Annotated in this window: 55 protein-coding genes (2 of these 55 cut by a window edge); 36 read left to right on the top strand and 19 right to left on the bottom strand. The window is 72.2% G+C overall.

Annotation, left to right across the window (positions count from 1 at the left end; genetic code table 11):
- From IFT51_RS03210 to IFT51_RS03200, 3 genes are all read right to left on the bottom strand, one after another.
- Positions 1-124, bottom strand: partial view of a hypothetical protein gene (locus IFT51_RS03210; RefSeq protein ID WP_192059008.1) — the 5' portion only. Its footprint begins 722 nt before the window's first position; 124 of the gene's 846 nt are visible here — the first part of the coding sequence; it begins with the start codon at positions 122-124; the stop codon falls past the left edge of the window.
- Between the two features lie 2 nt (positions 125-126).
- A complete protein-coding gene (locus IFT51_RS03205) occupies positions 127-684 on the bottom strand; it encodes an RNA polymerase sigma factor (RefSeq protein WP_192059006.1) in 558 nt (185 codons plus the stop codon).
- A 125-nt stretch (positions 685-809) separates the two neighbouring features.
- The gene (locus tag IFT51_RS03200; RefSeq protein WP_192059004.1) at positions 810-1,409 is read right to left on the bottom strand and encodes a TetR/AcrR family transcriptional regulator; all 600 of its coding nucleotides are present in this window, start codon (positions 1,407-1,409) and stop codon (positions 810-812) included.
- A gap of 84 nt (positions 1,410-1,493) precedes the next feature.
- Between IFT51_RS03200 and IFT51_RS03195 the strand changes: the two genes are divergently transcribed.
- Positions 1,494-2,159 carry an SDR family oxidoreductase gene (locus tag IFT51_RS03195; protein ID WP_192059002.1) on the top strand — a complete coding sequence of 222 codons (666 nt, stop codon included), beginning with the start codon at positions 1,494-1,496 and terminating at the stop codon, positions 2,157-2,159.
- Positions 2,160-2,221: 62 nt separating this feature from the next.
- Here IFT51_RS03195 and IFT51_RS03190 read toward each other — a convergent pair whose 3' ends face one another.
- A complete protein-coding gene (locus tag IFT51_RS03190) occupies positions 2,222-2,650 on the bottom strand; it encodes a hypothetical protein (RefSeq protein ID WP_192059000.1) in 429 nt (142 codons plus the stop codon).
- A gap of 250 nt (positions 2,651-2,900) precedes the next feature.
- Here IFT51_RS03190 and IFT51_RS03185 point away from each other — a divergent pair, with 250 nt between their 5' ends.
- The 3 genes from IFT51_RS03185 to IFT51_RS03175 all read left to right on the top strand — a co-directional run bounded on the left by IFT51_RS03185 (position 2,901) and on the right by IFT51_RS03175 (position 6,732).
- The gene (locus IFT51_RS03185; RefSeq protein WP_192058998.1) at positions 2,901-4,157 is read left to right on the top strand and encodes an FAD-binding protein; all 1,257 of its coding nucleotides are present in this window, start codon (positions 2,901-2,903) and stop codon (positions 4,155-4,157) included.
- Positions 4,150-5,121, top strand: coding sequence for an aldose 1-epimerase family protein (locus tag IFT51_RS03180; protein ID WP_244636784.1), 972 nt, complete (start codon positions 4,150-4,152; stop codon positions 5,119-5,121). The genes IFT51_RS03185 and IFT51_RS03180 overlap by 8 nt, the downstream gene beginning before the upstream one ends.
- A 63-nt stretch (positions 5,122-5,184) precedes the next feature.
- Positions 5,185-6,732, top strand: coding sequence for an LCP family protein (locus IFT51_RS03175; RefSeq protein WP_371740663.1), 1,548 nt, complete (start codon positions 5,185-5,187; stop codon positions 6,730-6,732).
- 18 nt (positions 6,733-6,750) lie between these two features.
- Here IFT51_RS03175 and IFT51_RS03170 read toward each other — a convergent pair whose 3' ends face one another.
- Positions 6,751-7,062: a hypothetical protein gene (locus tag IFT51_RS03170; protein WP_192058996.1), complete on the bottom strand. Its 312-nt coding sequence runs from the start codon at positions 7,060-7,062 to the stop codon at positions 6,751-6,753.
- Between the two features lie 483 nt (positions 7,063-7,545).
- On the opposite strand from IFT51_RS03170, the gene chvE reads away from it, so the two are divergent.
- The 8 genes from chvE (at position 7,546) to IFT51_RS03130 (ending at position 19,077) form a co-directional block, all read left to right on the top strand.
- A complete protein-coding gene (gene chvE, locus IFT51_RS03165; protein WP_192058994.1) occupies positions 7,546-8,673 on the top strand; it encodes a multiple monosaccharide ABC transporter substrate-binding protein in 1,128 nt (375 codons plus the stop codon).
- A gap of 115 nt (positions 8,674-8,788) precedes the next feature.
- The gene (gene mmsA, locus IFT51_RS03160; protein ID WP_197981772.1) at positions 8,789-10,318 is read left to right on the top strand and encodes a multiple monosaccharide ABC transporter ATP-binding protein; all 1,530 of its coding nucleotides are present in this window, start codon (positions 8,789-8,791) and stop codon (positions 10,316-10,318) included.
- Positions 10,305-11,573: a multiple monosaccharide ABC transporter permease gene (gene mmsB / locus IFT51_RS03155; protein ID WP_192058989.1), complete on the top strand. Its 1,269-nt coding sequence runs from the start codon at positions 10,305-10,307 to the stop codon at positions 11,571-11,573. The genes mmsA and mmsB overlap by 14 nt, the downstream gene beginning before the upstream one ends.
- Positions 11,574-11,678: 105 nt before the next feature.
- Positions 11,679-12,716 carry a LacI family DNA-binding transcriptional regulator gene (locus IFT51_RS03150; protein ID WP_192058987.1) on the top strand — a complete coding sequence of 346 codons (1,038 nt, stop codon included), beginning with the start codon at positions 11,679-11,681 and terminating at the stop codon, positions 12,714-12,716.
- The gene (locus tag IFT51_RS03145) at positions 12,713-13,723 is read left to right on the top strand and encodes an LLM class flavin-dependent oxidoreductase (protein ID WP_192058985.1); all 1,011 of its coding nucleotides are present in this window, start codon (positions 12,713-12,715) and stop codon (positions 13,721-13,723) included. The genes IFT51_RS03150 and IFT51_RS03145 overlap by 4 nt, the downstream gene beginning before the upstream one ends.
- A 78-nt stretch (positions 13,724-13,801) precedes the next feature.
- On the top strand, positions 13,802-14,881 hold the full coding sequence (locus IFT51_RS03140) for a helix-turn-helix transcriptional regulator (protein WP_192058983.1): 1,080 nt from the start codon (positions 13,802-13,804) through the stop codon (positions 14,879-14,881).
- Positions 14,882-15,057: 176 nt separating this feature from the next.
- On the top strand, positions 15,058-18,216 hold the full coding sequence (locus IFT51_RS03135) for a S8 family serine peptidase (RefSeq protein WP_192058981.1): 3,159 nt from the start codon (positions 15,058-15,060) through the stop codon (positions 18,214-18,216).
- 159 nt (positions 18,217-18,375) lie between these two features.
- Positions 18,376-19,077, top strand: coding sequence for an endonuclease/exonuclease/phosphatase family protein (locus IFT51_RS03130; protein WP_308196247.1), 702 nt, complete (start codon positions 18,376-18,378; stop codon positions 19,075-19,077).
- Between the two features lie 161 nt (positions 19,078-19,238).
- On the opposite strand, the gene IFT51_RS03125 is transcribed toward IFT51_RS03130, so the two are convergent.
- Entirely contained in the window at positions 19,239-19,520 is a 282-nt protein-coding gene (locus IFT51_RS03125; protein ID WP_192058979.1) for a hypothetical protein, read from the bottom strand.
- A 315-nt stretch (positions 19,521-19,835) separates the two neighbouring features.
- Here IFT51_RS03125 and IFT51_RS03120 point away from each other — a divergent pair, with 315 nt between their 5' ends.
- Together IFT51_RS03120 and IFT51_RS03115 are read left to right on the top strand one after the other, a co-directional pair.
- Entirely contained in the window at positions 19,836-20,672 is an 837-nt protein-coding gene (locus IFT51_RS03120) for an aldo/keto reductase (protein WP_192058977.1), read from the top strand.
- A gap of 118 nt (positions 20,673-20,790) precedes the next feature.
- Positions 20,791-21,630, top strand: coding sequence for a Pr6Pr family membrane protein (locus IFT51_RS03115; protein WP_192058975.1), 840 nt, complete (start codon positions 20,791-20,793; stop codon positions 21,628-21,630).
- On the opposite strand, the gene IFT51_RS15415 is transcribed toward IFT51_RS03115, so the two are convergent.
- A complete protein-coding gene (locus tag IFT51_RS15415; protein WP_192058972.1) occupies positions 21,519-23,144 on the bottom strand; it encodes a flavin monoamine oxidase family protein in 1,626 nt (541 codons plus the stop codon). The genes IFT51_RS03115 and IFT51_RS15415 overlap by 112 nt on opposite strands.
- On the opposite strand from IFT51_RS15415, the gene IFT51_RS03105 reads away from it, so the two are divergent.
- Entirely contained in the window at positions 23,143-23,307 is a 165-nt protein-coding gene (locus IFT51_RS03105) for a hypothetical protein (RefSeq protein ID WP_192058971.1), read from the top strand. The genes IFT51_RS15415 and IFT51_RS03105 overlap by 2 nt on opposite strands.
- Here the strand turns inward: IFT51_RS03105 and IFT51_RS03100 are convergent.
- Positions 23,283-24,080, bottom strand: coding sequence for an alpha/beta fold hydrolase (locus IFT51_RS03100; protein WP_192058969.1), 798 nt, complete (start codon positions 24,078-24,080; stop codon positions 23,283-23,285). The genes IFT51_RS03105 and IFT51_RS03100 overlap by 25 nt on opposite strands.
- 86 nt (positions 24,081-24,166) lie before the next feature.
- On the opposite strand from IFT51_RS03100, the gene IFT51_RS03095 reads away from it, so the two are divergent.
- Both IFT51_RS03095 and IFT51_RS03090 read left to right on the top strand, forming a co-directional pair.
- On the top strand, positions 24,167-24,910 hold the full coding sequence (locus IFT51_RS03095) for an NAD(P)H-hydrate epimerase (protein WP_192058967.1): 744 nt from the start codon (positions 24,167-24,169) through the stop codon (positions 24,908-24,910).
- Positions 24,911-25,785: 875 nt separating this feature from the next.
- A complete protein-coding gene (locus tag IFT51_RS03090) occupies positions 25,786-26,328 on the top strand; it encodes a hypothetical protein (RefSeq protein WP_192058965.1) in 543 nt (180 codons plus the stop codon).
- A 262-nt stretch (positions 26,329-26,590) separates the two neighbouring features.
- Here IFT51_RS03090 and IFT51_RS03085 read toward each other — a convergent pair whose 3' ends face one another.
- From IFT51_RS03085 to IFT51_RS03075, 3 genes are all read right to left on the bottom strand, one after another.
- Positions 26,591-28,054: a DHA2 family efflux MFS transporter permease subunit gene (locus IFT51_RS03085; protein ID WP_192058963.1), complete on the bottom strand. Its 1,464-nt coding sequence runs from the start codon at positions 28,052-28,054 to the stop codon at positions 26,591-26,593.
- A gap of 132 nt (positions 28,055-28,186) precedes the next feature.
- Entirely contained in the window at positions 28,187-29,062 is an 876-nt protein-coding gene (locus IFT51_RS03080; protein ID WP_192058961.1) for an ABC transporter permease subunit, read from the bottom strand.
- Positions 29,059-30,009 carry an ABC transporter ATP-binding protein gene (locus IFT51_RS03075; RefSeq protein ID WP_192058959.1) on the bottom strand — a complete coding sequence of 317 codons (951 nt, stop codon included), beginning with the start codon at positions 30,007-30,009 and terminating at the stop codon, positions 29,059-29,061. Before IFT51_RS03075 ends, IFT51_RS03080 begins: the two co-directional genes overlap by 4 nt.
- 182 nt (positions 30,010-30,191) lie before the next feature.
- Between IFT51_RS03075 and IFT51_RS03070 the strand changes: the two genes are divergently transcribed.
- Both IFT51_RS03070 and IFT51_RS03065 read left to right on the top strand, forming a co-directional pair.
- The gene (locus IFT51_RS03070) at positions 30,192-30,896 is read left to right on the top strand and encodes a VTT domain-containing protein (protein ID WP_320477776.1); all 705 of its coding nucleotides are present in this window, start codon (positions 30,192-30,194) and stop codon (positions 30,894-30,896) included.
- 33 nt (positions 30,897-30,929) lie between these two features.
- Entirely contained in the window at positions 30,930-31,583 is a 654-nt protein-coding gene (locus IFT51_RS03065) for a histidine phosphatase family protein (protein WP_192058957.1), read from the top strand.
- Here the strand turns inward: IFT51_RS03065 and IFT51_RS03060 are convergent.
- Positions 31,580-32,824 (bottom strand): FAD-binding protein, encoded by a 1,245-nt coding sequence (locus IFT51_RS03060; protein WP_192058955.1) that lies wholly within the window; start codon positions 32,822-32,824, stop codon positions 31,580-31,582. The two genes, IFT51_RS03065 and IFT51_RS03060, sit on opposite strands and share 4 nt — an antisense overlap.
- A 55-nt stretch (positions 32,825-32,879) precedes the next feature.
- Here IFT51_RS03060 and IFT51_RS03055 point away from each other — a divergent pair, with 55 nt between their 5' ends.
- The 4 genes from IFT51_RS03055 to IFT51_RS03040 all read left to right on the top strand — a co-directional run bounded on the left by IFT51_RS03055 (position 32,880) and on the right by IFT51_RS03040 (position 36,037).
- The gene (locus tag IFT51_RS03055; protein ID WP_192058953.1) at positions 32,880-33,338 is read left to right on the top strand and encodes a MarR family winged helix-turn-helix transcriptional regulator; all 459 of its coding nucleotides are present in this window, start codon (positions 32,880-32,882) and stop codon (positions 33,336-33,338) included.
- Positions 33,339-33,596: 258 nt separating this feature from the next.
- Entirely contained in the window at positions 33,597-35,006 is a 1,410-nt protein-coding gene (locus IFT51_RS15495) for a M23 family metallopeptidase (RefSeq protein ID WP_192058951.1), read from the top strand.
- Between the two features lie 95 nt (positions 35,007-35,101).
- Complete coding sequence (locus IFT51_RS03045; RefSeq protein ID WP_371740661.1) at positions 35,102-35,620, top strand: GNAT family N-acetyltransferase; 519 nt, start codon at positions 35,102-35,104, stop codon at positions 35,618-35,620.
- Positions 35,621-35,677: 57 nt separating this feature from the next.
- Complete coding sequence (locus tag IFT51_RS03040) at positions 35,678-36,037, top strand: hypothetical protein (RefSeq protein WP_192058949.1); 360 nt, start codon at positions 35,678-35,680, stop codon at positions 36,035-36,037.
- Positions 36,038-36,094: 57 nt separating this feature from the next.
- Here the strand turns inward: IFT51_RS03040 and IFT51_RS03035 are convergent, their stop codons facing one another.
- The 3 genes from IFT51_RS03035 to IFT51_RS03025 form a co-directional block, all read right to left on the bottom strand.
- Positions 36,095-36,931, bottom strand: coding sequence for a hypothetical protein (locus tag IFT51_RS03035; protein WP_192058947.1), 837 nt, complete (start codon positions 36,929-36,931; stop codon positions 36,095-36,097).
- Between the two features lie 105 nt (positions 36,932-37,036).
- A complete protein-coding gene (locus tag IFT51_RS03030; RefSeq protein ID WP_192058944.1) occupies positions 37,037-37,729 on the bottom strand; it encodes a PadR family transcriptional regulator in 693 nt (230 codons plus the stop codon).
- Between the two features lie 151 nt (positions 37,730-37,880).
- Positions 37,881-38,747, bottom strand: coding sequence for a CoA ester lyase (locus IFT51_RS03025; protein ID WP_371740671.1), 867 nt, complete (start codon positions 38,745-38,747; stop codon positions 37,881-37,883).
- Between the two features lie 206 nt (positions 38,748-38,953).
- Here IFT51_RS03025 and IFT51_RS03020 point away from each other — a divergent pair, with 206 nt between their 5' ends.
- The 3 genes from IFT51_RS03020 (at position 38,954) to IFT51_RS03010 (ending at position 42,480) form a co-directional block, all read left to right on the top strand.
- The gene (locus tag IFT51_RS03020) at positions 38,954-40,357 is read left to right on the top strand and encodes a YrzE family protein (protein WP_192058940.1); all 1,404 of its coding nucleotides are present in this window, start codon (positions 38,954-38,956) and stop codon (positions 40,355-40,357) included.
- A 32-nt stretch (positions 40,358-40,389) separates the two neighbouring features.
- A complete protein-coding gene (locus IFT51_RS03015) occupies positions 40,390-41,097 on the top strand; it encodes a hypothetical protein (protein ID WP_192058938.1) in 708 nt (235 codons plus the stop codon).
- Between the two features lie 105 nt (positions 41,098-41,202).
- Positions 41,203-42,480 (top strand): Nramp family divalent metal transporter, encoded by a 1,278-nt coding sequence (locus IFT51_RS03010; RefSeq protein WP_192058936.1) that lies wholly within the window; start codon positions 41,203-41,205, stop codon positions 42,478-42,480.
- A 126-nt stretch (positions 42,481-42,606) separates the two neighbouring features.
- Here IFT51_RS03010 and IFT51_RS03005 read toward each other — a convergent pair whose 3' ends face one another.
- Positions 42,607-43,698, bottom strand: coding sequence for an alpha/beta fold hydrolase (locus IFT51_RS03005; protein WP_192058934.1), 1,092 nt, complete (start codon positions 43,696-43,698; stop codon positions 42,607-42,609).
- Between the two features lie 28 nt (positions 43,699-43,726).
- Entirely contained in the window at positions 43,727-44,260 is a 534-nt protein-coding gene (locus IFT51_RS03000; RefSeq protein WP_192058931.1) for a DUF1990 family protein, read from the bottom strand.
- 48 nt (positions 44,261-44,308) lie between these two features.
- Here IFT51_RS03000 and IFT51_RS02995 point away from each other — a divergent pair, with 48 nt between their 5' ends.
- Positions 44,309-44,893 carry an alpha/beta hydrolase gene (locus tag IFT51_RS02995; RefSeq protein ID WP_192058929.1) on the top strand — a complete coding sequence of 195 codons (585 nt, stop codon included), beginning with the start codon at positions 44,309-44,311 and terminating at the stop codon, positions 44,891-44,893.
- A 42-nt stretch (positions 44,894-44,935) separates the two neighbouring features.
- On the opposite strand, the gene IFT51_RS02990 is transcribed toward IFT51_RS02995, so the two are convergent.
- Complete coding sequence (locus IFT51_RS02990) at positions 44,936-46,234, bottom strand: M18 family aminopeptidase (RefSeq protein ID WP_192058927.1); 1,299 nt, start codon at positions 46,232-46,234, stop codon at positions 44,936-44,938.
- A 106-nt stretch (positions 46,235-46,340) separates the two neighbouring features.
- A complete protein-coding gene (locus IFT51_RS02985) occupies positions 46,341-46,745 on the bottom strand; it encodes a hypothetical protein (protein WP_192058925.1) in 405 nt (134 codons plus the stop codon).
- 161 nt (positions 46,746-46,906) lie between these two features.
- Here IFT51_RS02985 and IFT51_RS02980 point away from each other — a divergent pair, with 161 nt between their 5' ends.
- The 9 genes from IFT51_RS02980 to IFT51_RS02940 all read left to right on the top strand — a co-directional run.
- Positions 46,907-47,893, top strand: coding sequence for an ABC transporter substrate-binding protein (locus IFT51_RS02980; protein WP_371740659.1), 987 nt, complete (start codon positions 46,907-46,909; stop codon positions 47,891-47,893).
- A 95-nt stretch (positions 47,894-47,988) separates the two neighbouring features.
- Complete coding sequence (locus IFT51_RS02975; protein WP_192058923.1) at positions 47,989-48,981, top strand: iron chelate uptake ABC transporter family permease subunit; 993 nt, start codon at positions 47,989-47,991, stop codon at positions 48,979-48,981.
- Between the two features lie 116 nt (positions 48,982-49,097).
- Positions 49,098-50,066: a FecCD family ABC transporter permease gene (locus IFT51_RS02970; RefSeq protein WP_371740658.1), complete on the top strand. Its 969-nt coding sequence runs from the start codon at positions 49,098-49,100 to the stop codon at positions 50,064-50,066.
- A 136-nt stretch (positions 50,067-50,202) separates the two neighbouring features.
- Positions 50,203-51,168 (top strand): tripartite tricarboxylate transporter substrate binding protein, encoded by a 966-nt coding sequence (locus IFT51_RS02965; RefSeq protein WP_192058919.1) that lies wholly within the window; start codon positions 50,203-50,205, stop codon positions 51,166-51,168.
- Positions 51,165-51,779 carry a tripartite tricarboxylate transporter TctB family protein gene (locus IFT51_RS02960; protein WP_192058917.1) on the top strand — a complete coding sequence of 205 codons (615 nt, stop codon included), beginning with the start codon at positions 51,165-51,167 and terminating at the stop codon, positions 51,777-51,779. The genes IFT51_RS02965 and IFT51_RS02960 overlap by 4 nt, the downstream gene beginning before the upstream one ends.
- A gap of 9 nt (positions 51,780-51,788) precedes the next feature.
- Positions 51,789-53,330 carry a tripartite tricarboxylate transporter permease gene (locus IFT51_RS02955; RefSeq protein WP_192058914.1) on the top strand — a complete coding sequence of 514 codons (1,542 nt, stop codon included), beginning with the start codon at positions 51,789-51,791 and terminating at the stop codon, positions 53,328-53,330.
- Entirely contained in the window at positions 53,327-54,331 is a 1,005-nt protein-coding gene (locus IFT51_RS02950) for a sugar phosphate isomerase/epimerase (RefSeq protein ID WP_192058912.1), read from the top strand. The genes IFT51_RS02955 and IFT51_RS02950 overlap by 4 nt, the downstream gene beginning before the upstream one ends.
- Positions 54,328-56,109, top strand: a complete 1,782-nt coding sequence (locus IFT51_RS02945) for a dihydroxyacetone kinase family protein (RefSeq protein WP_192058911.1) — start codon at positions 54,328-54,330, stop codon at positions 56,107-56,109. Before IFT51_RS02950 ends, IFT51_RS02945 begins: the two co-directional genes overlap by 4 nt.
- Positions 56,110-56,112: 3 nt before the next feature.
- Positions 56,113-56,468, top strand: the 5' portion of a protein-coding gene (locus tag IFT51_RS02940) for a ribose-5-phosphate isomerase (protein ID WP_192058908.1). The gene runs 124 nt beyond the window's last position; 356 of the gene's 480 nt are visible here — the first part of the coding sequence; its start codon is at positions 56,113-56,115; the stop codon falls past the right edge of the window.

Genomic DNA, 56,468 nt, shown 5'->3' with positions numbered 1-56,468 from the left:
AGGGGTTCGCGGCGAGGATCTGCTCGAGCCGTGCCTCGGCCCGCCGGCGGGATGCCTCGTCGGGGGTCCGCCGCGGCGCGGCGTCCAGGGTTCGCAGGGTGCGGAAGAGGGTGTCGTCGTGCATGGTCAGGACTCCGTCGCAGTCGTGGTTCGGAAGATCGCCGAGGAGGCGGGGGTGTCGATCAGACGTCGGAGGGCGCCGCGGGCACGGTGCAGTCTGATCCGGTAGGCGGCCGCCGAGATGCCCAGCACCCGGCCGGCCTCCGCCGAGGAAAGGTCGTCCCAGATCGCGAGGGACAGCGCCTCCTGCTGGTCGGGGAGGAGTCGCGGCCATGCCGCCTGCAGATCGAGTCGGAGCGAGACTTCACGGTCGACTGCTTCGGTGTCGGTGTCGTCACGCTCGGCCGCCAGGCGGATCGGCAGCGCGTCGCGCCGGGCGGCCCAGCGTCGATCGCTCAGGAGGCAGTTGCGTGCGGTGGTGAACAGCCACGCACGAGCGGCTCCGTGCTCGACGGGGATGTCGTCGAGTCGACGCCACGCCACCAGGAAGGCCTCGTGGGCGACGTCGTCGGCGACTTCCGGTCCGGCCCGTCGGTGGACGAAACGCACGACGTCAGCGTGGGTCGTCTCGTAGAGGTCGCGGAACCGACTCGCACGGAGCGTGTCGTCTGAAGGGGGTCTCATACCTATGACATGTCTGACAGGAGGCGGGTGTTACCGGCAGCTTGGCAGGAACGAGTGTCAGAGGGAGGCCTTCGTCGATGTGCGCTTCGAAGGCTCGATGAGGCGCCGGGCCTTGCTGACTCGAGCTAGTCGGTCCAGGCCGCAGCAAGACCACGATCGACGACACGCCTCCAACCGTCGGGCGCTGCAGGATCGCGGCTCGCCGTCCCGGCCATCCAGAGCACGGCCATGAGGTCGTCGGGGGTGAAGTCTTCCGACAGCGCGCCCGCGGTGTGGGCGTTCTCGACCAGTTCCTTCCCGAGTGCCGTCGATCGCTCGCAGGCGGTGATGAGTGCGGTGGCGTCCGGGTATCGCCGGAGCATGGCGTCGTTCATGACGGGGTCGCTGAGCTGCAGGTCGATCATCTCCGAGATGAACGTCTCCAGCTGTCCGCGCGGGGACTGCTGGCTCAGAGTCCTCTCGGTCAGGACCATCAGCTTCTCGCCCGCGACGGCAGGCACGACTGCATCGATCAGTGCCTCCCTCGAGCCCACCCGGTTGTAGAGCGTCCCGATGCTCACACCGGCCTCACGGGCGATGTCCTCCAGCGGCGCGGACAGCCCGCGGCTCGAGAACACCGCGAGGGCAGCCGTGTGCAGCTTCTCGAGGTTCGCCTGCGCGTCACGGCGAAGGCCCGGGGTCTTTTTCACGGCAACTCCACTGGATATTGAGGGTGGTCTCAACATAAGCTGGCGCTTGATTGAGGACGACCTCAACTTATCTCACCAGCACGACGCCCCGACGACCGACGGGCCACGGAAGGAAGCACCATGCCTCTCATCACCATCATCGGAGCGGGCCCCGGCCTGGGCCTCGAGATCGCTCGCGCCTTCGGGCGGAAGGGCTTCGACGTCGCCCTCGTCGCCCGCGACCAGGCCAAGCTCGACACCCTCGCGAAGACCCTCGAGAGTGAAGGCGTCCGTGCCCAGGGGTTCACCGCCGACGTCAGCCGCCCCGAGACGATCACGAGCGCCCTCACCGAGATCAAGGGCACCCTCGGCCCGATCGACGTCCTCGAGTTCTCACCCGCCGACCCGAGCCTGGCGCCCGTCGACGTCCTCGACGTCACGATGGAGAACCTGCAGCCGCAGATCGACTTCTACCTCGGCGGAGCCCTCGCCTCCGTCGGATGGGTGCTGCCCGACATGATCGAGGCCGGGAACGGAACGGTCCTGGTCACCACCGGGGGCGGGTCGATCAGTCCGATGCCCTTCCTCGGCAACGTCAACATCGCCGCCGCGGGTCTTCGGAACTGGACTCTGAACCTCCACGACTCACTCGCCGAGAAGGGCGTCTACGTCGCCCACGTCGGGATCACCGCCCTCATCGGAGCCGGCCACCCCGACGCCGAGCCCGACATGATCGCCCAGGCCTACGTGAAGCTGTACGACGAGCGTCAGGCTGCCGAGCTGCACCACGTCGCGTACGACGGTTGACGCGTCCGACAGCCCCGGGTGCTGCGCGCGTGCCGAATCCGACCGCCTGCGGCGGTGCGCGATCAGCCGGCGAGGCCCCGGTACCGGGCGGGGATCGGCGGGACGCGCAACCAGGAGGCGCGGCGCACGCCGTCGGGCGACGTCCAGTCGACGAAGACCGTACCGAGCGAGACCAGGGCGGCGAGCGACTCGGGCGACGCGATGCCCACCGACGATCCCCGGCGCAGGCGCGCGGTGCCCACGGTCGAGTCGTCGGGCAGGCGGACCTCCACGAGCCGGGGGTCGTCTCCGCCGATCGACCGCAGCACGAGGCAGCTGCCGGCGGCCACCGAGCGGTCGTCCGAGGCCTGCGGCGCGTCGAGGTAGGTGAGGTAGAAGCGGGGGGACCTCCGGAGGCGCGGGGCGCGTTCCGAACGGATCCTCCCGAGGGTCCGCGGGGCCCGGTGGACGACGTCGGACGGCTGATCCGTGCCGGATGCGGCGGTGTCCATCGTGATCGTCCCCTGGTCGTCTCGGTCGCCGGCGATCCCTCGCGTGGCGTCCCGTTCCAGACAACCCGCTCACGGCCGATCGGACCATGCCCGCCCTCTCCCCAGTGAGGGGGGTCGCGCCTCCCCAGTCCGGGGGGTCCGCCGCGTGTCGTCCCCGGGTCGCTTCGCTCGCGGGGCACGCATGTGAGCGCTCACTCCGTGGGGGCGTCGAGGTCTAGAGTGAACGGGCAACCGAGCCGAAGGAGTCCCGATGCACAACTGGGCCGCCAACGTCGAGTACTCGACGACAGACCTGCGCCGTCCCACCACCGTCGACGAGGTGAGCGACGTCGTCACCTCCTCCCGCAGGGTGAAGGCCCTCGGCTCGCGGCATTCGTTCAACCGGGTCGCCGACACCGACGGCACGCTCGTGTCGCTCGACCGGCTCGACGTGCCGATCGAGCTCGACGCCGAGGCGGGCACCGTCCGCGTCGGGGCCGGTACGACCCACGCCGTCCTGGCCGCCGAGCTGCAGCGGCACGGTCGCGCGCTGCCGAACCTCGCCTCGCTGCCGCACATCTCGGTCGCCGGTGCCGTACAGACCGGCACGCACGGCTCGGGGGTCGGCAACCCGGCCCTGTCCGCCTCCGTCGCCGCCGTCGAGATCGTCCGGGCCGACGGCTCGCTCGAGGTCGTCCGACGTGGCGACGACGCCTTCGAGGCCTCCGTCGTCGGTCTCGGCGCTCTCGGTGTCGTCACGGCCCTCGTGCTCGACACGGTGCCGACCTTCGACGTCGTGCAGACCGTCCACTCCGCGCTGCCCTGGCGGACGGCTCTCGACCGCTTCGACGACGTGGTCGGCAACGCCTACAGCGTCAGCCTCTTCACGCGCTACACGGGCGACTCCGTCGACCAGGTGTGGTCGAAGTCCCGCGTCGGCGACCCGGTCGGCCTCGATCTCGCCGACCTCGGCGCCGTTCCCGCCGAGGTCGCCGTGCACATGCTGCCCGACACCGCGGCCGACGCCGTCACGCCTCAGCTCGGGGTGCCCGGCCCCTGGCTCGACCGCCTGCCGCACTTCCGCGCCGACTTCACCCCGAGCGCGGGGGAGGAGATCCAGAGCGAGTACCTGGTGCCCGCAGAGCACGCCGTGGCCGCGGTCGAGGCCCTGCGCGCCATCGGTCACCGCTTCGCCGACGTCCTGTTCGTCAGCGAGATCCGCACCATCGCGGCGGACGACGCCTGGCTGAGCCCGAGCGGCGGTCGCGCCAGCGTCGCGTTCCACTTCACCTGGCGGCGACTCGCCGACGAGGTCCTCGCTGTGCTGCCCTTCGTCGAGGAGGCGCTGGCCCCGTTCGACGCGCGCCCGCACTGGGGCAAGGTGGCTACGCTCGACCGCGCGACGCTGCGTGAGCGCTACCCGCGACTCGACGACTTCGCCGCGCACGCCCGTGCCGTCGACCCCGACGGCCGGTTCCGCAACGAGCACCTGTCTCGCACCGTCTTGGAAGAGGCCCCCCTTGACTGACCCGACCCGCACCTCCTCGTCCGCCTCGCTCGCGGGGTCGGCCTCGACCCTGCCCGTCAGCGGTTCGGCGAGCACCATCGAGCACGGGCCCTACCGGGCGGAGATCGCCGGGGTCGGGGCGACGCTGCGCGTGCTGACGCACGAGGGGCGCGACCTCGTGGTGCCCTTCGGCGTCGACGAGGTCAGGCCGCTCTACCGCGGCGCGCTGCTCGCACCGTGGCCCAACCGCGTGGTCGACGGCACGTACGACGACGAGGGCGTCGAGCGGCAGCTGCCGATCACCGAGGCCGAGCGCGGTCACGCCCTGCACGGGCTGGTCCAGTGGGCCGAGTGGGCGGTCGAGCACCACACCCCCGACCGCGTCGTCCTGGCCACGCAGCTCGCGCCGAGCGACGGCTACCCGTACCGCCTCGACCTCCGGGTCGAGTACCTGCTCGACGACGACGGGCTGCGCACCACGGTGCTCGCGCTCAACGCCGGGACGGGTCGCGCCCCCTACGGCGTCGCCCCGCACCCCTACCTCGTGGCCGGAGACGGACGCGTCGACGACTGGACCCTCACCCTCGCCGCCGACAGCTACCTCGAGGTGACCGACGACCGCCTGGTGCCGCTCGGCGTGCACGGGGTCTCCGAGCGCGACGGGTTCGACTTCCGTGAGGGGCGTCAGATCGGCGACCTCTTCGTCGACCACGCCTTCACCGACGTCGCGGCCGCGCCCGGCGGACTGCAGGAGGCGCGGGTCACCGCCGCAGACGGCCGCGGCGTCCGCATGAGCTGGGGCCCCGAGCTGCCGTGGGTGCAGGTGCACACGGGCGACCGGCCCGAACCCGAGAACCACCGCCGCGGGCTCGCCGTCGAGCCGATGACCTGCCCGCCCGACGCGTTCACGAGCGGCATCGACCTCGTCCGTCTCGGCCCGGGCGAGTCGCACGAGGCGGGCTGGCGCATCGCGGCCGTCGTCTGACCCGTCGGGTCATCCGCACGGGATCGTCAGGAACCCTCGCCGGTCGTCTGGTTACCATCGAGTGTGAGCAGACGACCCGGACGATACGACGAGACGGCGCCCCACGAGGGCGGCGACGCCGCCGCGACGGACGGGCGCACGCCCCCCAGGCATGCGAGGGCCCGTCGCCGACGAGTGGTGGTGCTGCCCGCCGTCGCGGGCGTGATGGCGGCGCTGCTGCTCCTCACCGGCGGGTACGCCGCCTACAGCTACAACCGCTTCGTGGGCGGGGTCACGACCGTCGACGCCATCCCCTCTCCGGGCGGCGGCGGGAGCGACGACAGCGACGACGTCGACGGCGTGGCCCAGAACATCCTCCTGGTCGGCGACGACCACCGGCCCGACAACGCCACCCCCGAAGAGCTCGCCCTGCTCAGCACGGACTCCGACGGCGGGGCGACCAACACCGACACGATGATCGTGCTGCACATCCCGGCCGATGGCGCGAGCGCCACCATGATCTCGATGCCCCGCGACTCGTACGTCGACATCCCCGGCTACGGCAAGAACAAGCTGAACGCCGCGTTCTCCCTCGGCAAGCAGAGCGGCGGCAGCGATGCGGCCGGCGCCCAGCTGCTCATCCAGACCGTGCAGAACCTCACCGGCCTCACGATGGACCACTACGTGCGGGTGTCGCTGATCGGCTTCTACCGCGTGGTCGACGCCCTCGGGCCGGTCGACGTGTGCCTCAACCAGGCGGCGGTCGACAGCTTCTCGGGGGTGAACCTGCCCGCCGGCGTCTCCACGCTCGACGCCAAGCAGGCGCTGTCGTTCGTGCGGCAGCGGCACGGGCTGCCCGGCGGCGACCTCGACCGGCAGGTGCGCCAGCAGTACTTCCTCAGCGTCGAGGCCCGCAAGATCCTCTCGGCCGGCACCCTCCTGAACCCCGCCAAGCTCGGTTCCGTGCTCGACGCCGTCAGCTCGTCGATGGAGACCGACGCGGGGCTGAACTTCCTGCAGCTCGCCAACCAGGTCAGAGACCTCCGCCCCGAGAACGTCCGCTCGGCCACCATCCCGATCCTCGGCACGCCCACGGTCTACGTCGGCGGCAGCGCGCTGTCGGTCGTCGAGGTCGACGAGGGCGCCATGCCCGCGTTCATCCAGGGTCTCGTCGGTCCGCCCCAGGCGTACACCGACGCGACGGCGGCGGCTCCGGCCGACGTGTCGGTCAGCGTGGCCAACGCCAGCGGCGTGACCGGCGCCGCCACCGTGGCCACCGACGCGCTCGCCGCGGCGGGCTTCGTCACGGCGGCACCGGCCTCGGCCGAGTCGACGGCGGCCACGGTCGTCAACTACCCCGCCGGGCAGGAGGCCCAGGCGAAGGCCGTCGCGGCGTACCTGCCGGGTGCCGTCGCCGTGGCCTCCAGTCAGGTGACGAGCGTCACGGTCGTGCTGGGCACCGACGGCGTCACCGTGCAGGCCCCCGCAGTCGCTCCCGCTCCCGAGACTCCCGCCGAGACCGCGGCCCCCGACGCCCCCGAGACCGAGACCCCCGAGACCACCGCCCCCGAGCCCGCCCCCAGCCCGTCCCCCGTGGGCACCAGCTACGCGGCCGGCGCCTGCATCAACTGACTCCGGGCGCCGCTCCGGCTAGGCGGGCATCTGCGCGACGGCGTCGATCTGCCACGTCGTCGCCGAGACCGAGCCGGCCGACAGCCGGTTCAACGCCCCCTCGAGCGCACGTCGCGTGCGGCGTGCCGAGAGCTCGTCTCGCACCACCATGTCGAACCGCAGCATCTCGGTCGACTCGGTGAGCAGCACGGTGCCCGCGTCGGCGAGCTGCACGAGGTACTGACCCTCGCCGACCCTGGCCGCGACATGCTCGGACAGCAGCCGCCGCGACAGCCAGAACAGGCCCGCGGGGTCGTGCGCGGTGTGGACGGTGACCGTCGCGGTGATCATGGGCACACTGTGCCGTGCCTTCCGCTCAGCGACGTGAACGGCATGTGGCGAGCGTGTTAACCGCGCCGGGGGACAGCCGACTTGACACGCGCCTGCGCAGCGCGCATCATTGGCGAGCGCTCGGATGTGAGCGCTCACATTGGAAGCAGTCCCTGACGAAGAGGTCACCTGTGTACACCTGCATCACCACCCGACACGAGAGTCGCCGACCGCTTTCGGCGACCGTCTCATCCCCGCCTCCCTCCCGCGGCACGTCCTCGCGCCTCCTCGGCTGACGTCGGCCGCCTCCCGCGCGGCCATCGCATCCTCCCCGCCCCGGATCCCGGGGCGGCAGCGACCCGAGGCGCCCGTCACCTCGTCTCGCCACCCGCACCCTCCTGCCCGTGTGACCGGTCACTCAGACCCGTCCGCAGAGTCACCCACCCCCTCCCACCGTCATCGACGACGTCGTCGAGATGACACGGACACCGAAGGAATCACACAGTGAAGAACAAGAAGCTCCTCTCCGGCATCGTCGCCGTCGGACTCGTCGCATCGCTGGCCGCCTGCTCGGGCGGCGGCCGCGGCGCCGACGCCGGCAGCGGCGACAGCGGCGGCGACAACTCGGGCGCCCTCGTCGGCGTCGCGATGCCCACCAAGGTCTCCGAGCGCTGGATCAAGGACGGCGACGCCGTCAAGAGCGCCCTGGAGGACAAGGGCTACAAGGTCGACCTCGAGTACGCCGACAACAAGATCCCCCAGCAGGTCCAGCAGGTCAGCAACATGATCACCAAGGGCGCCAAGGTGCTCATCGTCGCCTCGATCGACGGCGGCTCGCTGAGCGACCAGCTCGACTCGGCCGCCAAGGCCGGCATCAAGGTCATCTCGTACGACCGCCTCCTGACGGGCAACGAGAACGTCGACTACTACGTGTCGTTCGACAACTACAAGGTGGGCGTCGACCAGGCGACCAGCCTGCTGACCGGTCTCGGCCTCGCCGACGCCGACGGCGCCAAGATCGACGGCGCCGAGAAGAAGACCATCGAGGTCTTCGCCGGCAGCCCCGACGACAACAACGCGACCTTCTTCTTCAACGGCGCGATGGACACCCTGAAGCCCTACATCGAAGACGGCTCGCTGACCATCGGCTCCGGCCAGGACCAGTTCACGCAGGCCGCCACGCAGCAGTGGGACCCCGCGACCGCCAAGGCCCGCATGCAGAACCTGATCGCCTCGACCTACTCGGGCGGAACCAAGCTCGACGGCGTGCTGTCGCCCTACGACGGCATCTCGATCGGCATCATCTCGGCGCTGCAGGGTGCCGGCTACTCCGACGCCGACCTCCCCGTCGTCACCGGTCAGGACGCCGAGGCCGCCTCGGTCAAGTCGATCATCGCCGGTCAGCAGTACTCGACCATCTACAAGGACACCCGTCAGCTCGCCGACCAGTCCGTGATCATGGCCGACGACCTCCTCAAGGGCGACACCCCCGAGACGAACGACGACAAGACGTACGACAACGGCGAGAAGGTCGTCCCGACGTTCCTCTTCCAGCCGACCATCGTCACCGAGGACAACTACAAGGAGGTCCTCGTCGACAGCGGCTACTTCACCGAGGCCGACCTGAAGTAGGTCCCTCCCGAGAACGCAGGAGGCGCGGCGCACCCGCACCGCGCCTCCTGCGCTCCATCGCTCCACCTCACCCCAGGCACGAAAGAAGGAACACGTGGCGAACACGATCCTCGAGATGCGCGACATCACGAAGACGTTCCCCGGCGTCAAGGCACTGCAGAACGTCACGCTGGAGGTCGAGCGCGGCCAGGTCCACGCGATCTGCGGCGAGAACGGCGCCGGCAAGTCGACGCTGATGAAGGTGCTGTCGGGGGTCTACCCGTCAGGGTCCTTCGACGGTCAGATCATGCTCGACGGCCAGCCCGTCGACTTCAAGAACATCAACGACTCCGAGGCCGCGGGCGTCGTCATCATCCACCAGGAGCTGGCGCTCAGCCCCTTCCTGTCGATCGCCGAGAACATCTTCCTCGGCAACGAGCAGTCCAAGGGCGGCTTCATCGACTGGAACAAGACAAACCTCGACGCGGCCGGTCTGCTGGCCCGCGTGGGTCTCCGCGACAACCCGGTCACCAAGGTGACGGACATCGGCGTCGGCAAGCAGCAGCTGGTCGAGATCGCCAAGGCGCTGTCGAAGAAGGTCAAGCTGCTCATCCTCGACGAGCCGACCGCGGCGCTGAACGACGACGACTCGGCCCACCTGCTCGACCTCATCAAGAGCCTGCAGGGCCAGGGCATCACCTCGATCATCATCAGTCACAAGCTGAACGAGATCAAGGAGATCGCCGACAAGGTCACGATCATCCGCGACGGCAAGACCATCGAGACCCTCGACATGCACGCCGGTGAGGTCTCCGAAGACCGCATCATCAAGGGCATGGTCGGCCGCGACCTCGAGAGCCGCTACCCGTCGCACGAGTCGACCATCGGCGACGAGCTGCTGCGCATCGAGGACTGGACCGTCCACCACCCGCTCGATTCGAGCCGCGAGATCATCCACCAGGCCAACCTGAACGTGCGCGCCGGCGAGATCGTCGGGATCGCGGGCCTGATGGGCGCGGGTCGCACCGAGCTCGCGATGAGCGTCTTCGGCCACAGCTACGGCACCGGCATCTCGGGCACCGTCTACAAGCGCGGCGAGCCGATCAAGATCAACACGGTGAGCAAGGCCATCGCGGCCGGTCTCGCCTACGCCACCGAAGACCGCAAGAAGTACGGTCTCAACCTGATCGACGACATCACGCGCAACGTCTCGGGCTCGGCCCTCGGCAAACTCGCGAACTGGGGTTTCGTCAACCGGTCCGAAGAGAGCACGGTCGCCGAGCGCTACCGCAAGAGCATGAACATCAAGGCGCCGAACGTGGCGGCCGTGACGGGCAAGCTCTCGGGCGGCAACCAGCAGAAGGTCGTGCTGTCGAAGTGGATGTACGCCGACCCCGACGTGCTCATCCTCGACGAACCCACGCGCGGCATCGACGTCGGCGCGAAGTACGAGATCTACACGATCATCAACCAGCTCGCGGACGCCGGCAAGGGAGTGATCGTCATCTCGAGCGAGCTGCCCGAGCTGCTCGGCATCTGCGACCGCATCTACACCCTCTCGGAGGGGCGCATCACGGCCGACGTGCCGATCGCCGAGGCGACCCCCGAGTTCCTCCTGAAGTACATGACCCTCGAACGAGAGAGCCCCGTCAATGAGCGCGCCTAGCCCCACCCAGGCCACCGACCCGAAGCCCACCGGCGGGTCGCCGTCGTCCCGTCAGCCGCAGTCCGGCTCCGGTGGCAACCCGATCGTCGGTGCGTTCTCGTACCTCGGCGGCCAGCTGCGCCAGATCGGCCTCTTCATCGCGCTGATCGTCATCGTGCTGTTCTTCCAGATCACGACCAACGGCATCACCCTGGCGCCGATCAACGTCTCGAACCTGATCGTCCAGAACAGCTACATCCTGATCCTCGCAATCGGCATGGTGATGGTCATCATCGCCGGTCACATCGACCTCTCGGTGGGGTCGATCGTGGCCTTCACCGGTGCCATGGCCGGCGTCATGATCACGCAGTGGGGTCTGCCCTGGCCCGTCGCCGTGGTGCTCTGCCTCGTGCTCGGCGGCCTGGTCGGCGCCTGGCAGGGGTTCTGGATCGCCTACTTCGGCATACCGGCGTTCATCGTCACCCTGGCGGGCATGCTCGCCTTCCGCGGTGCCGCCCAGATCGCCCTGCAGACGCAGCAGATCTCGCCGTTCCCCCAGGGGTTCCGCGACATCGGCTCCGGGTTCCTCCCGACGTTCGGCACGACCGGCTACGAGCCGCTCACCCTGGTGCTCGGCGCCATCGCGGCGGTGGCGCTGATCGGCACGGGCCTCCGCGGTCGTGCCACGCGTCGCAAGTACCAGCTCGAGGACGAGCCGTTCCTGTGGTTCGTCACGAAGCTCGTCTTCACGGTCGCGCTCGTCATGTACATCGGGTTCCTGCTCGCCAGCTACTCGGGCACCCCGATCGTCCTCGTGGTCCTCGCCGTCCTCGTCGTCGTCTACTCGACGGTCATGAAGAACTCGGTCTTCGGCCGCCACGTCTACGCCATCGGCGGCAACCTGCACGCGGCCGAGCTGTCGGGCATCAAGACCAAGCGCGTCACGTTCCTGCTGTTCGTCAACATGGGCGTCATCTCGGCTCTGGCCGGCCTGGTCTTCACCGGTCAGCTGAACCTGGCCAGCGGCAACGCCGGCAACGGCTTCGAGCTCGACGCGATCGCCGCCGTCTTCATCGGCGGTGCGGCGGTCACCGGCGGCATCGGCACCGTCACCGGCGCCATCGTCGGCGGTCTGATCATCGGCATCCTGAACAACGGCATGTCGATCCTCGGTGTCGGCACGGAGTACCAGTCGCTCATCAAGGGCCTGGTGCTGCTCGCCGCCGTCGCGTTCGACGTCTTCAACAAGCGTCGCGCCGCCTCGGCCACCAAGTAGCGAGAGCGACCCCCTCAGGAGGCGCGGTTCCCGATCACGGGAGCCGCGCCTCCTCGTCGTCCGGGCCCGTCCGACCCGCGAAACGAACAGACCTAGGATCATCACGTGGCAACCCTCTTCGACGTCGCGGCAGCAGCCGGCGTCTCGCACCAGACCGTCTCGAGGGTCGTCAACGGCGACCCGTCGGTGCGACCGGCCACGAAGGCGAAGGTCGACGCCGCCGTCGACGAGCTGAACTACCGGCCGAGTCTGGCCGCGCGGGCCCTCGCCAGCCGCAAGACGACCTCGATCGGCCTGATCAGCACCGGGTTCCCGTACTACGGCCCGTCGAGCACCATGCACGGCTTCAACGGCGCGGCACGCCGCGCGGGCTACCAGGTGTCGATGGCGACCCTCGACGTCGCCGACCGCAAGGGCATGCAGCAGGCCCTCGACGCGCTGCTCGGTCAGAACGTCGCCGCCCTCGTGCTGATCGCCCCCGACCCCGAGGTGCTGCGGGTGCTCCGCCGGGCCGAGGTGTCGGTGCCGCTCGTCACCGCCGACAGCGAGGCCGAGGCCGGCCACCACACGGTGTCGCTCGACCAGGTGGCGGGCGCGGAGTCGGCGGTCGAGCACCTCGCCGCGCTCGGCCACACCCGCATCGCGCACGTCGCCGGCCCCGAGGGCTGGATGGACGGCCGCGACCGCGAACGCGGCTGGCGAGGCGCCTGCACCCGGCTCGGACTCGACCCGTCGGTGCTGCTGCGCGGCGACTGGACCCCCGCCTCGGGGCACCGCGTCGGCCGCGAGCTCGTCGACCGCGTCGCCGCCGGCGAGGTGACGGCCGTGTTCTGCGGCAACGACCAGATGGCGCTCGGCCTCGTGCACGCCTTCGCCGAGGCCGGGGTGTCGGTACCCGGCGACGTGAGCATCGTCGGCTTCGACGACATCCCCGAGGCCGCGCACTTCCTGCCGTCGCTGACGACCGTGCGGCAGGACTTCGAGGCCCTCGGGCGTCTCATCATGACGACGGTCGAGGCGGTGCTGGCCGGCGACTCCACCCCGGTGGCGTCCCTCCCGACCGAGCTCGTCGTCCGGGGGTCGACGGCCGCGCCCCCGACCTCGGGCATACGCCGCGCCTCCTCGGTGTTGCCCCCCTCATGAGCATTCCCCTCTCGATCCTCGACCTCGCCCCCGTCGCCCCCGGAGAGACGGTGCGCGACAGCTTCGCGGCCTCCGTCGCGCTCGCACAGCAGGCCGAGGCGAGCGGCTACCGGCGGGTCTGGTACGCCGAGCACCACAACATGGCGTCGATCGCGTCGAGCGCCACGTCGGTGCTGATCGCGCACATCGCCAGCCAGACGAAGACCATCCGGCTCGGGTCGGGCGGCGTCATGCTGCCGAACCACTCGCCTCTGACCATCGCCGAGCAGTTCGGCACGCTCGAGACCCTGCACCCGGGTCGTATCGACCTCGGGCTCGGGCGGGCCCCGGGCAGCGACCAGGCGACGTTCCGGGCGCTGCGCCGCGACCCGGCGTCGTCCGAGCGGTTCCCCCAGGACATCCTCGAGCTCCAGGCGTTCCTCGCCGGCGAGTCGCGCATCGCCGGCGTGCAGGCGGTGCCCGGCGGCGGCACCAACGTGCCGCTGTACATCCTCGGCTCGTCGCTGTTCGGGGCGAAGCTCGCCGCCGCGCTCGGTCTGCCCTACGCGTTCGCCTCGCACTTCGCGCCGAACGACCTGATCGACGCCGTGACCGCCTACCGTCGCGAGTTCCAGCCGTCCGAGCAGCTGGCCGAGCCCTATGTGATCGCGGCCGTGAACGCCGTGGTCGCCGACGACTCCGACGACGCCGACGCGCAGTTCGCCGTCGTCAAGCGTCAGCGCCTGCTGATGCTGCTGCGTCAGAGCGGTCAGATCGACGTCGCCCGCGAGTTCGACGATGCCGAGCTCGATCACCTGCTGCGCACCCCGGTGGGGCAGCACGTGCTGTCGATGACGACCTACACCGCGGTCGGCACCCCCTCCGAGGCGCGCGAGTACATGGAGCAGTTCGCCCGCACCGCGCAGGCCGACGAGCTGATCGTGGCCCACGCCGGGTCGTCGAAGGAGGCGCGGCTCCGGTCGGTCGCGCTGCTCGCCGACGCGATGCGGCTCACCCCCGCCGCGTAGGCCGCGCGCCTCGCGGCGCTGCACCGGGCTCCGTCGGCGGGTGCATAGGCGGGCGCGGGCGCGGCTAGGGTCGAGCGCATGAGTCTGCCCGAGCTCTCGGCGCTCGGCGTCGACGCGGTCGCCGCCGAGGTGTACGAGGTCGTCCTCGCCGAGTCCGACGGCGTCGGCGTCGACGCCCTCGGGGCCGGGCTGCCGCACCTCGAGCAGGCGGCGGTCGAGGCCGGTCTCCAGCGGCTCCGGGCGCTGGGGCTCGTGCACGAGAGCGCGCCGGGCGTCACCGCGTCGGCGCGCTGGGCGGCGGTCGACCCCCGGGTCTCGGTGCCGGCCCTCGTCGCGAGGCGGGCCGATGCGCTCGCCTCGGCCCGCGCCTCCACGGGCGTCCTGGCCGAGCTGTTCGACGAGACGCGTCGCCGGGCCGACCCGTCGGCGGTCACCCGCACGCTGGTCGGCGCGGCCGCCATCGGCGACCGGTACACGCGACTCGAGCTGACCGCGACCCGGTCGTTCGTCGCGTTCGACCGGCCGCCCTACGTCGTCGTCGGCAACGAGGGCACCGAGCGCACCGCACTCGCACGGGGCGTCCGCTGGCGGGCCGTCTACACGATGGACAGCTTCGCGGCCGACGGACGCTGGCAGGGCGTCCACCGCCTGGGCGGTCACGGCGAGGAGGCGCGGCTGACCGACTCGCTCCCCGTCAAGCTCGCCGTCGCCGACGAGCGGATCGCCCTCGTCTCGCTCGGTCACGACCCCGCCGCCCCGGAGGCGCTGGTCACCGAGTCGCCGGCTCTCGTCGCGGCCCTCGTCGAGCTGTTCGAGCAGCGCTGGCGTGCCGCGGTGCCCGTGCCCGTCGACCGGTCCGCCACCGCGGGCGCCGGGGGAGGGGGCTCGGGGTCGCCCGACTGGTCGCTGATCGCCGCCCGGGTCGCCGACGAGAGCCGCCCGACGGATGCCGCCGCGTCGCCGCGCCGCGGGCCGAGTCTCGAAGAGCGCGACCTGATCGCCCTGATGGCCGCCGGCGCCACCGACGAGGTCGTCGCCCAGCGGCTCGGTCTCTCGGTGCGCACCGTGCGGCGCCGCGTGCATGACCTGTTCGGCGAACTCGGGGTGACCAACAGGTTCCATGCGGGGGTCGAGGCCGCACGTCGGGGCTGGCTCTGACGTCGGCCACGTGGCGGACACGGTGTCCCCCGAACGGGTCACGGCAGGTTAACAATGCGGCCTCGCGCGGCCAGTGGCAGCTTTCGGCCACCACCCTCGCTTGAGGGTCAGATGAATTCTCAGGTAACTCTTACTCGACGACTTCGCCATGGGGGCGACAGCGTCGGAAGGCACCCGTGATCACTCCATCCGGCCCTCGTCGGCCGAAAGCCCCTCTCGCCGCGCTGCTCGCCTCCGGGCTCTTCGCGACCGCACTCGTCGCCGGGGGAGTCGTCGCGCTCCCCGCGACGTCGGCCCTCGCCGCCGAGGGTCCGGCCGTCGTCGGCGACACGTCGTTCTCGGCGGGCAAGTACATCGTGACCCTCCGCGAGCCCGCGGCGGCCACCTACGAGGGAGGCACGGCGGGGCTCCCCGCGACGGCCACCCCCGAGGGCACCCGGCTCGACGCGCGCGCCGCTCCGGTGCAGAAGTACAGCGACCACCTCGAGGAGACCCAGGCGGACGTCGCCGCGGCGGTCGGAGCCTCGGTCGACGCCCACTACTCGGTCACGACGAACGCGTTCGCCGCCGACCTCACGGCCGACCAGGCCCGGTCGCTCGCGAGCGACCCGTCGGTCGCCGCCGTCTCGAAGAACGAGCTGCTGAAGCTGCAGGCCACGCCCTCGACCGAGTTCCTCGGTCTCGGCGACGCCCAGGGCGCGGGCGGCGTCTGGGACTCCCTCGGCGGCCGGGACGCCGCCGGCGACGGGGTCGTCGTCGGCATCATCGACTCCGGCATCGCCGCGGGCAACGCCTCGTTCGCGGGCGACCCGCTCGGCGCGGCCAGCGCCACCGAGCCGCACCTCGAGGGCTCGTCGACGGTCTTCCCGCGCGGCGACGGCGGGACCTTCCGGGGCGTCTGCCAGACCGGCGTGCAGTTCACCACGGCCGACTGCAACACGAAGCTGATCGGCGCGCGCTACTTCGTCGACGGCTTCGGCGTCGGCAACATCGGCACCGAGGAGCAGGGCGAGTACCTCTCGCCCCGCGACGGCAACGGCCACGGCTCGCACACGGCGAGCACCGCGGCCGGCAACGCCGACGTCGAGGCCCAGGTCGCCGGTCGCGACTTCGGCACGATCTCGGGTGTCGCCCCCGCAGCGAAGATCGCCGCCTACAAGGTCTGCTGGGACGGCCCCGACCGCGTCTCGACCGAAGACGACGGCTGCGCCACCCTCGACCTGATCGCCGCCATCGAGGCGGCGGTCACCGACGGCGTCGACGTCATCAACTACTCGATCGGCGGGGGCGGCGCGACCAGCACCTACTCGGCGACCGATCAGGCGTTCCTCGGCGCGGCCTCCGCCGGCGTCTTCGTCGCCGCCTCGGCCGGCAACGACGGCCCGTCCGAGACGACGGCCGACAACGCCGCGCCGTGGATCACCACGGTGGCCGCGAGCACCATCCCGAGCTACTCCGCCACCGCCCGCACGGGCGACGGCACCTCGTACCTGGGCGGATCGATCACCGTGCCCGTCGGCGACGAGGGCCTGACCGGCACGCTCGTCGATTCGCAGGCGGTGAAGCTGGCCTCGGCGTCGACCGCCGACGCCCTGCTCTGCACGCCGGGCACGCTCGACGCCGCGCTCGTGCCCGACGACGCCGTGGTCCTCTGCGACCGCGGAGTGGTCGGCCGCACCGACAAGAGCGCCGAGGTCGACCGGGTCGGCGGCATCGGGATGCTGCTGGTCAACAAGACCCCGAGCTCCGTCGACCTCGACGAGCACGTCATCCCGACGGTCCACGTCGACGCCGAGGGCTACACCGCGCTGCACGCCTACGCGGCCACCGCGGGCGCCACGGTGACGCTGCTCGACGGCAACCCCGAGGGTCTGCCCGAGCCCGCGACGCCCCAGATCGCCGGCTTCTCGTCGCGCGGTCCGGTGACGGCCGACGGCGGCAACCTGCTCAAGCCCGACATCTCGGCGCCCGGCGTCGCGATCCTCGCCGACGGGGCTAACGCCGCGGGCGAGGCGGGCTCGTACGAGTTCCTGTCGGGCACGTCGATGTCGTCGCCGCACATCGCCGGTCTCGCCGCGCTCTACCTCTCGGCGACCGCGCACCCCGACTGGTCGCCCGACGAGGTCAAGTCGGCCATGATGACCACCGCGTACGACCTCGTCGGACCCGACGGTCAGCCGAGTCGCGACGTCTTCGCCCAGGGTGCGGGTCACGTCGACCCGACGAGGTTCCTCGAGCCGGGTCTGCTCTACGAGAACGGCCCCGAGCAGTGGCAGGCCTACGTCGACTCGATCGACACGGTCGAGGGCACCGACTCGTCGATGAACCTCCCCTCGATCAGCGTCGGCTCGCTGGCGGGCACCGCGACGGTCACCCGCACGGTGACGGCGACCGAGGCGGGCAGCTACAGCGTCGCCCCGGTCGAGATGCCCGGCGTCTCGGTCGAGGTGTCGCCCGCGACGCTGGACTTCGCCGCGGCCGGCGAGAGGAAGGAGTACACGGTCGAGTTCACCCGCACGACGGCGCCGCTCGACGAGTTCGCCACCGGCTACCTGACCTGGAGCGACGGCACGCACGACGTGCGGAGCCCCCTGGCCGTCCGCCCCGTGCAGCTCGACGTCGCGTCCGAGCTGGCCGGCGAGGGCGCGACGGGCGAGGCCTCGCTCGACGTCACGGCCGGCGACGCGCTGTCGCTGCCGCTGGCTGCGGAGGGGCTCGCCAAGGGCGCCGTCGCGACCGGCTCGGGCACCGCGGGCGGCGATCCCGCCCTCGTGCCGCTGACGATCGCCGAGGGCACGACGCACGGCCGGTTCGTGCTCGACTCCGCCGATGACACCGCCGACCTCGACCTGCTGCTCTACTCGGCCGATGCGGCGGGCGAGCCCGACACGCTGGTCGACTACGCGGCGACGGGATCGGCCGACGAGCAGCTCGACGTCGAGGCGCCCGAGGCGGGCTCCTACGTGCTGATGATCGACTTCTACTCGGGGGCCGGCGATCTCGGCTACTCGCTGACGTCGTATCTGCTCGATCCGGCCCAGGCCGTCGGCGACTTCTCCGTCGACCCCGCGTCGATCGAGGCGGCGCTCGGCGAGACCACCACGGTCACGACGTCGTGGTCCGGTCTCGACTACGACGCCAGCTACCTGGGTCGGGTCTCGTACGGCGACACGGGCACCGTCACCTACGTGACCGTCGCCTCGGGCGCCGAGCCCGAGGAGCCGCCCACCGAGCCCGGCACGCCCGGCGGCGGATGGAACCTCGGGGCGATCATCGACTGGATCTGGAACGCCATCGGCGATCTGATCCACCACTGGTGGCCGCGCTGGCGCTGAGTCTGAGGCAGCCCGCGCCGAGAACCGGTCGCGGACGGTGACCAGGAGGCGGTCCGCACCTTCCGAGAGGAGGTGCGGACCGCCTCCTGCCGTCCCCGGAGCGAATATCGTGCCGAATCTGCACGTCGTCGAAACATCGGTGGGCTAGGTTCGGTCCCCGTGAAAGAAGAAGACGGCAACTCGATGCGCGTGATCAGCTACAACCTCCGCGAGCACACGGCGAAGGGCGAGATCGAAAGCCTGGCGCGCGACCACCGAGCCGACGTGCTCTGCCTGCAGGAGGCCGACACGAACGACATCCCCGACCGGCTGGGCGACCTCGTGCTGGCGACGTCGACGCGCAACAACCGGCTCGGACTCGCGGCGTACTACCGCCCCGACCGCTTCGAGCTGCTCGGCTCGCAGGTGTACGCCCTGAAGAAGTCGATGCACGACCGGGTCATGTCGCCCGCCCACGAGCGGTTGCTGGCGATGCACCTCGCCGACCGCGTGTCGAAGACCGACGTGCTGGTCGGGTCGTTCCACGCCGCTCCGCTGACCGCCACGAACGGGCTGCGCCGCAAGCAGGTCTCGTCGGCGCACGAACTCATGCGGGCGCTGGCGCCGCGGGCGCCCATGCTGATGGTGGGCGACTTCAACTACCCGTGGTTCCACCAGGGGCTGCGCAAGCGGATCGAGCGCGACGGCTTCATCCTGACCCGCAGCGACACGCCGACCTACCTCGGCTACCGGTACGTCAAGGGCCACTTCGACTTCGCGACGAGCATCGGCCTCACCATCGACGACATCGTCACGCTGCCGGCCGGCATCTCCGACCACCGGCCGATCCTGGTGCGGGCGCAGGGTCTCGCGACCGCCTGAGTCGCGGACGACCCTCCGAGTCGCAGGCGGCCGTCCGAGTCGCGGGCGGCCGTCCGAGTCGCGGACGACGCAGAACCGCCCGATCGGCTGAGCCGGTCGGGCGGTGCGTGCGTGTCGGCCGCCGCGGGGCGGGCCGGGTGCCGGGGTCGCCGGCTGCGGGGTCAGGCGGCGAGCAGCAGTGCCGCCGTGTCGACCGAGTAGGCCTGCACGATGGTGCGGCTCGGCTCGCGGCGCCAGCTGCGACCGGGGATGACCCAGCCCTCGGTGCCGGAGACCGTGACGGTGGCGCCGACGCGGACGGCGTCGGTCACGACGTCGCTCCAGGCGCGGACGGCGAACTCGGCGCCGCGGGCGTCGACGACGACGAACTCGACGAGGCGGGCGGTGGTCAGGGTCGGGACGGTCGTGACCGTGCCCGTGATGGTGGTGATGGTGCTCTTCATGTTCGGTTCTTTCGATGTGCTCTACGGCACGCAGCGTCTCGGCTTGCGTGGGCCGTCGTGATGCGACGGCGGTGCGGACGGTGTCCGGTCGGGCCCGTGTCACGACGATCGGAGGAGTGAGCACCCGTGAGGGGTGGCTCCGATGGTGTCGTCGGGCTGTTCGGATCAGGAGGACGGTGTGGACTCGGCCAGAGCTGTTCCGGGAACGATCAGAGAGGATCCGTTCCAAGCGACTCATGACAGTAACACACCCGGGGTACAGGCACCAGGGGCTTTCTTGGAAGCATCGAGCCGCCCCGGTGGTTGGCTTATGACATGACCACGATCCCCACCATCACCTTGAACAACGGAATCCAGATCCCCCAGCTCGGGTTCGGCGTCTACCAGGTCGACCCGGCCGAGACGAAGGACGCGACGCTCACCGCCTTCGAGGTCGGCTACCGCCACATCGACACCGCCGAGATGTACGGCAACGAGGCCGGCGTCGGCGAGGCCATCGCCGAGAGCGGTCTCGACCGCAGCGACATCTTCGTCACCTCGAAGCTCAACAACGGCTTCCACAAGCGCGACGACGCGCTGAAGGCGTTCGACGGCACGCTCGACGCCCTCAAGCAGGACTACGTCGACCTGTTCCTCATCCACTGGCCCCTGCCCGGCATTGACGTCGACTACATCGAGACCTGGAAGGCCCTGGAGGAGATCTACGCCAGCGGCCGCGCCAAGTCGATCGGCGTCTCGAACTTCCAGCAGCCGCACCTCGAGCGCGTCCTCGCCGAGGGCTCGGTCGTGCCGGTCGTCAACCAGATCGAGGTGCACCCCTACCTCACGCAGGACGCGCTCCGCGAGTTCGGCGTCTCGAAGGGCATCCACACCGAGGCCTGGTCGCCCATCGCCCAGGGCGGCGTCCTGAAGGACGAGACCATCACCGAGATCGCCGAGCGCGTCGGCAAGTCCACCGCGCAGGTCACGCTGCGCTGGCACATCCAGCGTGGCGACATCGTGTTCCCGAAGTCGGTCACCCGCTCGCGCGTCGAAGAGAACTTCGACCTGTTCGACTTCGAGCTGACCGACGCCGACGTCACGGCCATCACGGCCCTGAACAAGGACGAGCGCACGGGCCCGAACCCCGACGAGTTCAACTACATCCCGTAAGCAGCCCCTGCTGGGCCCGGCCGGGCCGCCGCGCATCTCGCGCGGCGGCCCGGCCTCTGTCATGGGGCGCTAGTACGCTCGGTCCTTTCGAGACGACGGCCTGGGAGTGTGTGACGACGTGCGACGACTCGTGGGCGTGCTCCGGCTGGCCGCCGCCGCCGCGGGGCTCGCGGCCCTCGTCTCGTACTTCGTCTACGTGCTCGGGTTCAGCACCTTCAGCACCATCAACTACTTCAGCTACTTCACGCAGCAGAGCAACATCGCCAACGTCGTGGTGCTGACCGTCTCGGGTGTGCTGATGCTCAGAGGGGTGCCAGAGCCGCGGTGGTTCGCCTCGCTGCACGCGCTCGTGACGACGTACGTCATCGTGTCGGGCCTGGTCTACGGCGTGATCGTCATCGAGTCGGCCAGTCACAACTACACGATCGGCGTGCCCTGGTCGAGTCAGGTGCTGCACTTCTACCTGTCCACCTTCGTGCTGATCGACTGGGTCTTCGCTCCCGGGCGGACGCGCGTGCGCTGGCGCCTCGTGCTCGCCGCGCTGCCGTTCCCGATCGTCTGGGGGCTCTTCACGATCTGGCGCGGTGCGCGGGTCGGCTGGTACCCGTACTTCTTCCTCGACCCCGCGCAGGTGCGCTGGCCCGACGAGTTCGTGCTCTACAACGGCATCGCCATCGGCACCATCATCGGTGTGACGGTGGGGCTCGTCGCACTCAGCCGACTTCGTCCGCGGAACCGGCCCGCGGTGCCGGGCGCGCCTCCTCGGATCCCGTCGATCAGGGTCGGGGCCGGTCTCTCGCCGGAGGCGCGGCGCAGGCCGGTCGGTGGCCGCCGGTCGGTCGCGACTCAGCTGCCGGGGGTCGCCTCGCCGGATGCAGGGGTCTCGTCGGGTGCCGGGGTCTCGTCGGGCGCGCCGGTCTCGCCGGGTGCGGGCGAGGCCGACACGAGGTCGAGGTAGGGCGCCAGCGATGCGAGGGCGGCGGTGACCGCCTCGTCGTCGTCGAGTGCGGCCGTGGCCCGCCCGGCGTCGCCGCCGGTCAGCGAGACGAGGACGGGCTCGCCGGTCGCCGGCAGCAGGTTGACGAACAGGCGGTCGCTCGCCGTGTCGTCGAGCACGGCCCAGACGGTCGCCTCGGTCGACCAGAAGGCCTGGTCGAAGCGCAGCCAGAGGACCTCCTGGTCGCCCATGCCGAGCGACTCGATCGCCGACGCGTAGGCCGCGGGCAGGGCGGGCTCGAACTCGACGGCGCCCTGCTTGAGCACACCCAGCGGCAGGGTCGAGACGACCCGGTCGGCCGACAGCGATTCTCCGGTGGCGAGCCGGAGCCCCACCCCCTGGTCGCCGTACTGGATGCGGGCGACGGTGCTGCCGCGCAGCACGTCGAGGCCGTCGAGCAGACCCGTGACGAACGTCTCGAGGCCACCGGTGACCAGGGTCGCGTCGAGAGGCAGCAGATCGTCGCCGACCTGCGTCATCGCGAGCTCGCCGGCCTCGGCGCCGTACCGGGCTGGCACGATGCGGTCGAGGAGGAACGCGACACGATCGGCGTCGGAGACCCCGGTCGCATCGGGCGTGGTCGAGACCCGGTCGGCACCGGACTCGGCGAAGACCTGACGGGCGGAGCGACCTGCGCCCGTGCTGCTGCCGCCGCCTGTTCCACCGCCGGTCGCGCCGCTGTCGGGGCCGTCGGTGCTCTCGGCCCAGGACACGGCGGTGCTCAGGGCCGTCGCGACGGCCTGCGTCAGATCGGTGGGCGTTCCGTCGGCGGTGCGGGCCTCGAGCTGGGCGGTGCCCGTGCTCGTGCCGCTGCCTGTGCCCGGGTTCGTGCCGGTGCTGGTCTCGCGGAGGCGCACGGTGTCGACCCCCGCGAGGGCGAGCGCGCCGACGAGCGCCGGAGCCGCCTCGCCGAACAGGGTCGACACGCCGAGCTCGACGGCGAAGGGCCAGTCGTCGTCGGTGACCGTGTGGATGCGGCCGCCGATCCGGTCGCGGGCCTCGACGACCACGACGTCGAAGCCCCGGTCGGCCAGGGCGCGGGCGGCGGTGGCCCCGGCGATGCCGGCGCCGATCACGATGACGCGCTCGCCCTCGGAGGCGACCGTCGCGATCTCGTCGGCGACGTCGAAGCCCGAGGCCCTCGCGCCGTAGACGGTGCCGGCGTGACGGGAGGCGACGGCCTCACCGGCGAAGAACAGGCGGTCGTCGAGCGACCCGGCGAGCGTCAGACGGTCGGTGATCGTCGACCCGGTGGCGAGGTAGCTCGACGACCCGCCGGACAGCGCGTCGTCGGCCCACGAGCTCCGGAGGAACCCGGCCGCGGCCAGACCGGCGGGCACCGTCGGATCGACGGTCGGCGTCGGGGCGCCGCTCGTGGGCGCGGGGGAGGGCGCGTCGGGGGTGCAGGCGGCGAGCACGAGCACCGCGGCGCCCGAGAGCGAGCCCGTCAGGAACGCGCGACGACTGATGCCCATGGTCCCGTCATTCTCGCAGCCCGGCACGCTGTCCGCGCACCCCGTGCCGCGTGCCGGCACCGCGCCTCCTCGGCGGGCGTTCCTGTCTGCCGGCGTCGCGCCTCCTCGGCTGCTCTCGCCGCGCCTCCTCGGCCCCGGTCAGGCGTCGACGGCCTCGAGATAGGTGCGGAGCAGGTCGGTGACCTGATCGACGGGGAGAAGCGACGACGCGTGATCCTGGCCGACGAGCGAGTAGAAGGCGGCGGCCGGCATGCGGCGTGCGGCCTCCTGCGACTCGCGGTGCCGGTCGACGTCGCGGGTGCCGGCGAGCAGGAGGGTGGGCACGGTCACCGAGTCGAGCTGGTCGACGGTCAGGCCGCCGCCGGTCTCGGCCGCGGTGAAGAAGGCGGCCAGCGCCTCGGGGTCGTCCTGCATGAAGGCGAGACGGGTCTCGGGGTCGATCGGACGGCCGATGGTCTCGCCCCACCGGTCGACGAAGCGGGCCATGCCGCCGGTGGTGAGCGCCTCGTGCCAGTCGGGGGCGAACGTGGCGCCGATGTTGCCGTTCATGGGGGCCCAGCTGCCGCCGATCGTCGTCAGCGTGCGCAGCAGCCGCGGAGTGTGGGCCGCGATCGAGAGGCCGATCCGGGCGCCGAACGAGTAGCCGACGTAGTGCGCCGGCTCGAGCCCGGTCGCGGTGAGCACGGCCTCGACGTCGCCGCGGTGGAGGTCCATCGTGTACGACGCGGGATCATGCGGCTTGCCGCTCTTGCCGTGACCCCGCATGTCGAGCGCGACCACCGTGAAGTCGCGCTGCAGATCGCGCAGATAGCCGAGCCCGCGCCAGGTGCCGCGCGAGAGGCCGGAGCCGTGCACCAGCACCAGGGGAGGGCCGTCGCCGTCCACCTCGTAGGCGATCTCGGTTCCGTCGACGGGGTTGTTCGCCTGAGCACGCATCCGTCCAGTCTGGCAGCAGGGCGGGTGTCGGCGCCTCGCGTGCGGCGAGTCGGCGCCTCGCGTGCGGCGAGGGGCAGAGTGGAGGCATGACCGATGCCTGGACCGCCGCCCAGATCCGTGCCGCCGAGAAGCCGCTGCTCGAGGCCGGGGAGCCGCTCATGCAGCGGGCCGCCGACGGACTCGCGGGGGTCGTGTCCGGGCTGCTGCGCGCCTCCTCGGCCCCGCGGATCCTGCTGCTCGTCGGCAGCGGCGACAACGGCGGGGACGCCCTCTACGCCGGCGCATCGCTGGCGCAGGAGTTCGTGCCCGGGGGCGTGGTGACCGTGGTGCCCACGGGATCGCGACTGCACGAGGCGGGGCTCGATGCCGCCCTGGTCGCCGGCGCGACGGTCGACGCGCTGGGCCCCTGGACGGACCCCGCGGCGGCGCCCGGACTGCTGCGCGAGTACGACGTGGTGCTCGACGGGATGGTGGGCACGGGCGCCAGCGGCGGGTTGCGAGGGGACGCACGGCGCGTGGTGGCGGCGCTGGGCGGGGGTGCGGGGTCCGGCGGGGAGGGGGCTGGTGCGGGGTCTGCGGGACCGGGGGCTGGTGGGCCGGTGCCCTCGGGGCCGGTGCTGGGGCGTCCGCTGGTGGTCGCGGTCGACCTCCCCAGCGGCCTCCATCCCGACGACGGATCGGCCGAGCTGGTGCTGCCGGCGGACGTGACCGTCACCTTCGGCGGACGCAAGGCGGGGCTCCTTCGCGGCAGCGGGCCGATGCTCGCTGGCCGCGTAGTCCTGATCGACATCGGTCTCCGCCTCGGAGCCCCCGAGCTCTCCACCCCCTAGCCCCCGGCGCCCCCGCCCGCTCCCGCCCCGCCCCGCGCCCCTGCCCGCGCCGCGCCCCCGCCCCCGCTGGCAACTCCTGCCTCCAGTCGCCTGCACGGGCCGGAACAGGCCGTGCCCCCGTGACGTGCTGCAGCGAGCAGGAGTTTCCGACGCCGGCCTCTGGGTCTCGACCCGGGCGGCGGTACCGATGCGCACCTGAACGGTGCGTCCGACACCCGCACTCCGCTCCGGCGGCTGGTCGGCAACTCCTGGCTGCGGTCGTCTCGGCCGGTGCGTTCGCCGGGCGGCTGCCCTCGTGTGCGCAGGAGGCAGGAGTTGCCAGCGTCGGGTCTCGTCATCCCCAGGTGAAGGCCGTGCGTGGTCGATCCCTCGTCCCCAGACGGGCCGATTCCCCGTCTCTCCACAGTGCGGAGGTCTTCGGCACGGAGCCGGGCGGGTCTTGGGCACGCTGTGTCGGCATGACCACGATCGCCGAACTCGTCATCTCCGCCGGGGGCCTCCTGCACAAGCGCGACCTGGTGGCTCACGGAGCCACCGACCGGCACCTCACGGCCGCCGTCCGCTCTCGAGGAGTGACACGGCCCCGAAGGGGCTGGTACTCCACCTGGGACCGAACCGATCCGCGATACGTGGCCGTCAGCATCGGCGGGCGACTGACCGGGGCCGCGGCTCTCCACGCGCTGGGTGCCTGGGCGTGGACGCGCCCGCCGATCACCGTGTCCGTGCCCGAGACGGCTTCGCGCCTCCGGCGGCGTCGCGGCATCCGGGTCGTCTGGGACCCGCTCGATCTCAGCGAGAGGGGCACCGCCTGGTCGGTCGACCCCCGTGACGCTCTCGCCAGGGCCGTCGTCGAGGCACGATCACTCGAAGACGCCGTGATCCTCGTGGACTGGGCCCGGCAGGCCGGTGTGGTTCTCGATGACGACGATGCCGCGGAGGTCCTGTCTCGGAAACACGCCGACGCAGCGGGCCTCGTCGCGTGGAGCGAGGGAGGCGCGGAGAGCATTCTCGAGAGCGCCGCCGGCACTCGCCTCAGGTGCGCCGGGCACCATGTGCGCCGTCAGGTGCCCGTCGGACGTTCGCGGAGGATCATCGACATGGTCGTCGACGGGATCATCGGGTTCGAGACGGACGGGCGGCAGCACCACGAGGAGAGGTTCCACGAGGACCGCCTCAAGGACGCCGCGATCGCGCGCGAGGGCCGCATCCCGTTCCGGGCGGGCACGCTGATGGTGCGCGACACGTGGGAGGAGACGGCAGCGGCGATCGATGCTCTGATCTCAACCGCGGGAGGGCCGAGACCCGTCGCACACGTCGGCAACTCCTGCCTGCCGCGAGTCCTCGGGCCGCGGGGGCGCAGACACTGGCGGCTCGCCGTTCCGCGGCGCCGCAGGGAGCAGGAGTTGCCGACGGGGTGAGCGGCGCCGGCAGAGGCGGAGGCGCCGACGGACGAGCGGCGCGGGGGAGGCGGAGGCGCCGACGGGGTGAGCGGGGCTGGGGGAGGCGGAGGCGGCGACGGGGTGAGCGGGGCTGGGGGAGGCGGAGGCGGCGACGGGGTGAGCGGCGCTGGGGGAGGCGGGGCGTCACAGACAGGGCGCGCCACGCCCGGGGCGCCCGGGCGGGCGCTCCGCCAGGGGCCCGGCGCCCCGTGAGCGAGGCCACGGGGCGCCAGGGGCGGGGCTAGTGCGCGACGGGCGGGGCGTCCTGTGCGGGGCGGCGGACGAAGAACGCTCCGACGACGGCGAACACCGAGATGATCGCTCCGACGAGGAACGCCGCCCGCACGCCAGCGCCGGTCGCGGCGACGTCGACCACGCCACCGCGCGCGGCGGCCGTCGTCGCGAGGGTCATGACCGTGATGAACACCGCCGTCCCGGCTGCGCCGGCCAGCTGCTGCACCGTGCCGACGATCGCACTGCCGTGCGAGTACAGGTTCGACGGCAACGAGCCGAGCCCCGACGTGAAGAGCGGGGTGAACATCAACGCGAGTCCGATGCTGAGGGCGACGTGCGCGCCGAGGATCATCGGGATCGGGGTCGCCTCCGAGACGGTCGACATGAACCACAGCACGGCGCTGACCAGGATGGTGCCGGGCACCAGCAGGACGGTGGGGCCGTGCTTGTCGAACAGGCGACCGACCACGGGCGACAGCAGCCCCTGCACGAGCCCGCCGGGCAGCAGCAGCAGACCGGTCGACAGCGGGTCGAGGCCGTGCACGTTCTGGAGGTAGATCGGCAGCACGATCAACGTGCCGAACAGGGCGATCATGCCGATGCCGAGCACGGTCGCCGAGATGGTGAAGGTGCGCGACGAGAAGGTGCGCAGGTCGAGCAGGGCGCGGTCGTGGCGCTGCAGCGAACGCTGACGCAGCACGAAGACGACGAGCGCGGCGGCGCCCACGGCGAGCGGCACCCACGCCGGCACGGCCGCCTCGGCGCCCTCGCCGATCGAGCTGAGCCCGAACACGATGCCGCCGAAGGCGAAGGCCGACAGGATCACCGACAGCACGTCGAGCGGCACCTTCTTCGGTGTGGTCACGTTCTTCACGCGGGCCGCTCCGAGCGCCAGCGCGGCGAGCGCGATGGGCAGCACGAGGATGAACATGAAGCGCCACTCGAGCACGCTGAGGATGACGCCCGAGATGGTCGGTCCGATCGCCGGAGCGACCGAGATGACGATCGAGATGTTGCCCATCGTGCGCCCGCGGGTCGCCGGCGGCACGAGGGTGAGCACCGTCGTCATGAGCAGCGGCATCATGATGGCCGTGCCCGAGGCCTGGACGACGCGGCCGAGCAGCAGCACGCCGAACCCGGGTGCGACGGCCGAGATGGCGGTGCCGAGGCTGAACAGGCTCATGGCCGTGATGAACACGGGTCGGGTGTTGAACCGCTGCAGGAGGAACCCGGTGATCGGGATGACGACCGCCATCGTCAGCATGAAGCCGGTGGTCAGCCACTGGCCGGCCGTGACCGTGATGTCGAGGTCGCGGGTGAGGCTCGGCAGGGCCACGCCCATGATCGTCTCGTTCAGGATGACGACGAACGCCGAGACGAGCAGGAGGCCGATGACGAGCTTGTTGCGCGCCGCCGTCCCGTCGTCGTCGAGGGGCTCGGTGGTCGTCGCCGGGGATGTCGCGCTGGTCAAATGGGGCTCCTCGAGGGTGACGGCGGGTGTGCCTGTGCGTCCGAACGCACGAGACGGTCCGGTTCTTCCCGATCCGTGAGGATGGGTCGAACCGGACCGTCCAGAGCGCCGAGGAGGCGCGGTGCGGGTGGGTCAGACGTCGCGGCGCTTGACGAGGGCGAGCCCGGCCGCGAACAGCGCCACGACCCAGCCGACGAGCACGAGCAGCGCCTGCCAGGGCTCGAGGCGGATCGCTCCGTCGACGGCGGGAGCGGTCAGCATAGAGCTGCCGTCGACCACGTACTCGTAGATCCGCGAGGCGGCGGTCGGCGGGATGAACTCGTTGAGCGAGTACACCCAGGTGCCCGAGACGAGGCCCATGGCGATCGAGAACAGGATCGGCACCACGAAGACGACTCCGATGGCCGCAGCGATGGCGCCCGTGCTGTTGCGGATGATCATGCCGAGACCGAACGCGATCATGGCCATGAACGCGACCGAGGCGGCCGCGCCGAGCATCGAGAGCCAGTACTTCCCGTCGGCGAGGTCGAGCTCGATGTCGACGCCGCGCAGCAGGGGCACGGCGAGCAGCGACGTGATGGCGAGGCTGATGGCCGAGACGACGAAGGTGCCGATGGCCACGATGATGAGCTTCGCGATGAGCGCCGGGGTGCGGCGGGGCACGGCGGCGAAGGTCGAGCGGATCATGCCGGTGCCGAACTCGCCTGTGATGATCAGCGCGCCGAGCACGGCGGCGACCAGCTGCGCGAAGGCGACGCCGATGGTGGTGACCGACGCCGCGAGCGACTGCTGCTGCTCGGGCGTGGACTCCATGCCCTCGAAGCCGGAGGCGACGGCGCTGAACAGCGTCCCGAATCCGATGATCAGCACGGCGATGATGGCGAAGCACCACACGGTGGAGCGGAGGCTCCGGAGCTTGATCCACTCGGAGCGCAGGACGCCCCCGAAGGTGACCCCGCCCCCGGCCGAGCGCTGGCGGGACTGTCTGGTGGGAGCGCTGGTGCTCATCGCTGGGCCCCTTCGGTGGTGGGGGACGCGGCCGTGGTGGGCGCGCCTCCGGCGTGGTAGTCGACCGAGTCTTGCGTCAGGGTCATGTAGGCGTCTTCGAGCGAGCGGACCAGCGGGGTCAGCTCGTGGAGGACGATGCCGGACGAGGCGGCGAGTTCGCCGACGCGCTCGGCGGTGATGCCGCGCAGCTCGACGAGGCCGGGCTCGACGGGGGTGACGGCGACGTCGTGCGTCTGCGCGAGTCGGACGAGGTCGTCGGCCCGCGGGCTGCGGACGCGCACGGCTTCGCCCGAGGCCTGGGCGATGACGTCGCTGACGGGGGAGTCGGCGAGCACGCGGCCCCGGCCGAGGACGATGAGGTGGTCGGCGGTCTGCGCCATCTCGCTCATCAGGTGCGACGAGAGGAACACGGTGCGCCCTTCGCCCGCGAGGTGCCGCGCCAGGGTGCGCACCCAGACGACGCCCTCGGGGTCGAGGCCGTTGACGGGCTCGTCGAGGATGACCGTGGCCGGGTCGCCGAGCAGGGCCGCCGCGATGCCGAGGCGCTGCCCCATGCCGAGCGAGAAGCCGCCGACGCGCTTCTTCGCCACCGATTCGAGACCGGTCAGGGCGATGACCTCCTTGACGCGGGATCTGCCGATGCCGTGGGTCGCCGCCATGGCGAGCAGGTGGTCCGCCGCCGAGCGGCCGCTGTGCACGGCCTTGGCGTCGAGCAGCACGCCGACCTCGTGCAGGGGTGCGGTGTGGTCGGCGTAGCGACGGCCGTTGACCGTCACCGAGCCGGCCGTCGGCCGGTCGAGCCCGACGATCATGCGCATCGTGGTCGATTTGCCGGCGCCGTTCGGTCCGAGGAACCCGGTCACGAGACCGGGCCTGACGGTGAACGACACGTCGTCGAGGGCGAGCTTGGCGCCGTACCTCTTGGTCAAGCCATGGGCTTCGATCATCGGTGGGATGTCTCCTCTGTCGCAGGTCGTGGGGCCGCCAGCGGCGGCCTCGTCCAGAGGTCAGCCTAGGAGCCGGCCCTCACGGGCGATATCCCTCGGGCGGACGAGATCGGGCGGGGCGGGAGTCCTCCGAAGGGACGAGGAGGCGCGGTGTCCGGAGGCGCGGACGCTACAGTCCTCCGGTGACCACCGCCTCCCTCCTCGCCTCCGCCCTGCCCGCCGCCTCGGGCGGATTCCTGCTCTTCGACCCCGAGTCGCTGCTGCCCGCGCTCGGGCCGTGGGCCCTCGCCGGGATCTCGATCATGATCTTCATCGAGTCGGGGGTGCTGTTCCCGTTCCTGCCCGGCGACTCGCTGCTCTTCACCGCCGGGCTGCTGCACGAGGCCCTGGGCCTTCAGGTCTGGACGATCGCGCTCTGCGCCTTCGTCGCGGCGTTCCTCGGCGACCAGGTCGGGTACCTCCTCGGCAACCGCTTCGGCCGGCGCTGGTTCACGCCCGACGCGCGGATCCTCAAGACGGCGCACCTCGAGAAGGCCGAGGCGTTCTTCGCCAAGTACGGCGGCGTCTCGTTGATCCTCGGCCGGTTCGTCCCGATCGTCCGCACCTACGTGCCCCTCGCGGCGGGCACGGCGGGCTACCGCTACCCGAAGTTCCTCCTCTTCAACGTCGTCGGCGCCTTCGTGTGGGCCGTCGGCATGGTGGTGCTCGGCTCGCTGCTCGGCGGCATCCCGCTGATCCGCGACCACGTGGACGTGTGGGCGATCGTGCTCGTACTGCTCTCGGTGACACCCGTCCTGATCGCCGGGCTGCGGAGCGTGCTGCGGGGCCGCCGCGAGCGCGCCGCGGCCGACGCGGTGGCCGGCGCCACCTCCACCGACCGCCGCTGAGGAGTGTCGGAGGCCCCCTCTAGGGTGGTCGGCATGCGCCTCCTCCTCATCCGCCACGGTCAGACCCCCGACAACGTCGTCGGCCGACTCGGCACCGCCGCACCCGGCCCGGGTCTCACCGACCTCGGTCGACGGCAGGCCGCAGCGGTGCCCGCGGCGCTCGCCGACGAGTCCATCGGCGCCCTCTACGTGAGCACGCTGCGACGCACGCACGAGACGGCGGCACCCCTCGCCGCAGCGCTCGGCCTCGAGCCGATCGAGGTCGCCGGCTTCCGTGAGGTGATCGCCGGCGAGCTCGAGGCGCGCAGCGATCACGACGCGGTGTCGAACTACCTGGGCGCCGTCGTGTCGTGGGTGTCCGGCGATCTCGACCGTCGGCTGCCCGGCTCCGAAGACGGCCACGAGTTCTTCGCCCGCTTCGACGCCGCCGTGGCGGGCGCCGTCGCCTCGGGTCACGAGACGGTCGCGGTGGTCAGCCACGGTGCCGCGATCCGCGGCTGGTGCGGCTCCCGATCGCACGGGTCCGCCGAGTTCGTGGCGCAGCATCCGCTCGAGAACACCGGTGTCGTCGTGCTCGAGGGCGATCCGGCGTCGGGCTGGCGGCTCGTCGCCTGGCAGGGCGCCCCGGTCGGCGGCCCCGAGCTCGACGACGATACCGACGCCGACCCGACCGGCGAGGGCTTCTAGCCGAGCAGTCGGTCCACGTAGGGGCTGCGGAACGTGCCACCCGGGTCGACGTCGTGCATCAGCTCGACGAACGAGCCGAACCGCGGATACCGCGAGACGATCGACGCGGGCGGGAGAGACGTCAGCTTGCCCCAGTGCGGGCGCGGTGCGAAGGGACGCAGCGCCTCCTCGACCCGCTCGACGAGGGCCGCCACCTCGACGGGGTGCTTCCGCCACGTGAACGCGATGGCGAGGCTGTCGACGGGGGTGGGGCTCAACCACAGGTCGTCGCCGGCGACCGTGCGGGTCTCGCAGGTGTGCAGGTGCGGGCGGAGGTCGTCTCCGAGCAGCTGGACGGCCCGCAGCGCCACCGCACCGTCGCCGAGTGCGACGAAGTGCTCGCTCTGCAGCTCGGACCCGTTCGACGGCGTGGCATCGAGGCGGAAGTGGGGCAGCCGGTCGAGCCACGCGCCGACGCTGCCGTCCATCGGCGTCTGCGAGCCGCCCGTCACCTCGGTGTGCTCGTCGACCGGAGCCCGGGAGGCGCCGAAGAGCCGCCGGGGCACCGTCACGTCGTGCGCATCGGCCGGCACCCGGGACTTCACGAGCACCTCGCGGATGCGGTCGTCGAACTCATGGAAGAACGAGACGCTCGCCCCGGCCGACATGACCTCGACGAGGTGGTCGTCGACGCTCGACCAGGGCAGCCCCACGAAGGTGTCCTGCCGCATGCGGTACGACGGCTCGACGTCGAGGGTGATGCGGACCACGACCCCCAGCGCCCCCAGCGCGACGACGCTGCCGGCGAACTCCGCGTCGCCGCGCCGCACCGAGCGGATCGCACCGTCGGGGCCCACGATCTCGAGGGCGGCGACCGAGCCGGCGAGGCTCTGCAGCCGACGACCCGAGCCGTGCGTGCCGGTCGAGACGGCGCCGCCGACCGAGATGTGCGGCAACGACCCCATGTTCGCGAGGGCGAGACCCTCGGCCTCGAGCGCCTGCGCCACGGCGCCGTACGTGGCGCCCGCGCCCACGGTCGCCGACCGGCGGTCGGCGGACACGACGAGGTCGAGGGGGAGGGCCGTGGTCGACACGAGCACCCCGGTGCCGTCGGCGACGTCGCTGAACGAGTGGCGGGTGCCGAGGGCGCGGATCCGCGTCGAGCCGGCCACCGCCTCCTGCAGCTCGGCGACGGACTCGGGCCTGACGATGCGCGAGGCGGAGTACGTGAGGGTGCCTGACCAGTTCCGCGTCGTCGCCATGGCCGCAGTCTGCCCGCCCGATCCGAGTCGCGCCCGTGCGGCCTAGGCTCGGACCGTGACCGACCCCGCACCGACCGGCATCGACGACGTCTACGCCGAGCTCGAGCTGGTCTCGCGCCGGGCCGTGGCCCGGGCGCGTCGTCGCAGCTCGCCGCTGACCTTCGTCGAGCACTCGCTGCTCGACGTCATCGCGGCCGAGCCGGGTCGTCGGGCCATCGACCTCGCGGCCGAGTTCTCGCTCAACCGGTCGACGGTGTCGCGGCAGCTCGCGAACCTCGCCGAGCTCGGGCTCATCCAGGGCGACGACGACCGCGAGCCGCGACGAGGGCGCGCGCTGTCGGTCACGCAGGCCGGGCTCTCGCTCCTCGCCCGATCGATCGAGGCCAATCGCGAGGCTCTCGCCGCCCGCCTCGAGGGGTGGGAGGCCGCGGACGTCGCGGCCCTCGCCGAGTCGCTCGGACGCCTCAACTCGGCCTACCGCGACGACGAGCCGAGCGGCCGCCCGACGGTCTGACCCGGCCCGCGCCTCCTGCCCTCCCAGGTGCCGCTGCGGGGACACCGCGGGGTACATCTCGGCGAACGGGTGTGACTCGTGTGACTCGTGTGAACGCATGAGACACCCCGATTGGGGACAGGCCGCCCTGCGTCAACATTCATCCCAGGCTTTACCCTTCGGTGGTCTGGCACTTAGGCTGAGCGGGTTCCCCGGACTTCGTGCGGTCGCTTCCTGCCTCCCCGTACCGGTGTCGACTTCGAGATTGGTTCCACCTCCGTGACTTCCCCCGCGTCCGCCTCCCACCTCCGGAGCCTGCCCGCCGCCGTCCTGACGGTGCTGCTCGCCCTGGCGTTCGTGGTCAGCGGGACGGTGATGGGCGCCTCGCCGGCGAAGGCCGCGACGTACCCGAGCTGGGACGACGTCCGAGCCGCGGTCGCGAACGAGAACACCAAGGCCGCTCAGATCCGGGAGCTCCAGTCGCTGCTCGGCCAGCTGCAGAGCGACGCCGCGAACGCCCAGGCCGAGGCCGAGGCGAAGGGCGCCGAGTTCGAAGCGGCCCAGAGCGACGCCGACGAGGCCGCATCGAAGCTGGCTGAGCTTCAGAAGCAGGTCGACGAGCAGAACAGGGTCGCCGACCAGAGCGAGCAGCGGGCCGGTCAGGTCTCGGCTCAGCTCGCCCGCACCGGCGGCGGCGACGTCTCGACCCAGCTGGTCGGCGACTCGGCCGGTGCCGGCGATCTGCTCTACCGCCTCGGCGCGATGAGCAAGATCACCGAGCAGGCCGACGGAATCCGCGAGCAGGCGGTCACCGACCGCAACGTCGCCGCGTCGCTGAGCGATCAGGCCGCCGTCGCCGAGAAGGCGCTGGTCGGTCTGCGGAACGACGCCGAGAGCTCCATGCAGGAGGCGCAGGCCGCGTCGGACGCCGCCCTCGCCGCCGTCACCGCGCAGCAGGAGAACGAGGCGACCCTGCAGGCCCAGCTCGCCGTGCTGCAAGACACCACCGCCAAGACCCAGCAGGACTACGAGGCCGGCGTCGAGGCCGAGCGCCAGCGTCTGGCCGCCGAGAAGAAGGCCCGCGAAGAGGAGGCCGCCCGGGTCGCCGCCGAGCTGCAGCGTCAGCAGCAGCAGGCTGCCGCCGCAGCGGCCGAGGCCGCTCGAGCCGCTCAGGCCGCAGCAGCCGCCCGCCCGAGCGCCCCGACCCCGTCGGCCCCGGCGCCGAGCCGACCCTCGACCCCGGCCCCCTCGATCGGTGGCGGTGGCGGTGGCGGCGGTGGCGGCTGGGTCCGCCCGAGCGGCGGCTACATGTCGAGCCCCTACGGCTATCGCATCAACCCGGTCACCGGCGTCTACAAGCTGCACGACGGCGTCGACCTGGCACCGGGCTGCTCGACCCCGATCTACGCCGCGTCGTCGGGCACCGTGAGCTACGCCGGCTACTACGGCGGGTACGGCAACTACGTCCGCATCAGCCACGGCGGCGGCGTCAGCACCGCCTACGGACACATCGTCAACGGCGGCATCCGAGTCGCGAACGGCCAGTCGGTCGCCGCCGGTCAGCTGATCGCCCTCGTCGGCTCCACCGGCAACTCGACCGGTTGCCACCTGCACTTCGAGACGCGCATCAACGGCGGCTCGACCGACCCGGTGCCGTTCATGTCGGCACGAGGCGTCAGCCTCCGCTAGTCGCCGCTCGCGGGCTCGACCCGCGCCTCCTCGCGGACTCGAACCGCGCCTCCTCGGCGGCACGGAGGAGGCGCGAGAAGGAGGAGAATCGTCGGGTGACGAACGCACCCCGTACCGAGCTCCCTCCCCTCCACCTCGAACGCGTCGACTACGACGACCCCCGCGCCTGCGAGCTCCGCGCCCGCATGGACGCCGAGATGACGGCCGTCTACTCGGTCGGCCGCGACCCCCACGAGCCCGCCGAGAAGGCCGCGGCCCGTGACGCCGCACTGACGGTCCACCCCGAGAACGTCCGAGCGACCGTGCTGGTCGTGGCCGACGACGGAGAGGCCGTCGGGCACGCCGTTCTCTATGACCGCGACGGCGAATGGGAGGTCAAGAGGGTCATCGTCGACGGCGCCCGTCGTGGCCGGGGCATCGGTCGGCTCATCATGGCCGAGCTCGACTCGATCGGCCGCGCCGCCGGGGCTCGACGGCTCATCCTGCAGACGGGCGACCGTCAGCCCGACGCCGTCGCGCTCTACGAGAAGGTCGGCTGGACTCCGATCCCGACCTACGAGCCATACATCACGACCATCCCGACGTCGATCTGCTTCGAGCGGGTGCTCGCCTGAGCGCCGACCGCCTCACGGGTGCTGCGTCGCGGTCGTCGGTCGCTTAAGGTGGGTGCCGTGATCACGCGACGAGACGCCGCCCTGCAACTCGACATCCCGCTCGAGATGGCCAAGCGGCACGGCATCCCCGCCCGGTTGACCGTCGATGAGCTGGTCGAGCTCGAGAAGTCGCCGCCAGCCTGGCTCGTGCAGTCGCGTGCCAACCGCACCGGCAAGCCGGTCTGGGTCGACCTCGCCTGCGTCGTCTGCGGGTTCCACGAGGCCGCCCGGCCCAAGAAGTGGTGGCCCGACTACACCTGGCTCAGCTGCGACGACCACGGCGTCGACGAGCTCCCCGACCCTCAGCCCGGGCTCGCCCGTCGCGAGGTCGCCGGCGTCGGCAGCCGGTTCGTCGCGATCGTCGACGAGCGCCCGTAGCGACGGGGCCGACGGGATCGACGGGGTCGGGTCCGTCGCCGGGTCGCCGGGCCGCTGTCAGCCCGAGTACGTCACCGATGCGGGCGCGTCGAGACCCGCCAGCAGGTGCACGTAGGCCTGCCGCACGTCGTCGGCGAGCAGCTGCCGGTGGATGTGCTGATCGTGCCAGTGCCGGAGGTCGTCGGGTGAGACGTCGTCGACATGGTCGGCGACGAGATAGCTGAACGCGTAGGGCTCGCCGTCGTCGTCGAGGGTGCGGCGATAGCCGAGTCGCTCGCCGTCGACGGCGTCGACGAAGACCTCCCACCCCGGGTCGGCCCCGTCGGGCAGTGCGACGTCGACCCGCGGGTGCGCCGAACGGGCGTCGGGCACGGCGACCCGCGTGCCGAGGACGGCTCCGACCACCGGCCCGTCGGGGACCCCTGCAGGAGGCGCGCTCCGGTCGCTGCCGGACGCCACGTCGGTCACGGCCCGCTCCACGGCCGCCTCGAGCGCGCCGTCGAGCAGCTGCAGGCGCGCAGCGGCGCTGCGCAGCCAGCTCTCGAGTGCCGCCCTCTCGTCGGCGGAGAACGGTGCGTCGTCGAACGAGTGCACCGAGAAGTCCGCCGCGGCGACGGTCCACTCCCAGCTCAGCAGCACGCGGGTCAGCGCGGCGGGGTGCGGCAGCACGGCGAGGGTGCCCCGTCGCAGCCCCGGCGCCCAGTGCAGCTCGGGTTCGGGCAGCAGCCGCCGGACCTCCCCTGCCGCGGCCGCCGACGATTCGGGGACGACGAAGTCGATGCGGACCTCACGCCACGGGCTGGCGAGACTCGGCGCGACGTCGTCGTCTCTCCGCACGGTGACCGCCTGCGACATGTCGTCGGGCAGGGGCGGGCGCGGGGTCGAGTCGGTCACGGCGCGAGATTCTGGCACGGCACCTTGCGCGCCCGCCGAGAGCCCGTGCTCCGAGAGCCCGTGCCGCGAGGGCTCGCGCCCGCCGCCGAGGAGGCGCGGCGCGGGTCAGTCGGCCAGGATCGCGTAGAGCGCGCGCCGGGTCTCGTCCAGCTTCGCGGTGGCGGCGACGCGCTGCGCCTCGCTGCCGTCGTGGTGGAACTGCTTCACGACGCCCATCAGCTTCATCAGGCTGGTCTGGAACTCGCGGTCGGAGTCGCTGGCGTCGTCGGCCGTCGCGGCCCACGCCTTCTCGATCTCGGCGGAGTGCTCGGCGACGTGGGCGCGGCCGGCGTCGGTGAGGCTGAAGACGCTCTTCGACGCGGCCTCGTCGGAGACGATCAGCTCTTCGTCGACGAGCTGCTGCAGCGTCGGGTAGACGGACCCGGGGCTCGGCTTCCAGGCGCCGTCGGTGCGCTCGGCGATCGACTTGATCAGGCCGTAGCCGTTCGACGGGGCGTCGGCGAGCAGCGACAGGATGGCGAGGCGCACGTCGCCGCGGCGGGCACGGCCACGCCCGCCGCGACCCGGGCCGAAGCCGGGGCCGCCGAACCCGGGGCCGCCGAACCCGGGGCCGCCGGGGCCGAAGCCGCCGAAGCCCTGGCCGGGGCGGAAGCCGCGCCCGAAGGGCCGACCGAAGCGACCCCGACCGCCGGAGCCGTGGCCGAACGGGTCGGAGCCGGACGTCGCGCCGCGCTCGTCGGAGTCATGGTGGTGGCGACGAGGGTCGCCGTCGTTCTCGAAGATGGTGTCGGTACCCATGGGGTACTCCTCTCGGGGATGTGGTCTGCTCGTGACAACGTGTCGCGATGCGTCAAAGATATGTCGCCGACTATCGTCTGTCAAGCGTCCGGACAGACAGAAGGAGGCGCGCCCGGGTGGGTGCGCCTCCTTCTGTCTGTGGATCGGCGGGTCAGCTCGAGGGCAGCACGCCGAACGCCGAGGCGAGCTTCTCGATCTTCTGCGCGCGGCCCAGGCGGGGCAGGTCGCTGCCGTCGCGGATGACGCGGCCGCGGCTCTCGAAGTCGGCCAGGAAGTCCTGCGCCCAGGCGACGTCCGACGGCGTGGGGCTGATGACCTCGTTGATGACGGGCAGCTGCTCGACGTCGAGGCAGAGCTTGCCGGTCATGCCGAGGGCGACGGCGACCGACGACTGCTCGCGCAGCACCGGGTGGCTGCTGCCGACGGTCGGACCGTCGATCGGGCCGGGCAGACCGCCGATGCGGCTGGCGACCACGAGGCGCGATCGGGGGTAGGCCATCGCCAGGTCGTCAGCGCTGGTGCCGGTGTCGCGGCGGTAGTCGCCGCTGCCGAACGCGAGGCGGTAGGCGCCGCGGGCCTTCGCGATCGCGGGGCTCTCCTCGATGCCGAGGGCGGACTCGACGAGCGCCAGCACGGGGAGCGAGCCGCCGAGCCGGTCGAAGGTCTCGGTGACGTCCTCCGGGGCCTCGGTCTTCGCGAGCATCACGCCCTGCAGACCCGGGAGTCCGAGCAGCGCGTCGACGTCGTCCGACCAGAACTCGGTGGAGTGGTCGTTGATGCGGACCCAGGCCCTGCCGCCGTCGCGCAGCCACGACACCACGTCGGCCCGGGCGGCGGGCTTGCGGGCCGGGTCGACGGCGTCCTCGATGTCGAGCACGATCTGGTCGGCGCGCGAGGCGGCCGCGGAGTCGAAGCGGTCGGGCGCCGTGCCCGGCACCAGCAGCCAGGAACGGGCGATGTCGGGGTTCGGCCGGCGGCGCGCCGCACGGTCGGACGACCCGGGGGTCTGCGTGGGGATGGCCCCCGTCGGAGTGCTGTCGGCGGTGTCGGTCATGACGTCCTCGTCTTCGGTTCGCTCGTCGGTCGGCACCACGCTACCGGTCGCCCCGGTGCGGAGTCCTCCCTCGGTCGGGCGGGCCTCCCGGCCTCGGGAGCCCGCGGGGCGTACCGTTCAGGAGGATCACAGGGCCCGGACCACGGGCTACGACGTACGAGGAGCCTGACATGACGGACGCACGCACTCCCGGGAGCGACCGCCCCGACCACGACCGAGACGCCGACGAGACGACACCGCGCGAGCCCGCGGTCGCCCCGGAGGACCGCCGAGACGAGTCGGACGGCGCCTACGACGACCGCGGGGCGTCCGCACCGGCCGACGCGCCCGCCGTCGACTTCGGCGCCCCGGCGTTCCCGGCGACCGCCCCCGCCGACGCCTCGGAGGCCGGCGCGCCCGTGCCCTCGAACGACCCGTTCGCCGCGCCGGTGGCCGCCGACCGCGACGGCAGTGACGTCCGCGACCGCGACGGTGACGTCCGCGATGGCGACCGTGACGGCAGCGCCCGCGACGGCGAGACCGAGGTCATCGAGCCCGTCCCCGCCGACGCACGCGACGACGACGGCACCCGCGACACCCGCGACGCCGACGCGCCGACCGCGGCCGTGCCGCCGATGGTCGCCCCCACGGCTCCGCCCGCACGCGCCTGGTCCGCCACGAGCGGTGACGACAACCAGCGCCGCACGCTGCACGACGACGAGGCCCTCCGTGCCGCCGAGGCCTCGCGCGGCGACGCGAGCGACCGTGACCGCGACCGCACCGCGGGCGACGACCGCACCGACCGCACCGACCGCGACGGAGACGCCCCCACCGTGGTCGCGCCGATCGCGTCCGACCCGACCCGCGCCTCCTCGGCTGCGGAGCACGGCTCGCGTTCGCGCGACGACGCCCCCACCGTCGCCGGCCCGACTCAGGGCTCCGCCTCGTACCCGGCTCAGCCCGGCACGGGCTCGTACCCGCTCGTCGCCGACGGCGGGATCAACCACGTGGCCGTCCGTCGCGATCTGCTCACGCAGCAGAAGGAGGAGTTCAGCGGCATCCGCTTCGGCGCCGGTCTGCTCGGCTGGTTCGCCGCCACGGGCTTCGGCTTCGTCATCATGGCGATCTACGGAGGCATCGTCGGCGCCTGGGTCGCCGCATCGGCCGACGGCTCGTCGAACGCCTTCACCGGCATGCAGCGGTTCGCCACCGACAACGGCGACGTGCTGTCGATCGTGACCGCCGTCGTCGTGCTCGCCGTCGTGTTCTTCGGCTACCTGATCGGCGGGTTCACCGCCTCGCGTGTCGCCCGCTTCTCGGGCTTCAAGCAGGGTCTGGCCACCTGGCTCTGGGGTGTCGTCGTGGGGCTGATCCTCGCGGTCGTCGCCTACGTGTCGCTCGGCGCGGACTTCTCGTCGCTGGGCGGCGCGACCGCAGCGGACGGCGCGACGGACGCCTCGGCCATGTCGATCGAGTCGATCGTGTTCATCGGCCTCGTCGTGGTGCTGAGCTTCGTCGGCGCCGTGCTCGGCGGCCTGCTCGGGCAGCGCTGGCACCGCAAGGTCGACCGTTTCATCCCGTCCGACCAGGTGTGATTAGCTCGACCCGACCGAACGAAGGAACCACCATGCGCCTCACCTCACGCCCGTCACTCGTCCGCACCGTCCTCGGTGTCGCCGTCGCCGGCGGCCTCGCCCTCTCGCTGACGGCGTGCTACTCGACGTCGGACTCCGAGAGCAACAACACGGCCCCGATCCACCGCGAGAACCCCGAGCTGCCCGAATCGGAGGCCACCCCGCTGGCCGTCGTGCCCGATCTGAGCGGCGGCGTCGACACGCAGGTCGCCGTCGACGAGAGCTTCACCAGCGCGCTCACGCTGCTCGGTCTCACGCCGGCCCCCGTCGGCGACGCGACCTTCGCCGACGGCGCGTTCTCGTTCCCGATCACGGGCGGCAACGTCTCGTACTACGACCCCGAGGGCGAGGTGCGGCCGTACGTGCAGGGCGACATCCAGCACGACGGCTCGGGCATCAGCCTCAGCTCGGGCGACACGGTCGTCGAGCTGACGAACTTCGACATCGACCCCGGTGCCTCGAAGCTCTACGGCGACGTCTCGGTCAACGGCGAGCCGGCCGCCGGGCACGCCTACCTCTTCAACCTCTGGGGCGGCACGCTCGAGCCGCTACGCACCGAGGGCACCGACGCCGTCCTCGAGGGCACGACGGTCCACGTCAGCTCCGAGGCGGCCGAGCTGCTGAACACCACGTTCGAGACGGACCTGGTGCCCGACGAGCTGCTCGTCGGCGTCGCGACGATCACCGTCGCCACGCAGTAGGTCCTCACCGCACGGACGCACGAGTGATGCCCGGGTCTCGACCCGGGCATTTCTCTGTGCCGAGAGTGAAAGTTCGGGTCACCGAACTTTGTGTAGGGTCGTCGTATGGCGACAGATGACGCACGACCGACGGACACCGAGGAGGCGCGGGTCGACGACCGCCGCGCCCCCGCCCACCCGAGACCCCGCGGTGTACTGCTCGGCCCGGCCTTCATCGCCGCGATCGCGTACGTCGACCCCGGCAACGTCGCGGCCAACCTGACGGCGGGTGCCCAGTACGGCTACCTGCTGCTCTGGGTGCTCGTCGCGGCGAACGCGATGGCCGTGCTCGTGCAGTACCTGTCGGCGAAGCTCGGCATCGTCACCGGGCAGTCGCTGCCCGAGGTGATGGGTCGGCGCCTGCCGCGCAAGCGCCGCCTGGCCTACTGGGGCCAGGCCGAGCTGGTGGCCGCGGCGACCGACGTCGCCGAGGTGATCGGCGGGGCCCTCGCGCTGCAGCTGCTCTTCGGGGTGCCGCTGGTGCTCGGGGGCGTCATCACCGGCGTCGTGTCGCTCGGCATCCTGATGCTGACGCGCTACCGCGGCGGTCACGTCTTCCAGACGATCATCATCGGTCTGCTGGCCGTGCTGACGATCGGCTTCTGCGCGGGTCTGCTCTTCGCGCCGCCGTCGGCCGGCGGCATGCTCGCGGGCATCGTGCCCCGCTTCGACGACGCGCAGTCGGTGCTGCTGGCGGCGTCGATGCTCGGCGCGACGGTCATGCCCCACGCCGTGTACCTGCACTCGGCGCTGGTCCGCGACCACCACGGGGACGTCGCCGTGGGCGCCGACCGTCGGCGGGTGCTGAAGGCCACCCGGTGGGACGTCGTGCTCGCCCTCCTCGTCGCCGGAGGGGTGAACATCGCGATGCTCGTGCTCGCGGCCTCGACGTTGCAGGGGCGGACCGGCACCGACACCATCCCGGGCGCCCATGCGGCGATCACCGAGGCGCTCGGCCCGCTGGTCGGGGTGCTGTTCGGAGTCGGGCTGCTCGCCTCGGGGCTCGCCTCGACGTCGGTCGGGTCGATGGCGGGCGCCGAGATCATGCGCGGTCTGCTGAAGATCCGCATCCCGCTGTTCGTGCGGCGGGTCGTCACGCTGGTGCCGGCGCTCGTCCTGCTCGCGACCGGGATCAGCCCGACGTGGCTGCTGGTGCTGAGTCAGGTCGTGCTGAGCTTCGGCATCGCGTTCGCGCTGGTGCCGCTCGTCCGGGCGACCAGCGACGCGTCGCTGATGGGCGAGAGCCGCAACGTGCTGGGCATCCGCATCGCGGCGTGGATCGCGGTCGGCGTGGTCGTCGCGCTCAACCTCGCGCTCATCTGGCTGACGGTGACCGGGGCCTGAGCCGCGGACGCCGCGGGCCGGGGAGGCGCGGGTCGGGGAGTCGAGACACGCCGCGCGTCGCGTGGGGGCGCGGCGTGTCGTGACTCATCGAGCAAGAGGGGCCGTGGGTCGAGCGGCCGCGGGGGCTCAGGCGGGGTCGATGTGGGGGCCGTCGTCGGGTGCGACCCCGGCCGCCGCCTTCTCGGCCTGGCGCCGATCGAAGGCGGCCTGCATCGACTCGGCGTGGTCGGTCTTGGCCGCGGCCAGGGCCTCGTCGTCGCCTTTCAGCGTCGCGACGGTCGCCCGCAGCCGCGCCCCGACGGCCTTGGCGAAGTCGCTCGGGCTGGGGCTGAAGTCGTCGCTCTCGTCGCCGTCGCTCGCATCGTCGTAGTGGTGCAGCTGCTCGCCCTCGTCGGTGTCGATGGGCTGCTGAGCGTGCTCGACGCAGAGCTTCGCGACCTCCTCGGCGTGGGCGTGCATGACCGAATGCGCCGCGCCGGGCATCTCCCAGAGTCGTGACGACGGCAGCAGCTCGCCCACTCGTCGCACCCAGTCGCGGGGGGCCACGGCGTCGAACTCGCCGCGGATCACGAGGGTGTCGGCCCGCACGTCGGGCAGGTGGTCCTCGATCGGGTACGTCATCATCTTCGGCAGGATCCGCGAGAACCACCGCACCCCGCAGAGCACGTAGGCGCTGACGGCCAGGAACTTCACGCGCCCCGGCTCGTGCCAGGCGGCCCGCGCGAACCGCAGCGCCTGGGTCACGACGCGGCGTTCGGCGGGGTTGATCACCGGGCCGATCAGCACGAGGGTCGAGAGGTCGGGGCGTCGGGCGGCCAGGTCGGTGACGATCTGGGTGCCCATCGAGTGGCCGACCAGCACGGGGTCGTCGAGCCCGAGGCCGTCGATCGCGGCGCCGACCAGGTCGGCGTACTCGCGGATCGTCAGGGCGTGCCCCGGGTGCGCCACGCCGGCGAAGCCGGGCAGATCGAGCGCGTGCACGGGGCCGAACTCGTTCAGGTTCGGCGCGAGACGCTCGAAGTAGTCGGACGACACCCCGATGCCGGGCACCAGCACGAAGGGCCGCTCGCCCGACTGGCCGATGGTGTTGACGCGCACGTACAGGTCGCCGCTGCGGATCCGTTCGACCCTGACGGTCGTATCGACCCCCGACGCACGGGCGGCGTCGCGTGCGGCGGCGCGCCTGGGGGAGCCGGCATGGCGGCGTCGGGCGGTCATCGACACAGTGTGGCACGAGCCCGGCGGCTCAGGCGCGGGCGACGACCGGGTCGAGGGCGCGCAGGTTGCGGCGCAGGATGAGCGACAGGGCCAGGGCTCCGAGCGGGCCGGCCGCGCGCATCCACCAGGCGGCGGGGCGCCAGACGACGCGGATGTCGAGGGTGACCGTGCCGTCGGGGTGCCGTCGCACGACGTAGCTCTCGAAGCCGCGCTGCGGGTGGCCGACGAGCGCGGCGTGGACGAATCCGATCTCGGCGGGCGAGTCGACGACGTCGATCACGCGGCAGGCCACCGCGGGGCGGAGGGGGCCGAGGGTCACCGCCCACATGCTCGAGGCCCCCGGCGCGACCCGCGCGGGCACGTCGAGCGGCACGAAGCCCGAGCCGCGGTGCACCTCGAAGCGCAGCACGGCGTCGCCGGCGGTTCGGAACACGGCGTCGCCGCGGCCGATCACCCGCGATCGACGCGTGACCCGGAACCCGTGAGGCGGCGGGGCGTCGAAGCCGATCGGGCCGTCGACGGTCAGGGCCTCGCCGAATCCGCGAGCCGCGTATGACGTCATGGGTCGAGCCTGCCACGACGAGTCGCGTCGACGGGGCAGGATCGACGCGTGACCGCTCCCTCGTATCTCGTGCTGCACGGCTGGCAGAACCACCGGCCTGCGGATCACTGGCAGCATCGGCTGGCCGACGAGCTGACCGCGCGCGGCCTCGTGGTCCGCTACCCGCAGCTGCCCGACGCCGACGATCCCGACCTCGCGGTCTGGGAGGAGAGCGTGCGCGCCGAGCTCGCCGCCCTGCCCGAGGGCCCGGTCACCGTGATCTGCCACAGCCTCGCGTCGGTGCTCTGGCTGCGTCTGCAGACCGGCGACGCGCCTCCTCGGGTGGATCGCGTCGCGCTGGTGTCGCCGCCGTCGCCCGAGCTCGTGGCGGGCCAGAGCATCCGCGCGTTCGTCGCCGGCGAGGCCTTCGACGGGCGGCTCCTGCCCGCGGGTGCCGCCGAAGCGGTGGTGGTGGCGGGCGACGACGACGAGTGGCTGCCGCTCGGTCTGCAGGACACGTGGGAGGCGCGGGTCGACGCCCCGCTCCACCTCGTGCCCCGAGGCGGTCACCTCACCCCCGACTCGGGGTTCGGGCCCTGGCCCGAGATGCTCGCCTGGGCGCTCGGCACCCCGGCCGCGGACGCGTTCGCCTGAGCCGACCGTCGGGGGTCCGCCGACGCGAGCGCCCTCGGGGGCCTAGGCGACGGGGGCGAGGAACGCCGCGGCGGCGCGCGACAGGTACCCGGGGTCGTCGGCGCCGCACAGCTCGCGGGCCGAGTGCATGCCGAGCAACGGCACCCCGACGTCGATGGTGCGGATGCCCAGCCGCGTCGCCGTGATGGGCCCGATCGTCGAGCCGCAGGGCACGGCGTTGCTCGACACGAACTCCTGGAACGGCACCCCGGCCTGCTCGCACGCCCTCGACCACTCGGCGGCCCCGAGCCCGTCGGTCGCATATCGCTGGTTGGCGTTGATCTTCAGCAGCGGACCGCCGTTCACGATCGGCTGGTTGGCGGGGTCGTGGCGCTCGGGGTAGTTCGGGTGCACGGCGTGACCGGCGTCGGCGCTGAGGCACCACGACGCCGCGAGGGCGCGCCGGTGATCCGTGGCGGTCGCTCCGAGGCCGTCCGAGACGCGGGCCAGCACATCCTCGAGCATCGGACCCGCGGCGCCCGAGGGCGTCGCCGAACCGACCTCCTCGTGGTCGAAGGCGGCGAACACGGCGACGTGATCGAGTTCAGCACCCGCGCCTCCTGCGCTCGCCGCGGTCTCGATCAGGGCGACGAGCCCGGCGTGGGTCGACGTGAGGTTGTCCATGCGGCCGGCCGCGAAGAGCTCGCCGTCGAGACCGAGACGTGCAGGAGGCGCGGTGTCGGCCACGACCACGTCGTACCCGGTCACGTCGGCGGGCGCCAGACCCGCCAACGCCGCCAGGTGGCCGAGCACGTCGGCCTCGTCGAGCGGGCCGGCCCCGACGACGGGGTTCAGGTGGCGCTGGGGGTCGAGCTTCAGACCCTCGGCGTTGACACCGCGATCGAGGTGCACGGCCAGCTGCGGGAACCTCAGCAGCGGGCCGGTCCGCACGAGGCGCGTCTCGCCGGTGCGGGTGACGAGGCGCCCCGCGAACTCGAGGTCGCGGTCGAGCCACGAGTTGAACAGCGGCCCGCCGTAGACCTCGACGCCGGCCTGCAGCCAGCCGCGCGTGCCGGTCGTCGGCTTCGGCTTGAGCTTGAATCCGGGGGAGTCGGTGTGCGCGCCGACCACGCGGAACGGCGTGGTCGCGCCCGCTCCGGTCGGCTCGATCCAGGCGACGACGGCGCCGTCGCGCACGATGTAGCGGGCACCCGGGCCGGTCGGCCAGGCGTCGGTCTCGACGAGTCGGGTGAAGCCGGCCTCGTCGAGACGCCGGGCGGCCTCGGCCGCGGCGTGGAACGACGAGGGGGAGGCGGTGATGAAGCGGGCGAGATCGTCGAGGTGAGGGCGTGAAGAAGTCATCGAAACCAGCATGCACCACCTGGTCGCCCGCGAGACCCCACGAAGTCGTGGAGACCCCGGTGCGCGCGCCGGGGTCTCGGTGACTCCGTGGTGTCTCGCCGCGGGGTCAGCGGCCGCCGCTGCCGCCGCGGTTCGCGCCGATGTCACCGCGGTGGGCACCGGCCTCGGGGTCGTCGGAGCGCACATCCGCGGCGAGGGCGGCGTCCTGCTCGCCCGAGAGCCCGGCCGGGCTCGCCGCGACGTAGTCCTCCTCGCCCGAGAGCGTGCCGCCGAGGGGCTGCGCGACGTCGCCGTCGGGGGTCGCCTCGTCGCCGGTCGCGGGCGCCCCCTGAGTGTCGGTCTCGGTGTCGGCGGTGCCGTCGCGGTCGCTCGCGTCGGGGCTGCCGTCGCCTTGGCTGGCGCGGTAGGTCTCGACGGCGGCCGCCTCGAGGGTCGCCTGATCCACGGCGGCGCGCTCGTCGTCGGGTCGTGCGGCGTTCGGGCCGTCGGTGCGGTCGGTGCTCTCGCTCATGGGGGTCCTCTCGTGCTGGGTGCGGTCGACGCTAGGCGCTCGCCGTCGACGGCGCCCCGACGCCCAGTTGTGTTAGGTAAGGCTTACCTACTATGGTCGTCCCCGTTCCAGCCGGTCCCGACCCGGCTCCCCCTCTCGTCAGACGATCGAAGGCTCTCCCCGTGGTTCTCCCTCGCCCCTCCTCCCCGTCGATCTCCCCGTCCGGGCGGTCCCCGATGCTCATCCGCCTCGCGTCCGCATCGGTCGCCGTCGCCCTCTCGGTCGCGTTGTCCGCCTGCACGACCGGTGTCGGCTCGGCCGCCGACGGCTCCGAGGCCGACGCGTCCTCGTCGTCGTCCGCCCGGACGGTCGCGCACGCCCGCGGCGAGACGGCCGTCCCGGCCGCGCCGCAGCGCGTGGTCGTGCTCGAACCCGTCGCCCTCGACACCACCATCGCGCTCGGCATCGTGCCGGTCGGTGCCGCGGTGCTCAACGAAGCGGCCGGTGTGCCGGCCTACCTGGGCGACGAGGCGGCGTCGATCGAGACGGTCGGCACCGTCACCGAGCCCGACGTCGAGAAGATCGCCTCGCTCGCCCCCGATCTCGTGATCGGCACCGAGTCGCGCCACTCGGCGCTCTACGACCAGCTCAGCGCGGTCGCGCCGACGGTCTTCCTGGCCTCGCAGGCCGACCCCTGGAAGGACAACGTGGCTCTCGTCGGCGAGGCGCTCGGCCGGGCCGACGAGGCGACGGCGCTGCTGGCCGACTACCAGGCACGCTGCGACGAGATCGCCTCCGAGTTCGACGTCTCGGGCACGGCGCAGCTGATCAGGCCCCGCGACGGCCTGCTGACCCTCTACGGCCCCGAGTCGTTCGCCGGCAGCACCCTCGAGTGCGTGGGCTTCGAGACTCCCGAGCGCGACTGGGAGGACTCGATCTCGGTGGACCTCTCACCCGAGAAGGTGCTCGACGCGACGGCCGACCAGGTCTTCGTCACGACCACCGACGTCTCCGACGAGTCGACGACGCCCGAGGCGATCAGCGACAACGCCTCGGCGTTCCCCGAGCTGCACCTCGTCGACCAGTCGTACTGGATCACCGGGGTCGGTCCGCTCGGCGGTCTGGCCGTGCTCGACGACATCGAGGGCGTCCTGAGCCGCACCCGGTGACGCGCCTCCCCGACGATCGCCGCCTGGCTGGGCGCCGCCTGGCTGAGCGCCGCCTGGCTGAGCGCCGCCTGGCTGAGCAACCGCAGGCGAGGCGGATGAGGGTCGGCGTCGGGATCGCCGTCGCCGTCGTCGCGCTGCTGGTCGCCGCCCTGCTGTCGCTCGCGCTCGGCGCCAACGCGCTGAGCCCGCGGCTCGTGCTCGACACCCTCGCCGGGGGCGGCACCGACGAGTCCCGCTTCGTCGTGATCGAGCAGCGGCTGCCGCGCACGCTGGTCGGTGCGGTGGTCGGCGTCGGGCTGGGCGGAGCCGGGGCCCTGATGCAGGCGCTGACCCGGAACCCGCTGGCCGACCCGGGCATCCTCGGTGTCAATGCGGGCGCCGCGGCCGCGGTGGCCGTCGCCGTCGTCTTCTTCGGCGTCGTCGAGATCGGTCAGTACGTCTGGTTCGCCTTCGGCGGGGCGCTCGTGCTGACCGCCGTGGTCTCCGTGCTCGGGTCGGCGGGCCGGGGCCGCGCCGACCCCGTCCGGCTGACGCTCGCCGGTCTCGCGGTCGGGGCGGTGCTCTCGGGCGTCACCACGGGGCTGACGTTGACGAACCCGGATGCGTTCGAGCGCCTCCTCGGCTGGTCGGCCGGGAGTCTCGTCGGTCGCGGTCTCGACGGGCTCGCCTCGGTCGCGCCCCTCGTCGCCCTCGGCGCGATGCTCGCCCTCGTCGTCGCGCCCGCCCTGAATGCGGTCGCGCTCGGCGACGACACCGCGGTGAGTCAGGGGGTGCACCTCGCGCGCACGCGCCTCCTCTCGCTCGCCGCCATCACCCTGCTCGCCGGCACGGCCACGGCGCTCGCCGGCCCGATCTCGTTCGTCGGCCTGATGATCCCGCACGTGGTGCGCTGGGGGATCGGCGTCGACCACCGCCGCATCGTCGTCGGCTCGATGCTGGTCGCGCCCGTGCTCGTGCTCGTGTCGGACGTCGTCGGACGGGTGCTCGTGTCGCCGTCCGAGATGCCGGTCGGGATCGTCACCGCGTTCGTCGGAGCGCCCGTGCTCGTCGTGCTGGTGCGGCGCCGACGCGGGGCCACGGCGCTGTGAGCGGGACGTCGCGGCGCGAGCGGGCGGTCGGCGCGGCCGGTGGGGCCGGTGCGCCTGGTGCGGCTGGTGCCGATCGTCCAGCCAGCGGGCGGCCCGGCCCCGGACGGCATCGTGTCGTGGCGGTCTCGGTCTCGCTCATCGCCGCCGCGCTCGCCCTGGCCGTCGTCGGGTCGATGTCGGGCGACTTCGCCGTCTCTCTGCCCGACGTGCTCGGCATCGTCACCGGGTCGACAGAGGGTCTGCCTCGCACGATCGTGCTCGAGTGGCGGCTGCCGCGCATCGCGGCCGCCGCGGTGGTGGGGATCGCGCTCGGGGTCGCCGGCGGGCTGTTCCAGACCGTGACCCGGAATCCCCTCGCGAGCCCCGACATCATGGGTCTGTCGAACGGCGCGTTCGTCGGGATGCTCGGCGCGCTGATCGTCGTCGGGCCGTCGTGGGAGTCGCGAACCCTCGGAGCTCTGATCGGCGGTCTCGTGACGGCCCTGCTGATCGCCCTGCTCTCGAGCGGGACGTCGGCCGGCGGGTTCCGGTTCATCGTGGTGGGCATCGCGGTGTCGTCGATGGCGGCGTCGCTCGGCACCTGGCTGCTGCTGCAGGTCGAGCTCGACACGGCGCTGTTCGCGTCGGCGTGGGGTGCCGGCACGCTGGCGGGTGTCGAGGCGACGGGGGTCGGGGCGGCGGGCGTGCTCGTGGTGCTCCTCCTGCTCGTTGTGCCGGTGCTGGCTCCGGGGCTCCGGCAGCTGGGCATCGGAGACGACCTCGCCGCGGTGACGGGGGTGCGGGTCGAACGGCTGCGCGCCTCCTCGCTGGTGATCGGCGTCGCGCTGGTCTGCGTGGCCACGACCGTCTCCGGTCCGGTCGCGTTCGTCGCCCTGGCCGCCCCGCAGATCGCGAGGCGTCTCACGCGCACGGCGCACGTGCCGCTGGTCGCGTCGGCGCTGACCGGTGCCGTCGTCCTGCTCGGCTCGGACCTGATCGCGCAGCACGTGCTGCCGGTCACGGTGCCGGTCGGCGTCGTGACGGTCGTCGTCGGCGGCTGCTACCTCGTCTGGCTGCTGTCGCGGGAGCTCAGGAGGCGCGGGTGAGCCTCGCGGGGATCTGACCGGGGGGGCTGACCAGAGACCATCGACACAGGGCTGGCGCGAATCCGATAGGATATGCGATAGTTCCTGAAGCGGGTGGTTCGCACCCGGGTGGACCCGATCACTGGAGATCAAGACGATGAAGTCACGTACCCCCCTCGTCGCCGGCCTTGCCGCGGCGTCCCTGCTCTGCCTCACCGCCTGCGGTTCCGCTGCGGGAGGCAGCACCGCCGACGGCGCCCCCACGGGCAACGTCACGATGCTCGTCCCGATGGGCGCCGGTGGCGGCAGCGACCTCTCGGGTCGCGCGATCGCCTCGGGCCTCGAAGGCGGCACCGGCCTGAACGTCAGCGTCGAGAACCGCGAAGGCGGTTCGGGCGCCATCGGTTACTCGTACTTCCTCGGACAGGAGGGCCGCAACGATCTGCTGCTCGCGGCCGAGACGGCGATGCTCGCGCTGCCCGTCACCCAGGACGTCCAGTTCACCTACGAGGACTTCACGCCGATCATGAAGGTAGGCGACGACTTCACTCTGATCGTCGTCCCGGCCGACAGCGAGTACGACACCTGCACCGACGTCGTGGATGCGGCCGCCGACGAGCGCGTCGTCGCCGCGGTGTCGGGATCGACGTCGCTCGACGAGATCGTCTTCACCCTCATCGAGCAGGAGGAGGACGTCGAGTTCGACCGCGTGCCGTTCGAGTCCGGCAGCGAGGTGCTCACGGGTCTGCTCGGCGGCCAGGTGGACGTCGCGTCGCTCAACCCGGCGGAGGTCATCGCCCAGCTCGAGGCCGGCGACCTCAAGGCGCTGTGCGCCGTCGCCGAAGACCGTTACGAGTACGAGGCGCTCGCCGACATCCCCACGGCCGCCGAGCAGGGCATCGACGTGTCGTTCGCGCAGTTCCGCGGCTTCATCGCCCCGGGTGGCATCAGCGCCGAGACCGAGCAGTTCTGGATCGACGCGGGAGAGGCGTACGCCGACAGCGACGCGTACACCGAGTACGTCGAGAGCAACTACCTGCAGCCGAACGCCCAGTACGGCGACGAGTTCGGCACCTACCTCGGCGAGAACACGGCCGACCTCGAGAAGGTGTTCGCCGAGTGACGGCCGTCCACCGCGGCGGACTCGCCGCCAGCGCCGTCCTCGCGGCGATCGGCTCCGCCGCCCTCGTCGGGGGTCTCGGGTACGGCGTGACGGTCGAGGGAGGCGAGATCGGCCCGGGCTTCCTGCCCGCCATGGCCGGCGGCCTGGTCGCCGTGTTCGCCGTCCTCGATCTGGTGGGGCGCCTCCGTCGACGTCCCGACCGGCCCTCCCAGGCCGAGCTCATCCTCGACACGCGCTCCCGGCCCGACGACGGCATCGTCCTCGGCGACCCGCTCGACCCGGGTGCTCCCACGACCAGCACCCAGTGGATCCACTCGCCCCTGGCGACGGACGACGACGACGGAGTCGACATCCTCGGCCGCACCCAGCGTCAGCGCAACCGCATGCTGGCGGTCGTGCTCGGCCTCGTCGTCGTCACGCTCGCCATGGTGCAGGTGGTCGGCTTCCTCCTCGCCTTCGTGCTGCTGCTCTTCGTGGTCGCCGTCTTCGTGGAGCACCGCCGAGTCCTCCCGTCCGCCCTCGTGGCGGTCGCCGCGGGCGTCGTGACCTACGCCATCTTCGTCGCCCTGCTGCGCGTGCCGCTGCCGCAGGGTCTGCTCGGCCTGATCTGAAGGACGACCATGCTCGACAACCTCGCACTCGGCTTCTCGACGGCCTTCACGCCCGAGAACCTCCTCTGGTGCTTCATCGGCGTGCTGCTCGGAACGATCATCGGGCTGATGCCCGGTCTCGGCTCGACCACCGGCGTCGCGATCCTCATCCCCCTGACCCTCACCCTCGAACCCGTCACGGCGCTCATCATGCTGGCGGGCATCTACTACGGCGCCCAGTACGGCGGCACGATCACGTCGGTGCTGATCTCGACGCCCGGCGAGGCCGCGAGCGTGGTCACCACGCTCGACGGCTATCAGATGGCCAAGAACGGCAAGGCCGGATCGGCCCTCGCGATCAGCGCCATCGGCTCGTTCGTCGCGGCGATCATCTCGCTCGCGCTGCTCATGTGGCTCGCCCCTCCGCTCGCGGACCTGGCCCTCAACTTCGGACCGGTGCAGAACCTCGCGATCATGATCCTCGGTCTCGTCATCGTCGTCAGCTTCGCCGGGGGCTCGTTGTCCCGTGGGCTCATGATGGCGGCGGCGGGTCTGCTCATCTCCACCGTCGGGGTCGCGACCGGCTTCAGCGACGCGCGCTTCACCTTCGGCAGCATCAACCTGCTGAGCGGCATCCCCTTCATCGAGGTGATGATCGGTCTCTTCGCCGTCGGAGAGGTGCTGCACCAGATCCGACGCGGGGCCGACGCCCCAATCCGCACCCGGTTCCGCGACATGGTCATCAGCCGCGGCGAACTGAAGCGCAGCGCCGGTCCGATCCTCCGCGGCAGCGGCATCGGCTTCGTGCTGGGAATCCTGCCCGGCGCCGGCTCGACCCTCGCCTCGTTCATGGCGTACGGCATCGAGAAGCGCGTGTCGCCCCGCAAGGCGATGTTCGGCAAGGGCGCCATCGAGGGCGTCGCCGCCCCCGAGAGCGCCAACAACGCCGCGGCCAACGCGAACTTCGTGCCGACCCTCGCACTCGGAATCCCCGGAGGCGGCACGACGGCGGTCCTGCTGGGCGCCTTCACCGTGTACGGGCTCCAGCCCGGACCCCGCCTGTTCGAGACGCAGCCCACGCTGATCTGGGGTCTTCTCGTGTCGTTCTTCATCGGCAACGTGATGCTGCTCGTGCTGAACCTGCCGCTCGCGCCGGTGTTCGCCCAGATGCTGCGCATCCCCTACGGCTACCTCTATCCGATCATCCTGCTGACCAGCTTCGTCGGCGCCTACTCGGTCAGCAACAACATGTTCAGCGTCGTGCTCGTCCTGATCTTCGGGGTGGTCGGCTGGATCATGAAGGAGCTCGACCTGCCCATGGCGCCGCTCGTGCTGGGCCTCGTGCTCGGCCCGCTGTTCGAGAAGGCGCTCGTGCAGACCTCCGCCATCGGCCAGGGCAGCTTCCTCGTCCTGCTCCAGAGCCCGATCAGCGTCGGCATCCTCCTCTTCGCCGCCGCCCTGATGGTCGGCCCGAAGATCGCCGGGCGCTTCGCGGTCCGCCGCAGCCCCCGTGTCGCAGCGACCGACGACGCCGAGACGCGCGATCACGCCCGGGAAGAGGCCGGACGATGAGCCCCTCGCGCGACGACTGGCCCATCGCGGCCGCGATGCTGCAGTTCCCGGCGGTCGACCGCGACGGCACGAGCACCCTCGACGCCGCGCCGGAGGCCTGGCGGGCCTCGTTCGAGGAGATCCGCGAGACGGGCTTCGACCTCGTCGAGATCAACGACAACTGGCTGCGGGTCGGCGATCTGTCCGGCCGGCGTCTCGACGAGCTGGCGGGTGCCGGCCGGGATGCCGGCGTCGACCTCACGAGCGTCTGCGTGGTGCGGTCGAGCGTCATCGACCCCGAGGTCGGTCTCGAGAACCTCGCCTACAGCCACCGCACCCTCGAGGCCGCGGCCCGTCTGGGGGCGGGGGTCGTCTCCGTCGGCTTCCACCGGCCGCTCACGAGCGAGCAGCGGGATCGGCTGTGGTTCTGGACGGCGCAGGGCGAGATCGACGCGCCGGACGACCCCGAGAACTGGCAGCTCGCCGTGGCGCGGATCACGGAGCTCGGGCGGCACGCCGCTCAACTGGGCCTGGACCTGACGCTCGAGATGTACGAGGACACCTATCTCGGCACCGCTGCCAGCTCGGTGCGTCTCGTCACCGAGGTCGGACTGGACAACGTCGGTCTCAATCCCGACGTGGGCAACCTCGTCCGTCTGCATCGGCCGATCGACGACTGGCGCGAGACCCTGGCCGCCACCCTGCCGCACGCCAACTACTGGCACGTCAAGAACTACCACCGTGACGAGGACCCGGCGACGGGCGCCTACACGGCCCTGCCCGCCCCGCTCGAGCTCGGCCTCATCAACTACCGGCACGCCGTGCGCGACGCCGTCGAGGCGGGCTTCCGCGGCACCTTCGTCTGCGAGCACTACGGCGGCGACGGGCTCTCCGTCGCCGCCCTGAACCGGGACTACCTCCGCCGCGTGCTGCCCAGCGCCGAGCGGATGGCCGTCCTCGACGGGCGGGAGGCGCTGGTCGCCTCCGCCGTCACCGACCCGAGAGAGGAGATGGTGTCGTGACCATCCTCGACTACGACGCGACCACCTTCGCCGACGAGGCCCTGGACGGCTTCGCGGCGGCCCATGACTCCCTGCGCCGTGTGGAGGGCGGCGTCGTGCGGCGCACACCCCTCGCGGACGGCCAGGTCGCCGTCGTGGTGGGCGGCGGCTCCGGCCACTACCCGGCCTTCGCCGGCCTCGTCGGTCCGGGCCTCGCCGCCGGTGTCGCCTACGGCAACATCTTCGCCTCGCCGTCCGCCGGTCAGGTGTGCCGTGTGGCCCGGGCCGCTCAGCGCGGCGGCGGGGTCGTGCTGTCGTTCGGCAACTACGCCGGCGACGTCCTGAACTTCGGCCAGGCCGCCGAGCGCCTCCGGGCCGAGGGAGTCGACGTCCGCGTGGTCGCGGTCACCGACGACATCGCCAGCGGCAGCCGCGACGAGATCGCCAAGCGTCGAGGCATCGCGGGCGACCTCACGGTCTTCAAGGTGCTCGGCTCCGCGTCCGAGGCCGGTCTCGACCTCGACCGCGTCGAGGAGCTCGGGCGACGGGCGAACGACCGCACGCGCTCGTTCGGCGTCGCGTTCTCCGGATGCACCCTGCCCGGCGCGACGGAGCCGCTCTTCACGGTGCCCGAGGGTCGGATGTCCATCGGCCTCGGCATCCACGGCGAACCGGGCATCGGCGAGGCCGACCTGCCGTCGGCCCGCGGACTGGCCGAACTGCTCGTCGGATCGCTGCTCGCCGAGGCCCCGGAAGGCGCCGGAGACCGGATCGTCGTCCTGCTCAACGGACTCGGCACCTACAAGTACGAGGAGCTCTTCGTGCTCTACGGCCACGTCCGGCGCCTGCTCGACGAGGCCGGCGTCACCGTCGTGCAGCCCGAGGTGGGCGAGCTCGTCACGAGCCTCGACATGTCGGGCGTCTCGGCGACCTTCTTCTGGGTCGACGACGAACTCGAGCAGCTCTGGGGGAGCCCGGCCTCGAGCCCCGCCTTCCGGAAGGGAGCCGTGGAGGCGCGGGTCGACGACGCAGGGGGCGGCCCCGGTCTCGAGGCGCCCCCGTCGGTCGCCCCGGCCGACGACGATCGTCATGTGGGCGCCGGTCGGCCCCTGCTCGAGGGATTCGAGCACGTCGCCGAGATGGTCGTCGCCTCGGAGGAGGAGTTCGGCCGTCTCGACGCGGTGGCCGGCGACGGCGACCACGGCATCGGCATGGCTCGCGGCATCACCGCCGGACTGGCGTCGGCCCGCGCCGCCGTCGAGCGCGGCGCCGGCGTCTCGACCGTGTTCGCCGAGGCCGGAGAGGGCTGGGCCGAGCACGCGGGCGGCACCTCCGGTGCGCTGTGGGGCGTCTGCCTGACCAGCGCCGGCGCCGCTCTGGCCGCCGAACCCGACCTCCGCGACCCGCAGGCGTCGGCCCGGGCCGCTGCGGCGGGGCTCGAGGCCATCCAGCGTCTCGGCGGGGCCGAGGTCGGCGACAAGACCCTGGTCGACGCGTTCGTCCCCCTGGTCGACGCGCTCGGTCGCGCGGCCGACGAGGGGCTCGACCTGCCCGAGGCGTGGGCGCGGGCCGCAGCGGCGGCGAGCGAGGCCGCGGACGCGACCGCGCGCCTCCGGCCCCGACTCGGCCGTGCGCGACCGCTCGCCGAGAAGAGCCTCGGTCACCCCGACGCGGGCGCGGTGTCGTTCGCGCGCATCGCCGGCGTCGCCGCCCGCGAGGTCGAGGCGCAGAGCGGCGCGATCACAGTCGACACGGCCGGAGACACCCCGACCGCGAACCCCATCCACCAGGAGGCCTGAACCGTGAACGAACCGCTGAGGATCGTCGTCGGCTGCGACGACGCCGGCTACGAGTACAAGGAGCGCCTGCGGGCCGACCTCGAGGGCGACGACCGCGTCGCGAGCGTGGTCGACGTCGGCGTCGGGCCCGACGGGCACACGGCCTACCCGCATGTCGCGATCGAGGCGGCCCGCATGGTCGCCGACGGCCGGGCCGACCGGGCGCTGCTGGTCTGCGGCACAGGGCTCGGGGTGGCCATCGCCGCGAACAAGGTGCCCGGCATCCGTGCCGTGACCGCCCACGACGGCTTCTCGGTCGAACGGGCCGTGCTCTCGAACGATGCGCAGGTGCTCTGCTTCGGCCAGCGCGTCGTCGGCAT

Source organism: Frigoribacterium sp. CFBP 13712 (assembly GCF_014842255.1).
Taxonomy (GTDB): Bacteria; Actinomycetota; Actinomycetes; order Actinomycetales; family Microbacteriaceae; genus Frigoribacterium.
The sequence above is the reverse complement of the archived record's forward strand: the minus strand, read 5'-3'. Positions and strand labels throughout refer to the sequence as shown.

Coding starts and splice junctions, on each gene's coding strand:
- IFT51_RS03205 (WP_192059006.1), bottom strand. CDS start 684: ATGAGACCCCCTTCAGACGACACGCTCCGTGCGAGTCGGTTCCGCGAC.
- IFT51_RS03200 (WP_192059004.1), bottom strand. CDS start 1,409: ATGTTGAGACCACCCTCAATATCCAGTGGAGTTGCCGTGAAAAAGACC.
- IFT51_RS03195 (WP_192059002.1), top strand. CDS start 1,494: ATGCCTCTCATCACCATCATCGGAGCGGGCCCCGGCCTGGGCCTCGAG.
- IFT51_RS03190 (WP_192059000.1), bottom strand. CDS start 2,650: ATGGACACCGCCGCATCCGGCACGGATCAGCCGTCCGACGTCGTCCAC.
- IFT51_RS03185 (WP_192058998.1), top strand. CDS start 2,901: ATGCACAACTGGGCCGCCAACGTCGAGTACTCGACGACAGACCTGCGC.
- IFT51_RS03170 (WP_192058996.1), bottom strand. CDS start 7,062: ATGATCACCGCGACGGTCACCGTCCACACCGCGCACGACCCCGCGGGC.
- mmsA (WP_197981772.1), top strand. CDS start 8,789: ATGCGCGACATCACGAAGACGTTCCCCGGCGTCAAGGCACTGCAGAAC.
- mmsB (WP_192058989.1), top strand. CDS start 10,305: ATGAGCGCGCCTAGCCCCACCCAGGCCACCGACCCGAAGCCCACCGGC.
- IFT51_RS03145 (WP_192058985.1), top strand. CDS start 12,713: ATGAGCATTCCCCTCTCGATCCTCGACCTCGCCCCCGTCGCCCCCGGA.
- IFT51_RS03140 (WP_192058983.1), top strand. CDS start 13,802: ATGAGTCTGCCCGAGCTCTCGGCGCTCGGCGTCGACGCGGTCGCCGCC.
- IFT51_RS03125 (WP_192058979.1), bottom strand. CDS start 19,520: ATGAAGAGCACCATCACCACCATCACGGGCACGGTCACGACCGTCCCG.
- IFT51_RS03120 (WP_192058977.1), top strand. CDS start 19,836: ATGACCACGATCCCCACCATCACCTTGAACAACGGAATCCAGATCCCC.
- IFT51_RS03105 (WP_192058971.1), top strand. CDS start 23,143: ATGGTCCCGTCATTCTCGCAGCCCGGCACGCTGTCCGCGCACCCCGTG.
- IFT51_RS15415 (WP_192058972.1), bottom strand. CDS start 23,144: ATGGGCATCAGTCGTCGCGCGTTCCTGACGGGCTCGCTCTCGGGCGCC.
- IFT51_RS03100 (WP_192058969.1), bottom strand. CDS start 24,080: ATGCGTGCTCAGGCGAACAACCCCGTCGACGGAACCGAGATCGCCTAC.
- IFT51_RS03095 (WP_192058967.1), top strand. CDS start 24,167: ATGACCGATGCCTGGACCGCCGCCCAGATCCGTGCCGCCGAGAAGCCG.
- IFT51_RS03080 (WP_192058961.1), bottom strand. CDS start 29,062: ATGAGCACCAGCGCTCCCACCAGACAGTCCCGCCAGCGCTCGGCCGGG.
- IFT51_RS03075 (WP_192058959.1), bottom strand. CDS start 30,009: ATGATCGAAGCCCATGGCTTGACCAAGAGGTACGGCGCCAAGCTCGCC.
- IFT51_RS03065 (WP_192058957.1), top strand. CDS start 30,930: ATGCGCCTCCTCCTCATCCGCCACGGTCAGACCCCCGACAACGTCGTC.
- IFT51_RS03060 (WP_192058955.1), bottom strand. CDS start 32,824: ATGGCGACGACGCGGAACTGGTCAGGCACCCTCACGTACTCCGCCTCG.
- IFT51_RS03030 (WP_192058944.1), bottom strand. CDS start 37,729: ATGGGTACCGACACCATCTTCGAGAACGACGGCGACCCTCGTCGCCAC.
- IFT51_RS03020 (WP_192058940.1), top strand. CDS start 38,954: ATGACGGACGCACGCACTCCCGGGAGCGACCGCCCCGACCACGACCGA.
- IFT51_RS03015 (WP_192058938.1), top strand. CDS start 40,390: ATGCGCCTCACCTCACGCCCGTCACTCGTCCGCACCGTCCTCGGTGTC.
- IFT51_RS03010 (WP_192058936.1), top strand. CDS start 41,203: ATGGCGACAGATGACGCACGACCGACGGACACCGAGGAGGCGCGGGTC.
- IFT51_RS03005 (WP_192058934.1), bottom strand. CDS start 43,698: ATGACCGCCCGACGCCGCCATGCCGGCTCCCCCAGGCGCGCCGCCGCA.
- IFT51_RS03000 (WP_192058931.1), bottom strand. CDS start 44,260: ATGACGTCATACGCGGCTCGCGGATTCGGCGAGGCCCTGACCGTCGAC.
- IFT51_RS02990 (WP_192058927.1), bottom strand. CDS start 46,234: ATGACTTCTTCACGCCCTCACCTCGACGATCTCGCCCGCTTCATCACC.
- IFT51_RS02985 (WP_192058925.1), bottom strand. CDS start 46,745: ATGAGCGAGAGCACCGACCGCACCGACGGCCCGAACGCCGCACGACCC.
- IFT51_RS02975 (WP_192058923.1), top strand. CDS start 47,989: ATGAGGGTCGGCGTCGGGATCGCCGTCGCCGTCGTCGCGCTGCTGGTC.
- IFT51_RS02965 (WP_192058919.1), top strand. CDS start 50,203: ATGAAGTCACGTACCCCCCTCGTCGCCGGCCTTGCCGCGGCGTCCCTG.
- IFT51_RS02955 (WP_192058914.1), top strand. CDS start 51,789: ATGCTCGACAACCTCGCACTCGGCTTCTCGACGGCCTTCACGCCCGAG.
- IFT51_RS02950 (WP_192058912.1), top strand. CDS start 53,327: ATGAGCCCCTCGCGCGACGACTGGCCCATCGCGGCCGCGATGCTGCAG.